General features: G+C 72.1%; 50 protein-coding genes and 1 pseudogene (1 of these 51 only partly in view). 19 read left to right on the plus strand and 32 right to left on the minus strand.

Annotated elements, in window-relative coordinates; all coding sequences use genetic code 11:
• The first annotated feature begins 560 nt into the window (after positions 1-560).
• Positions 561-1,571, plus strand: a complete 1,011-nt coding sequence (gene trpS, locus ACIO9J_RS41905) for a tryptophan--tRNA ligase (RefSeq protein ID WP_402010819.1) — start codon at positions 561-563, stop codon at positions 1,569-1,571.
• 71 nt (positions 1,572-1,642) lie between these two features.
• Here trpS and proC read toward each other — a convergent pair whose 3' ends face one another.
• The 3 genes from proC to ACIO9J_RS41920 form a co-directional block, all read right to left on the minus strand.
• A complete protein-coding gene (gene proC, locus ACIO9J_RS41910; protein ID WP_402010821.1) occupies positions 1,643-2,467 on the minus strand; it encodes a pyrroline-5-carboxylate reductase in 825 nt (274 codons plus the stop codon).
• Between the two features lie 98 nt (positions 2,468-2,565).
• Entirely contained in the window at positions 2,566-3,303 is a 738-nt protein-coding gene (locus tag ACIO9J_RS41915; RefSeq protein WP_402010823.1) for an ABC transporter permease, read from the minus strand.
• Positions 3,304-3,322: 19 nt separating this feature from the next.
• Entirely contained in the window at positions 3,323-4,150 is an 828-nt protein-coding gene (locus ACIO9J_RS41920; protein ID WP_402010825.1) for an ABC transporter ATP-binding protein, read from the minus strand.
• A 331-nt stretch (positions 4,151-4,481) separates the two neighbouring features.
• Between ACIO9J_RS41920 and ACIO9J_RS41925 the strand changes: the two genes are divergently transcribed.
• Complete coding sequence (locus ACIO9J_RS41925; protein ID WP_402010941.1) at positions 4,482-6,026, plus strand: SulP family inorganic anion transporter; 1,545 nt, start codon at positions 4,482-4,484, stop codon at positions 6,024-6,026.
• Here the strand turns inward: ACIO9J_RS41925 and ACIO9J_RS41930 are convergent.
• Entirely contained in the window at positions 5,915-6,781 is an 867-nt protein-coding gene (locus ACIO9J_RS41930) for a class I SAM-dependent methyltransferase (RefSeq protein WP_402010827.1), read from the minus strand. The genes ACIO9J_RS41925 and ACIO9J_RS41930 overlap by 112 nt on opposite strands.
• A gap of 532 nt (positions 6,782-7,313) precedes the next feature.
• Complete coding sequence (locus tag ACIO9J_RS41935; protein ID WP_402010829.1) at positions 7,314-7,817, minus strand: EamA/RhaT family transporter; 504 nt, start codon at positions 7,815-7,817, stop codon at positions 7,314-7,316.
• Positions 7,818-7,979: 162 nt separating this feature from the next.
• Here ACIO9J_RS41935 and ACIO9J_RS41940 point away from each other — a divergent pair, with 162 nt between their 5' ends.
• Positions 7,980-10,226: a protein kinase gene (locus tag ACIO9J_RS41940; RefSeq protein WP_402010830.1), complete on the plus strand. Its 2,247-nt coding sequence runs from the start codon at positions 7,980-7,982 to the stop codon at positions 10,224-10,226.
• Positions 10,227-10,300: 74 nt separating this feature from the next.
• On the opposite strand, the gene ACIO9J_RS41945 is transcribed toward ACIO9J_RS41940, so the two are convergent.
• The 5 genes from ACIO9J_RS41945 to ACIO9J_RS41965 all read right to left on the minus strand — a co-directional run bounded on the left by ACIO9J_RS41945 (position 10,301) and on the right by ACIO9J_RS41965 (position 15,320).
• Positions 10,301-10,606 carry an SH3 domain-containing protein gene (locus tag ACIO9J_RS41945; RefSeq protein WP_402010832.1) on the minus strand — a complete coding sequence of 102 codons (306 nt, stop codon included), beginning with the start codon at positions 10,604-10,606 and terminating at the stop codon, positions 10,301-10,303.
• 104 nt (positions 10,607-10,710) lie between these two features.
• Positions 10,711-12,564 (minus strand): dihydroxy-acid dehydratase, encoded by a 1,854-nt coding sequence (ilvD, locus tag ACIO9J_RS41950; protein ID WP_402010834.1) that lies wholly within the window; start codon positions 12,562-12,564, stop codon positions 10,711-10,713.
• Positions 12,565-12,763: 199 nt separating this feature from the next.
• Positions 12,764-13,399, minus strand: a complete 636-nt coding sequence (locus ACIO9J_RS41955) for a TetR family transcriptional regulator (RefSeq protein WP_402010836.1) — start codon at positions 13,397-13,399, stop codon at positions 12,764-12,766.
• Positions 13,396-14,220, minus strand: coding sequence for a sugar phosphate isomerase/epimerase family protein (locus ACIO9J_RS41960; RefSeq protein ID WP_402010838.1), 825 nt, complete (start codon positions 14,218-14,220; stop codon positions 13,396-13,398). The genes ACIO9J_RS41955 and ACIO9J_RS41960 overlap by 4 nt, the downstream gene beginning before the upstream one ends.
• Before the next feature lie 167 nt (positions 14,221-14,387).
• The gene (locus ACIO9J_RS41965) at positions 14,388-15,320 is read right to left on the minus strand and encodes a Ppx/GppA family phosphatase (protein WP_402010840.1); all 933 of its coding nucleotides are present in this window, start codon (positions 15,318-15,320) and stop codon (positions 14,388-14,390) included.
• 71 nt (positions 15,321-15,391) lie between these two features.
• Here ACIO9J_RS41965 and ACIO9J_RS41970 point away from each other — a divergent pair, with 71 nt between their 5' ends.
• A complete protein-coding gene (locus tag ACIO9J_RS41970; RefSeq protein WP_402010842.1) occupies positions 15,392-16,243 on the plus strand; it encodes a hypothetical protein in 852 nt (283 codons plus the stop codon).
• Positions 16,244-16,291: 48 nt separating this feature from the next.
• Here ACIO9J_RS41970 and ACIO9J_RS41975 read toward each other — a convergent pair whose 3' ends face one another.
• A complete protein-coding gene (locus ACIO9J_RS41975) occupies positions 16,292-18,079 on the minus strand; it encodes a hypothetical protein (protein ID WP_402010844.1) in 1,788 nt (595 codons plus the stop codon).
• Between the two features lie 198 nt (positions 18,080-18,277).
• Between ACIO9J_RS41975 and radA the strand changes: the two genes are divergently transcribed.
• Together radA and disA are read left to right on the plus strand one after the other, a co-directional pair.
• Positions 18,278-19,687 (plus strand): DNA repair protein RadA, encoded by a 1,410-nt coding sequence (gene radA, locus ACIO9J_RS41980; protein WP_402010845.1) that lies wholly within the window; start codon positions 18,278-18,280, stop codon positions 19,685-19,687.
• A gap of 100 nt (positions 19,688-19,787) precedes the next feature.
• Positions 19,788-20,912 carry a DNA integrity scanning diadenylate cyclase DisA gene (disA, locus tag ACIO9J_RS41985; protein ID WP_402010847.1) on the plus strand — a complete coding sequence of 375 codons (1,125 nt, stop codon included), beginning with the start codon at positions 19,788-19,790 and terminating at the stop codon, positions 20,910-20,912.
• A 202-nt stretch (positions 20,913-21,114) separates the two neighbouring features.
• Here disA and ACIO9J_RS41990 read toward each other — a convergent pair whose 3' ends face one another.
• Positions 21,115-21,936, minus strand: a complete 822-nt coding sequence (locus ACIO9J_RS41990) for a hypothetical protein (protein WP_402010849.1) — start codon at positions 21,934-21,936, stop codon at positions 21,115-21,117.
• Positions 21,937-22,130: 194 nt separating this feature from the next.
• Between ACIO9J_RS41990 and ACIO9J_RS41995 the strand changes: the two are divergent.
• Positions 22,131-22,766: pseudogene (locus ACIO9J_RS41995) on the plus strand (phosphatase PAP2 family protein); the annotation flags it as partial.
• A gap of 288 nt (positions 22,767-23,054) precedes the next feature.
• Here the strand turns inward: ACIO9J_RS41995 and ACIO9J_RS42000 are convergent.
• Both ACIO9J_RS42000 and ACIO9J_RS42005 read right to left on the minus strand, forming a co-directional pair.
• Positions 23,055-23,681: a response regulator gene (locus ACIO9J_RS42000; protein WP_402010943.1), complete on the minus strand. Its 627-nt coding sequence runs from the start codon at positions 23,679-23,681 to the stop codon at positions 23,055-23,057.
• A 101-nt stretch (positions 23,682-23,782) separates the two neighbouring features.
• Positions 23,783-25,387, minus strand: coding sequence for a sensor histidine kinase (locus tag ACIO9J_RS42005; RefSeq protein WP_402010851.1), 1,605 nt, complete (start codon positions 25,385-25,387; stop codon positions 23,783-23,785).
• A 147-nt stretch (positions 25,388-25,534) separates the two neighbouring features.
• On the opposite strand from ACIO9J_RS42005, the gene ACIO9J_RS42010 reads away from it, so the two are divergent.
• The 5 genes from ACIO9J_RS42010 (at position 25,535) to cseC (ending at position 30,168) form a co-directional block, all read left to right on the plus strand.
• Positions 25,535-26,497 carry an A/G-specific adenine glycosylase gene (locus ACIO9J_RS42010; RefSeq protein ID WP_402010853.1) on the plus strand — a complete coding sequence of 321 codons (963 nt, stop codon included), beginning with the start codon at positions 25,535-25,537 and terminating at the stop codon, positions 26,495-26,497.
• A 241-nt stretch (positions 26,498-26,738) separates the two neighbouring features.
• Entirely contained in the window at positions 26,739-27,278 is a 540-nt protein-coding gene (locus tag ACIO9J_RS42015; RefSeq protein WP_055552579.1) for a SigE family RNA polymerase sigma factor, read from the plus strand.
• Entirely contained in the window at positions 27,266-27,913 is a 648-nt protein-coding gene (locus ACIO9J_RS42020) for a hypothetical protein (RefSeq protein ID WP_402010854.1), read from the plus strand. The genes ACIO9J_RS42015 and ACIO9J_RS42020 overlap by 13 nt, the downstream gene beginning before the upstream one ends.
• Before the next feature lie 103 nt (positions 27,914-28,016).
• Positions 28,017-28,730 carry a two-component system response regulator CseB gene (cseB, locus tag ACIO9J_RS42025; protein WP_402010856.1) on the plus strand — a complete coding sequence of 238 codons (714 nt, stop codon included), beginning with the start codon at positions 28,017-28,019 and terminating at the stop codon, positions 28,728-28,730.
• Between the two features lie 31 nt (positions 28,731-28,761).
• Complete coding sequence (cseC, locus tag ACIO9J_RS42030; protein WP_402010858.1) at positions 28,762-30,168, plus strand: two-component system sensor histidine kinase CseC; 1,407 nt, start codon at positions 28,762-28,764, stop codon at positions 30,166-30,168.
• A 25-nt stretch (positions 30,169-30,193) separates the two neighbouring features.
• On the opposite strand, the gene ACIO9J_RS42035 is transcribed toward cseC, so the two are convergent.
• The 3 genes from ACIO9J_RS42035 to ACIO9J_RS42045 form a co-directional block, all read right to left on the minus strand.
• A complete protein-coding gene (locus tag ACIO9J_RS42035; protein ID WP_402010860.1) occupies positions 30,194-30,640 on the minus strand; it encodes a VOC family protein in 447 nt (148 codons plus the stop codon).
• Between the two features lie 54 nt (positions 30,641-30,694).
• On the minus strand, positions 30,695-31,171 hold the full coding sequence (locus ACIO9J_RS42040; protein WP_402010945.1) for a helix-turn-helix transcriptional regulator: 477 nt from the start codon (positions 31,169-31,171) through the stop codon (positions 30,695-30,697).
• Between the two features lie 156 nt (positions 31,172-31,327).
• A complete protein-coding gene (locus ACIO9J_RS42045; protein WP_402010862.1) occupies positions 31,328-32,959 on the minus strand; it encodes an MDR family MFS transporter in 1,632 nt (543 codons plus the stop codon).
• Positions 32,960-33,129: 170 nt separating this feature from the next.
• On the opposite strand from ACIO9J_RS42045, the gene ACIO9J_RS42050 reads away from it, so the two are divergent.
• Positions 33,130-33,711, plus strand: a complete 582-nt coding sequence (locus tag ACIO9J_RS42050) for a TetR/AcrR family transcriptional regulator (RefSeq protein WP_402010864.1) — start codon at positions 33,130-33,132, stop codon at positions 33,709-33,711.
• A gap of 29 nt (positions 33,712-33,740) precedes the next feature.
• Here ACIO9J_RS42050 and ACIO9J_RS42055 read toward each other — a convergent pair whose 3' ends face one another.
• Positions 33,741-34,412, minus strand: coding sequence for a M23 family metallopeptidase (locus ACIO9J_RS42055; protein ID WP_402010866.1), 672 nt, complete (start codon positions 34,410-34,412; stop codon positions 33,741-33,743).
• A gap of 523 nt (positions 34,413-34,935) precedes the next feature.
• On the opposite strand from ACIO9J_RS42055, the gene ACIO9J_RS42060 reads away from it, so the two are divergent.
• Positions 34,936-38,070, plus strand: a complete 3,135-nt coding sequence (locus ACIO9J_RS42060; RefSeq protein WP_402010868.1) for an NACHT domain-containing protein — start codon at positions 34,936-34,938, stop codon at positions 38,068-38,070.
• Between the two features lie 192 nt (positions 38,071-38,262).
• The gene (locus tag ACIO9J_RS42065; RefSeq protein ID WP_402010870.1) at positions 38,263-38,442 is read left to right on the plus strand and encodes a hypothetical protein; all 180 of its coding nucleotides are present in this window, start codon (positions 38,263-38,265) and stop codon (positions 38,440-38,442) included.
• Positions 38,443-38,522: 80 nt separating this feature from the next.
• Here ACIO9J_RS42065 and ACIO9J_RS42070 read toward each other — a convergent pair whose 3' ends face one another.
• Positions 38,523-41,051 carry an ATP-dependent Clp protease ATP-binding subunit gene (locus ACIO9J_RS42070; RefSeq protein ID WP_402010872.1) on the minus strand — a complete coding sequence of 843 codons (2,529 nt, stop codon included), beginning with the start codon at positions 41,049-41,051 and terminating at the stop codon, positions 38,523-38,525.
• A gap of 441 nt (positions 41,052-41,492) precedes the next feature.
• On the opposite strand from ACIO9J_RS42070, the gene ACIO9J_RS42075 reads away from it, so the two are divergent.
• Positions 41,493-42,083: an SCO3374 family protein gene (locus ACIO9J_RS42075; protein ID WP_402010874.1), complete on the plus strand. Its 591-nt coding sequence runs from the start codon at positions 41,493-41,495 to the stop codon at positions 42,081-42,083.
• Here the strand turns inward: ACIO9J_RS42075 and ACIO9J_RS42080 are convergent.
• The 11 genes from ACIO9J_RS42080 to ACIO9J_RS42130 all read right to left on the minus strand — a co-directional run bounded on the left by ACIO9J_RS42080 (position 42,062) and on the right by ACIO9J_RS42130 (position 52,067).
• A complete protein-coding gene (locus tag ACIO9J_RS42080; RefSeq protein ID WP_402010875.1) occupies positions 42,062-42,400 on the minus strand; it encodes an Lsr2 family protein in 339 nt (112 codons plus the stop codon). The two genes, ACIO9J_RS42075 and ACIO9J_RS42080, sit on opposite strands and share 22 nt — an antisense overlap.
• Positions 42,401-42,626: 226 nt before the next feature.
• Positions 42,627-43,169 (minus strand): amino-acid N-acetyltransferase, encoded by a 543-nt coding sequence (locus ACIO9J_RS42085; protein ID WP_402010877.1) that lies wholly within the window; start codon positions 43,167-43,169, stop codon positions 42,627-42,629.
• A gap of 9 nt (positions 43,170-43,178) precedes the next feature.
• A complete protein-coding gene (locus ACIO9J_RS42090) occupies positions 43,179-43,577 on the minus strand; it encodes a BlaI/MecI/CopY family transcriptional regulator (RefSeq protein WP_402010878.1) in 399 nt (132 codons plus the stop codon).
• Positions 43,578-43,785: 208 nt separating this feature from the next.
• Positions 43,786-43,965: a hypothetical protein gene (locus ACIO9J_RS42095; protein ID WP_402010880.1), complete on the minus strand. Its 180-nt coding sequence runs from the start codon at positions 43,963-43,965 to the stop codon at positions 43,786-43,788.
• A gap of 13 nt (positions 43,966-43,978) precedes the next feature.
• The gene (locus ACIO9J_RS42100; protein WP_402010947.1) at positions 43,979-44,584 is read right to left on the minus strand and encodes a hypothetical protein; all 606 of its coding nucleotides are present in this window, start codon (positions 44,582-44,584) and stop codon (positions 43,979-43,981) included.
• 107 nt (positions 44,585-44,691) lie between these two features.
• A complete protein-coding gene (locus ACIO9J_RS42105) occupies positions 44,692-46,305 on the minus strand; it encodes a hypothetical protein (protein ID WP_402010882.1) in 1,614 nt (537 codons plus the stop codon).
• 232 nt (positions 46,306-46,537) lie between these two features.
• Complete coding sequence (locus tag ACIO9J_RS42110; protein ID WP_402010884.1) at positions 46,538-47,344, minus strand: type III pantothenate kinase; 807 nt, start codon at positions 47,342-47,344, stop codon at positions 46,538-46,540.
• Positions 47,344-48,342 (minus strand): carboxylating nicotinate-nucleotide diphosphorylase, encoded by a 999-nt coding sequence (gene nadC, locus ACIO9J_RS42115; RefSeq protein WP_402010886.1) that lies wholly within the window; start codon positions 48,340-48,342, stop codon positions 47,344-47,346. Before nadC ends, ACIO9J_RS42110 begins: the two co-directional genes overlap by 1 nt.
• Positions 48,343-48,344: 2 nt before the next feature.
• Complete coding sequence (locus ACIO9J_RS42120; protein ID WP_402010887.1) at positions 48,345-50,054, minus strand: L-aspartate oxidase; 1,710 nt, start codon at positions 50,052-50,054, stop codon at positions 48,345-48,347.
• Between the two features lie 19 nt (positions 50,055-50,073).
• On the minus strand, positions 50,074-51,078 hold the full coding sequence (gene panC / locus ACIO9J_RS42125) for a pantoate--beta-alanine ligase (protein WP_402010889.1): 1,005 nt from the start codon (positions 51,076-51,078) through the stop codon (positions 50,074-50,076).
• A complete protein-coding gene (locus ACIO9J_RS42130; protein ID WP_402010891.1) occupies positions 51,075-52,067 on the minus strand; it encodes a Rossmann-like and DUF2520 domain-containing protein in 993 nt (330 codons plus the stop codon). The genes panC and ACIO9J_RS42130 overlap by 4 nt, the downstream gene beginning before the upstream one ends.
• 92 nt (positions 52,068-52,159) lie before the next feature.
• Between ACIO9J_RS42130 and ACIO9J_RS42135 the strand changes: the two genes are divergently transcribed.
• The gene (locus ACIO9J_RS42135) at positions 52,160-53,395 is read left to right on the plus strand and encodes a threonine aldolase family protein (protein ID WP_402010893.1); all 1,236 of its coding nucleotides are present in this window, start codon (positions 52,160-52,162) and stop codon (positions 53,393-53,395) included.
• Here ACIO9J_RS42135 and ACIO9J_RS42140 read toward each other — a convergent pair.
• Entirely contained in the window at positions 53,352-53,597 is a 246-nt protein-coding gene (locus tag ACIO9J_RS42140; RefSeq protein WP_402010895.1) for a hypothetical protein, read from the minus strand. The two genes, ACIO9J_RS42135 and ACIO9J_RS42140, sit on opposite strands and share 44 nt — an antisense overlap.
• 240 nt (positions 53,598-53,837) lie before the next feature.
• On the opposite strand from ACIO9J_RS42140, the gene ACIO9J_RS42145 reads away from it, so the two are divergent.
• Together ACIO9J_RS42145 and ACIO9J_RS42150 are read left to right on the plus strand one after the other, a co-directional pair.
• Positions 53,838-54,944, plus strand: coding sequence for a DUF5937 family protein (locus tag ACIO9J_RS42145; protein WP_402010896.1), 1,107 nt, complete (start codon positions 53,838-53,840; stop codon positions 54,942-54,944).
• Positions 54,945-55,130: 186 nt separating this feature from the next.
• Positions 55,131-56,330, plus strand: a complete 1,200-nt coding sequence (locus ACIO9J_RS42150; RefSeq protein WP_402010898.1) for a serine hydrolase domain-containing protein — start codon at positions 55,131-55,133, stop codon at positions 56,328-56,330.
• 118 nt (positions 56,331-56,448) lie between these two features.
• On the opposite strand, the gene ACIO9J_RS42155 is transcribed toward ACIO9J_RS42150, so the two are convergent.
• Positions 56,449-56,460 carry the 3' portion of a response regulator gene (locus ACIO9J_RS42155; RefSeq protein WP_402010899.1) on the minus strand. It continues 660 nt past the right edge of the window, so 12 of the gene's 672 nt are visible here — the last part of the coding sequence; its start codon lies beyond the right edge, outside the window; its stop codon occupies positions 56,449-56,451.

Raw genomic sequence — 56,460 nt, forward strand, 5'->3', positions numbered from 1 at the left:
TCCCGCTCCGGCCTTTCGGCTTTCGCGTTTCCCTTTCCGGCGAGTCCGACTCTATCAGATCCTTTCGGGCCCGATTCCCAGTCGAAGTGGGGTTGCCTTCCCGGCTGTTGGGCCGTTCCGACGAGTGAGACTTTAGCGGAATCTCGGCTCCCGACCTAATCGGGGGCGTCCTCTCGAACGCCGATTCCTCATTTCGCAAATACGCATGAAAACAATCCGAGGACGGGACCCTTGAGGGAACACGACATCGATTCGCTTGAATGGTTCTTGCGGAATGGCCGCCCGGGGACCGACCAAGTGGTCGACGCTCACGTCGGGCAACTCGGAGAACACTACGTACCGGCATGGGGAGTGTCAACTCCAGGACGGAGGGGTTCCTGAGGGCTACTCTGGGTCGCATGACAACGCATGCGCGCACCCAGCTGTGGTGGGCCGCCTGAAGGCGGCCGGACCTGCGCATGCACCTAACGGCCGCCGCTTCGGCGGCCGTTCGTGTTTCTCCCCCTGGAGGACCCGGAGCCCGGCCGTCGGGCCGGCGGTCCTGACCAGGAGGCGGAGAGATGAAGCGGATCTTCAGCGGGATCAAGCCCACCGGGCACCTGACCCTGGGGAACTACCTGGGAGCCGTCCGGCGGTGGGCTGAGATCGATCAGCATCAGGCCGACGCGCTGTTCAGCGTGGTCGATCTGCACGCGCTGACCGTGGAGCACGATCCGGGCCGGGTGCGCAGGCTCAGCCGGCAGGCGGCGACGCTGCTGCTCGCGTCGGGGATCGATCCCGAGCTCGCCACCGTGTTCGTACAGAGCCACGTCGACGAGCACGCCAGGCTCTCGTATCTGCTGGAGTGCGTCGCCACGGACGGCGAGATGCGGCGGATGATCCAGTACAAGGAGAAGTCGGCGCGGGAACGGGAGCGCGGTGGGAGCGTGCGGCTCTCCCTGCTGACCTATCCCGTACTGATGGCGGCGGACATCCTGGCGTACGGCGCGGACGAGGTGCCGGTCGGGGACGACCAGACGCAGCACGTCGAGCTGACCCGGGACCTCGCGGTGCGGTTCAACCAGCGGTACGGACAGACGTTCGTCGTGCCGCGGGCGACGGCGCCCGCGGTGGCGGCGCGGGTCATGGACCTTCAGGACCCGGCGTCGAAGATGGGCAAGTCCCACGAGGCCGGTGCCGGGATCGTCTATCTCCTCGACGAGCCCGACGTGGTGCGGAGGAAGATCCTGCGCGCCGTCACGGACAGCGGCACCGAGGTCGCCTACGACCGGGAGGCCAAGCCGGGCGTCACGAACCTGCTGGAGATCCTGGCCGCCTGTGAAGGTGGGAACCCAGAAGCCTTGAGCGGTGTATATGAGTCGTACGGCGCACTGAAAAAGGACACCGCCGAGGCCGTGGTGGAGCTGCTCAGGCCCGTACAGGAGCGACACAAGGAGCTGGTTGCCGATCCCGCGTATGTAGAGGAGGTGTTGCGAAGGGGAGCCGAGCGCGCCAGAGAGATGTCCCGGCCGACGGTGGACCGCGCCTACCGGACGATCGGGCTGCTGCCGCCGGTGGGCGAGGCCCGGTAGGCACGTGCGCTGGTGGTGAGGCCGGCGCGGGTGCTGTCGGGGCGGGTGCTGTCGGGGCGGGTGCTGTCGGGTCAGGCGTTGTTGCCCGAGGCCAGTTCCCTGCTGCGGTCCCGCGCGGCTTCCAGGGCCGCGATGAGGGCCGCGCGTACTCCGTGGTTCTCGAGTTCGCGGATGGCGTTGATCGTGGTGCCCGCGGGAGAGGTGACGTTCTCGCGGAGCTTCACCGGGTGTTCGCCGCTGTCGCGGAGCATCACGGAGGCGCCGACCGCTGCCTGGACGATCAGGTCGTGGGCCTTGTCGCGAGGGAGGCCGAGGAGGATGCCCGCGTCGGTCATGGCTTCGACCAGGAAGTAGAAGTAGGCGGGGCCCGAGCCGGACAGGGCGGTGCAGGCGTCCTGTTGGGTCTCGGGGACCCGCAGCGTCTTGCCGACGGCGCCGAAGATGTTCTCGGCGTGGGTCAGCGCGTCGCCGGTGGCGTGGCTGCCCGCGGAGATGACGGACATGCCCTCGTCGACGAGGACGGGGGTGTTGGGCATGACGCGGACGACCGGGGTCTTCTCGGCCAGACGCTCTTCGATGAAGGAGGTGGTGATGCCCGCGGCGGCGCTGATGACGAGGCGGTCGGCGGTGACGTGCGGGGCGAGCTCGTCGAGCAGCTTGGCCATGTCCTGCGGCTTGCAGGCGAGGATCAGGGTGTCGGCCTGCTTGGCGGCGTCGGCGTTGCTGACGGGGGTGACGCCGTAGCGGGTGCGGAGCTCGTCGGCGCGTTCCTGGCGGCGGGTGGTGACCAGCAGGTCTGCGGGGGCCCAGCCGCCGCGGATCATGCCGCTGAGCAGGGCTTCGCCGATCTTGCCGGTGCCGAGGACTGCGACTTTCTGGCTCGTGGTGCGGCTCATGAGCGGGGGCCTCCGGGGTTGCGTCGTCCGGTGGCCATCCTCGCACCGGTCCGGTGGCGGGGTCGGCGGCGTCCGGCTGGCGGACGGGCCGGGCCCGGTCAGGCGGTGCGTCGGCGCAGGGTGGCGGCGCCCAGGCCGAGGACGAGTACGGCGCAGGCCGCGACGATGACGGCGTCGCGGACGAAGTCGCCGGTGACCTCGGGGTGGTGGAGGACTTCGTTCATGCCGTCGACGGCGTACGACATGGGGAGGACGTTGGAGATCCATTCGAGGACCGGCTGCATGCTGGCGCGCGGCGCGAACAGGCCGCAGAGGAGGAGCTGGGGGAAGATCACCGCCGGCATGAACTGGACGGCCTGGAACTCGGAGGCGGCGAAGGCCGAGACGAAGAGGCCGAGCGCGGTGCCGAGGAGGGCGTCGAGCAGGGCGACCAGGAGCAGCAGCCAGGCGGATCCGGTGACGTCGAGGCCGAGGGCCCAGAGGGCGAGGCCCGTGGCGAGGGCGGACTGGACGATCGCGAGGGCGCCGAAGGCGAGGGCGTAGCCGGCGATGAGGTCGCCCTTGGCCAGGGGCATGGCGAGGAGGCATTCGAGGGTGCCGGAGGTGCGTTCGCGCAGGGTGGCGATCGAGGTGACCAGGAACATCGTGATGAGCGGGAAGATGCCGAGGAGCGAGGCGCCGATCGAGTCGAAGGTGCCGGGGCTGCCGTCGAACACGTAGCGCAGGAGCAGCAGCATCACGCAGGGGACCAGGATCATCAGGGCGATGGAGCGCGGGTCGTGGCGGAGCTGGCGCAGGACGCGGGCTGCGGTGGCGAAGGTGCGGTAGGCGTTCATCGGGTGCTCCAGGTCTTCTTCAGCGCTGGCTGTGGCGGGTGTTCGCCTGGGCGGGGTTCGCCTGGTCCACGAGGTGGAGGAAGGCGGCCTCGACCGTCTCGGATCCGGTGCGGGCGCGCAGTGCGTCGGGGGTGTCGTCGGCGAGGATCTCGCCCTCGCGCATGAGGAGGAGGCGGTGGCAGCGTTCGGCCTCGTCCATGACGTGGGAGGAGACGAGGAGGGTGGCGCCCCGGTCGGCGGCGATGGCGTGGAAGAGGTTCCACAGGTCGCGCCGGAGTACGGGGTCGAGGCCGACGGTCGGTTCGTCGAGCACGAGGAGTTCGGGGGCGCCGATGAGGGCCACGGCGAGGGAGACGCGGCTGCGCTGGCCGCCGGAGAGGTGGCCGGCGAGCGAGTCGGCGTGCGAGGCGAGGTCGACGTCGTCGATGGCGCGGGTGACGTGTTCGCGGCGGCGGGCGGCGGCGGACCTGCCCGGGTCGAGGACGGCGGCGAAGTAGTCCAGGTTCTGGCGGACGGTCAGGTCGTCGTAGACGGAGGGGTCCTGGGTGACGTAGCCGATGCGGGAGCGCAGGACGGGGGCGCCTGCGGGGTGGCCGAGAACGTCGAGGCGGCCGGTGACCTTGGCCTGGGTGCCGACGACCGAGCGCATGAGGGTGGACTTGCCGCAGCCGGAGGGGCCGAGCAGGCCGGTGATCTGGCCGCGCGGGACGGTGAAGTCGAGGCCGCGCAGGACCGTGCGGGGGCCTCGGACGACGGTCAGGTCCGCGGCGAGGACGGCGGGGTCTTCGGGGGTGGCGCCTGGCGGCCGCGGGGTCCCCAGGGTGGCCGGACTCTTATTATTCATCATGTGATGAATAATCCTCCGCGACGCCGGACCCGTCAAGGCGCCGCGCGTCCGCGCCGCGCCGCGCGCCCCGCGCAGCACGCCTCCGCCCGTGCCGCACCCCCACGCCCGCGCCGCGCGCCCCAGCGCTTCCGGGTTCACGCACCCGTAACGCCGGGGCGCCGCGTGGCCAACTTCCTTACGTGACAATGGGTTTCAGTGCCACGGGCCTCCCCCGCCCCGGCGCTCGACGCCCACGCATCTCCCGTACGCGCTCGTTCTCCGCGCGTACCACCCCGGAGGTGCCCTCTTGTCTCCCTCACCCCTGCCCCCCTCATCTCTGTCCCCCTCACCCCTGTCCCTCTTCCGCCGCCTCTCGCGGGCCGATCTCACCGCCTCGCTCGTCGTGTTCCTCGTCGCGCTCCCGCTCTGCGTGGGAGTCGCCGTGGCATCCGGTGTGCCCGCCGAGCTCGGCATCGTGACCGGCATCGTCGGCGGGCTCGTCGCCGGTGTGCTGCCGGGCAGCAGCCTCCAGGTCAGCGGGCCCGCCGCGGGCCTGACCGTGCTCGTGTACGAGGCGGTGCACACCTACGGGCCCGGTGCGCTCGGCGTGCTCGTGCTCGCCGCGGGACTGGTGCAGATCGCGCTGGGCGCGCTGCGGCTCGGGCGGTGGTTCCGGGCCGTCTCGGCCGCCGTGGTGCAGGGCATGCTCGCGGGGATCGGGCTCGTTCTGGTCTCCGGGCAGCTGTACGTGATGGGGGACCTGGCCGCGCCGGCCGGGCCCGGCGGGAAGATCACCGGGTTCGCGGGCCTCGCGGGGGCCGCCGAGCCCGCCGCGCTGGCGCTCGGCGCGGGCACGGTCCTGGTGCTCGTCCTGTGGCCGCGCTGGCGCGCCGCCGCGCGGATCCTGCCCGCCCCCCTGGTCGCCGTCGCGCTGGCCGCCACCGTCACGGCGCTGTTCGGGCTGCCCGTGCGCAGGATCGAGGTGCGCGGGCTGCTGGATGCCGTACGGCCGCCGGACCCGGGGGATTTCGCGCGGCTCACGGAAGTGGGCGTGGTCGGGACCGTGCTGGCGTTCGCGCTGATCGCGTCCGCCGAGTCGCTGTTCAGCGCGGCGGCGGTGGACCGGCTGCATCAAGGGCGGCGCACGGACTACGACAAGGAGCTGATCGCGCAGGGCGCGGGAAACACCGTCTGCGGGGTGCTCGGCGCGCTGCCGATGACCGCCGTGATCGTGCGCAGCGCCGCGAACGTGCGGGCCGGGGCGAGGACCAAGGCGTCCCGGGTCCTGCACGGCGCCTGGCTGCTGCTCTTCGCGGCCGTGCTGCCCGCGGCCCTGGGGCTCATCCCGGTGGCGGCGCTGGCCGGGCTGCTCGTGCACGCGGGCTGCAAGCTCATTCCCGTACGGGAGTTGGGGCCGCTGTGGCGTGAGCATCGGGGTGAGGCGCTGGTGCTCGCGGTGACCGCGGTGTCGATCGTGGCGACGGATCTGTTCAAGGGGGTCCTGGTCGGGCTCGCGGTCGCGATCGGCAAGACGGCGTGGGACATGAGCCACGTCCATGTGGAGACGGAGGACGGGGGCGCGGCGGGGCTGACCGTACGGGTGATCGGGAACGCCACGTTCCTGCGGCTGCCGAAGCTGCTCGACGCGCTGGAGGCGCTGCCCGCCGACCGGCCCGTACGGCTCGACCTCGAAGGGCTGCGCCATGTCGATCTGGCCTGCGCCGCCGCGCTGGAGAGCTGGTCGGAGCGGCGGGGGCGGTTTCGTACGCGGGAGGCGGGCGTGGATCAGGACGCGGGGTCCGGTGCGGTGGCGGAGGCTGCCGTGCCGGAGCCGGTACCGGTACCGGGCGCGGCGTCCGGGGAGGGCCGGATCGCGACCAGCAGGTCCACCACGTAACGCTCCTCGACGACCGCGTCCGGGAAGACCTTGAGCAGCTCGGCGCGCTCGGCCTCGACGAACTCCGCGGTGCGTTCGGCGCCGAGCACCAGGAACGCCGAGTGCGTGCCGAGGTTGGCGAGGTGGGTGTCGAGGGGGACGCGGCGGCGCCAGCTCACCCGGTCGCGGTGGAATTCCAGCGCGGTCGTCAGGGCGGCGACGCCGCGCCGGGTGCGGTCGGCGCTGTGTCCGGTGCCGTCGTCCATGCCGAGGTGGCGTGCGATGCGTGCGCTCTGCGCCGTGAGCCAGGGGGTGTCGGGGTCGGTGATGTTCCACCACAGGGCGAGGGCGCCGCCGGGGCGCAGCACGCGCAGGGCTTCGGGGACGGAACGTTCCTGGTCGGTCCAGTGCCAGGCCTGGGCGTACGTGATGAGGTCGGCGGTGCCGTCCGCGAGGGGCAGCGCGTTGCCGTCGCCGCGTACGACGGGGACGTGGGGGAGCGTACGGCGGAACTGTTCCGCCATGCCGTCGCCCGGCTCGACCGCGACGACGTCGGCGCCGCGGTCCACGAGCAGGGCGGTGGCGATACCGGTACCCGCCCCGACATCCACGACCCGCGCCCCCACGAGCGCCCGCCCCGCGAGGCGCTCGACGGAGTCGAGGAGGGCGGGCGGATAGGAGGGCCGGTTGGCCGCGTACTGGGCGGCTGCCGCGTTGAAGGAGTGGGCGCGGGGGTTGGGGGCGGGGGCGGAAGCGGAAGCGGAGGCGGACGTCATGGGGTCATCCTCACGCCGGTGGGGGGCGGGGATCCAGGGGTTGGCCTTCGGCTGGGGGGGCGGGGGCTTGGCCTTCGGCCGGGAAGCGGCGCTCGACCTCCGGCCGGGAGGCAGAGGCTCGGCTGATGCCGCCGTCGGCGGGGAGCGCTGCCGTCGGCTTCGGCCGGGAGACGGCGGCTCGGCCTCCGGCCGGGAAGCGGCGCTCGACCTCCGGCCGGGAGGCAGAGGCTCGACTGATGCCGCCGTCGGCGGGGAGCGCTGCCGTCGGCTTCGGCCGGGAAGCAGAAGGACTCGACTGATGCCGCCGTCGGCGGGGGCTGCCGTCGGCTTCGGCTCCGGGCCGAGGGCGAGTGCCGCCCTCGGCGCGGGGAGCTACCGCCGACTTCGGCTGCCGGTCGAGGGTCGGTGCCACCATCGGCGCGAGGAACGCCCTCGGCTCCAGCGACCGATCATGGGCCGACGCCCCCGTCCGTGCAGGAAGATGCCCTCGGCTTCAGCTTCAGCTACCCGTCCAGCGCAGGGCCTCCGCCCCTCACCCCTCGCGCCTCTTCTTCCGCGAAGGGTTGCCCGTGCGGCGGGACGTGCGTTTTTTGTACTGGGCCTGGGACGTTTCGTATTCCTCGCGGTGGAGGGATTCGCCCGGGGCCTCCTTCAAGGAGCGGAAGAAGTAGGCGAGGAGGGCGCCGATGAAGCCGATCGTCATCAGGCCGCGCATCGAGGCGACCGACGCCGGGTCGTGGCGGCGGGTGTAGCCCTCCCAGGTGCGGCGGAAGGCGATCGCGCTGCAGATCGCGAACATCACGACGACCAGCAGGTTCACGAACGTGCCGACGTCCGCGATGGCCAGGCCCTCGTAGGCGAAGCGCAGCACGAAGCAGCCCGCGGCCGCGAGCAGCAGCGAGCCGGCGGCGGCGCCGGCGCGGCGGGCTCCGTAGCCGTTGTCGTGGGCGACCCAGGTCGTCCCGAAGAAGCGGATGGGCTCGGGCTGCGGGCCTGGGGCGGTACCGGTGCCGGTGCCGGTGGATTCTTCGCTCACCGTTTGATTATCGCCCGCCGGGCACCCCGCCCGGCGGAGGGCGAAGCGTAGTGGGCGGTGAGGCGCGCCCTATTCGTCCCCCGCCTTGCGGGAGCACACCGTCCGGCCGCTAGTTTGGGCGGCGTAAGTCGTGTCCCGAGAGCATGGGGGAGGTTGGTGCGAGTGTCGCTCCGTGGAGGAGACCCGGAGGAGATCGGCGGCTATCCGCTGGAGGCCCGGCTCGGGTCGGGCGGCATGGGCACGGTCTTCCTCGCGCGTACGGCGTCGGGACGGCCCGTCGCGATCAAGCTGATCCACCAGCAGTTCGCGGACGACGAGGAGTTCCGGATCCGCTTCCGGCAGGAGATCGCCGCGGCCCGCCGGGTCAGCGGCGCCTTCACCGCGGCCGTGATCGACGCCGATCCCGAGGCCGAGCACCCGTGGATGGCCACCGCGTTCATCGAGGGCCACACGCTGGCCCAGCGCATCGCGAAGCAGGGCCCGATCGGCGGCTCCGAGCTGCGCACGCTGGCGATAGGCCTGACCGAGGCGCTGCGGGACATCCACCGCGCCGGGGTCGTGCACCGTGACCTCAAGCCGTCGAACGTGGTCCTCTCCCCCGAGGGCCCGCGCGTCATCGACTTCGGCATCTCGCGCGCGGCGGACCAGCAGACGCTGACGATGACGGGGCGGGTGATAGGCACACCGCCCTTCATGTCGCCCGAGCAGTTGCAGGCCCCGCGCGGGGTCGGGCCGCGCTCCGACGTCTTCTCGCTGGGCACGCTGCTGGTGTACGCGGCGACGGGCCAGGGCCCCTTCGACGCCGACAGTCCCTATATGACGGCGTATCAAGTGGTCCACGAGCCGCCCTCGTTGGGCGCGGTCCCGGACGCGCTGCGCTCGGTGGTCGAACCCTGCCTCTCCAAGGACGCCGAGGAGCGCCCCTCCGCCGACGAACTCCTCGTACGGCTGCGGGACCTGCCCGCCGACCTCGGCGGTCCCGCCGGAGCCGGTGGCGGCTGCCCCACCCGCGAGACGGACACCCAGCACCATCTGTCGGCGGACGACACCCCGTCCCCCGGCGCCCCGGAACCGGGCCCCGTTCGATCCGAGGGCCATCCGCAGACCGGGACCCTCATCGGCCGTCAGCTGCGCCGCCGTTGGCGTCCCGTGCTCGCCGCCGCGGTCGCCGTGGCCGCGATCGCGGGCGGGGCCGCGCTGATGCGGACCGGATCGTCCGACGAGCCCGGCGGTAACGGCGGCAACGTCGCGGCGACCGGATCTGCCGCGCTGCCCGCCAAGTTCGACCCGTGGCAGAAGCAGGTGCTCGGCGGCCGCGCGGACATCCCCGACGAGATGCGCTGTCTGGCCCACGACGACGCGGTGTTCTGCGGGGGCGGCGGGGTCGTCGCGACCCGCCTGCGCGCCTCCGACGGGTCCCGCGTCTGGACGGCGAAGAGTCCGGGCGTGCCGGTCCAGGGCATGCACATGGTGGGCGCCACCGAGGACACGGTGCTCGGCTACCGGTTCGCGGCCGAGGACGCGCCGGATGACCCGAACACCGAGGTCGTCGCCATCGACGCGGACAAGGGCAAGGAACTGTGGTCGGTGCCGTCGGGCGCCCAGTCGACGGCGGTGACGGGTCGTACCCAGGACGCCGTGGTCGTCGGCTCGACGGTCGTCACGGTCGACGCGTCGAACACCCGCTTCGAGGCCCGGCGCGCGCACACCGGCGAGGTCGACTGGCGGCAGCCGTTCCCCGCGGGCACGCAGTGCGCCCCGGTCCCCTCCGGCTCCCGGCTGTACGCGATGTGCGCGCCGACCGCCGAGGTGAACGCGAGCGAGGTGCGCCACTCCACGCTGCGCCTCGTCGACCTCGCGTCGGGGAAGCTCGGCAGCCCCATCGCCCTCAAGGGCCCCGCCCAGCCGGTCGGCACCAGCGGCAACAGCCTCGTCCTCCTGCACCGGGACGAACGGCGGCTGGAGTCCGTCGGCTACGACGGGGTGCTGCGGGTGGACCGGGACTCGCACAACGTCACGTACGCGCGGCTGCCGAAGACGTACCCGGGGACGCCGGGTCTTGCGGACGGCAGGGTCTTCGTGAGCGGGCAGACCGGCCTGGTCACGGCCTTCGACCCGGCGACGGGGCGCAAGGAGTGGGACCGGCAGACCGGCGTGGAGGGCGTCTCCGGACCGGTCCGCGGGAACGGCGACGGGGCGCTCTACTTCAGCTCGGCCAGCGGCCGGGTCGTCGCGCTGCCCGCACGCGGGGGCGCGCCGCTGTGGAGGACGGATCCGCGGGCGGACGGCCTCGCGGGCGAGTCGAACGCCAGCCCGCGGGTCGCCGTCGCGGGCCGCATGGTGGTCGTGACGGCCGCCAAGAACGCGGTGTTCGCCTTCGACGCCACGAAGCCGCCGAAGTCCGGCTGAGCTGGGCCGGGCCACCGAGGTCCGGCCGACAAAGCCCTACCGACCCCGGTGGCTCGCCGCCGCGTCGGCGCGGCTCAGCAGCGCGGCGCCACGTACCCGTTGCTCCCCGTGCGGACGTACGTGTCCGAGACGTAGCGGCCGCTGCCGATGCGGTCCCAGATCTTCGACGTGCCGGTCGGGCCCGTGACCGTCTCGCCCGCCTTCTGACACTGGATGGTGACGCGGGCACCGGCGCGGAGGCGGCCGACCTTGCCGTACGACGTGCCGGGGCCCGAGCGGACGTTGACGTCCGCGACGATCGGGTAGGACCCGGCCGCCGTGGTCTCGACGGCCTCCGCCGTCCCGGCCGCTTCCTGCGCCTCGATGACGTTCTCGCTCACCGTGCTCTCCCCCCGTAACGGGCGACGCGGGCCGCCCTCGGCATGTTCCTCACACCAAGGACGCACCCGCGCCGCACAGAGGTTCCCATGAACCCCCCAGGGGTTCAGCCCAGCTTCGAGACGTCCCTGACCGCGCCCTTGTCGGCGCTCGTCGCCATCGCCGCGTACGCGCGCAGCGCCGCGGAGACCTTGCGCTCGCGCGCCTTGGGCTCGTACACGCCGCCCAGGGCCTCGCGGCGCGCGGCCAGCTCCGCGTCGGGCACGAGGAGTTCGATGGAGCGGTTCGGGATGTCGATGCGGATCCGGTCGCCGTCCTCGACGAGCGCGATCGTGCCGCCGGAGGCGGCCTCGGGCGACGCGTGGCCGATCGAGAGACCCGACGTACCGCCGGAGAAGCGGCCGTCGGTGACCAGGGCGCAGGTCTTGCCGAGGCCCCTGCCCTTGAGGAAGGAGGTCGGGTAGAGCATCTCCTGCATGCCGGGGCCGCCCTTGGGACCCTCGTAGCGGATGACGACCACGTCGCCGTCCTTCACCGCCTTGTTGAGGATCTTCTCGACGGCTTCCTCCTGCGAGTCGCAGACGACCGCGGGGCCCTCGAACGTCCAGATCGACTCGTCGACGCCCGCGGTCTTCACCACGCAGCCGTCCACGGCGATGTTGCCCTTGAGGACGCCCAGGCCGCCGTCCTTGGAGTAGGCGTGGGCGACGTCGCGGATGCAGCCGTTCGCGGCATCCGTGTCGAGGGTGTCCCAGCGCTCGGACTGCGAGAAGGCCTCGGCGGAGCGCTTGCAGCCGGGCGCCGCGTGCCACAGCTCGACGGCCTCGTCGGAGGCGGAGCCGGAGCGGATGTCCCAGGCGTCGAGCCACTCCTTGATGGAGGGCGAGTGGACGGTGTGCACGTCCTCGTTGAGCAGGCCGCCGCGGTAGAGCTCGCCCAGGAGGGCGGGGATGCCGCCGGCCCGGTGCACGTCCTCCATGTAGTACGTCGTGGTGGGCGCGGCGTTCGGGGCGACCTTGGCCAGGCAGGGGACGCGGCGCGAGACCGCGTCGATGTCGCCCAGGTCGTAGTCGACCTCGGCCTCACGGGCCGCGGCGAGCAGGTGCAGGATCGTGTTGGTGGAGCCGCCCATGGCGATGTCGAGGGCCATGGCGTTCTCGAAGGCGGCGTGGGTGGCGATGCTGCGCGGCAGCAGGGAGGCGTCGTCACCGTCGTAGTACCGCTTGGTGATGTCGACGACCGTGCGGCCCGCGCGCTCGTAGAGCTCCTTGCGGGCGGTGTGCGTGGCGAGCACCGAGCCGTTGCCCGGCAGCGAGAGGCCGATGGCCTCGGTCAGGCAGTTCATCGAGTTGGCGGTGAACATGCCGGAACAGGAGCCGCAGGTCGGACAGGCGTTCTCCTCGATACGGAGGATGTCCTCGTCCGAGATGCTCTCGTCGACCGCGTCGCTGATCGCGTTGACCAGGTCGAGCTTGCGGACCGTGCCGTCGACGAGGGTGGCCTTGCCGGCCTCCATCGGACCGCCGGAGACGAAGACCGTGGGGATGTTGAGGCGCAGGGCCGCCATCAGCATGCCGGGGGTGATCTTGTCGCAGTTGGAGATGCAGATCAGGGCGTCCGCGCAGTGCGCCTCGACCATGTACTCGACCGAGTCGGCGATCAGGTCGCGCGACGGCAGGGAGTACAGCATGCCGCCGTGGCCCATCGCGATGCCGTCGTCCACCGCGATGGTGTTGAACTCGCGCGGGATGCCGCCCGCCTCGCGGATCGCCTCGGAGACGATGCGACCGACGGGCTGGAGGTGGGTGTGGCCCGGGACGAACTCCGTGAAGGAGTTGGCGACCGCGATGATCGGCTTCCGCCCGATGTCGGCCCCGGGTACACCGGAGGCGCGCATAAGGGCGCGGGCGCCCGCCATGTTGCGGCCGTGGGTGACGGTACGGGACCTCAGCTCGGGCATCGTCGCTCGCTCCTTCAGGGGCCCCGGAACGGGACCTTCGCGGCAGGGTAAGACTTGCTGCCGAGCGTACGCCGCCGCTCCACGATCTGGACAGCCTGTCCGGATGCCGGGACGGCCGTCTCGGTGAGCGACCGCGGGCGGCCGGTGCCCGTCGACCGCGGACGGCCCATACCCCGCGCGCGTGGCAGGGCTCGTGGCCTCAGGGCCCGGTGAGGTGCCCCTGCACCACCGGGGCCACCCGCGCCACGATCTGCTCCACGCTCGCCGACGCCAGCGGCTCGACCTTGATCACGTACCGCAGCATGGCCGTGCCCACCAGCTGCGCGGCGGCGAGCTCGGCCCGCAGCTCCGCGTCCGGCAGGTCGATGCGGCCCGCCACCCTGCTGAGCAGCTGGGCGGCGACCAGGCGCCGGAAGACGGCGGCCGCGGTGTCGTTGTTCATCGCGGAGCGCACGATGGCGAGCAGCGGGGCGCGCGTCGCCGGGTTCTCCCAGATGCCGAAGATGAAGCGGGTCAGCCGCTCGCCGACCGCGTCGAGCGGGCCCTCCTCGATGGCGGCGGGCGCTTCCAGCGCGGGGGCGAAGGTGACCGTGATGGCCGCCTCGAAGACCTGTTCCTTCGTGCCGAAGTAGTGGTGCACGAGCGCCGAGTCGACCCCGGCGGCCTTGGCGATGCCGCGCACGGAGGCCTTCTCGTACCCCCGCTCGGAGAACTCCTCGCGGGCCGCTTCGAGGATCCGGTCGCGGGTCGCGGGACCGGCCTCGGACTGCGTACGGGAGGGGCGGCCGCGGCGGCGCGGGGCCGCGGCGGGCCCGGTGGGGTCGCCGGAGGTCATGAGCGGGGCACCCGCACCGCCGACGCCAGGTGCAGCCGGGTGAAGGCGAGCGCCTCGGCGAGATCGGCCTCGCGTTCGGCGCTGGACATCGCGCGCCGCGTGTTGACCTCGATGACGACGTGCCCGTCGAAACCGGTGGTGGCCAGGCGCTCCAGGAGCTCGGCGCAGGGCTGGGTGCCGCGTCCGGGCACCAGGTGCTCGTCCTTGGCGGAGCCCTTGCCGTCGGCGAGGTGGATGTGGCCGAGCCGGTCGCCCATGCGGTCGATCATGTCCATCGCGTCCGTACGGGCGGTCGCGGTGTGCGAGAGGTCGACGGTGAAGTGCCGGTAGTCGTCCTTGGTGACGTCCCAGTCGGGCGCGTACGCGAGCATCTCGCGGTCCTTGTACCGCCACGGGTACATGTTCTCGACGGCGAAGCGCACGTCCGTCTCGTCCGCCATCCGCCAGATGCCCTCGACGAAGTCGCGCGCGTACTGCCGCTGCCAGCGGAAGGGCGGGTGGACGACCACCGTGGAGGCGTCGAGCTTCTCGGCGGCGGCCTTCGCGCGCTGGAGCTTCACCCAGGGGTCGGTGGACCACACGCGCTGGGTGATCAGCAGACACGGCGCGTGGACGGCCAGGATCGGGATGTGGTGGTAGTCGCTCAGGCGGCGCAGTGCCTCGATGTCCTGGCTGACCGGGTCGGTCCAGACCATGACCTCGACGCCGTCGTAGCCCAGGCGTGCCGCTATCTCGAAGGCCGTCGCCGTCGACTCCGGATAGACCGAGGCCGTCGACAGGGCGACCTTCGCATCCGGGATGCGCACCACTGGTTCTGCCACGAGGGACAGCGTACGGGCCGCGTCCCGGCGCCGGGGAGGTGGCCTCAAGTCGTCGGAAGACGGCCCTCCGCCGCCGGAAACCGGTCCCGTCCGGTCGTGATCCGGCCGCACGTCGCCGGGAACCGGCCGCACCCCGTCGTGATCCGGCCTCCCGTCGTGATCCCGCCTCACGTCGCCGGCAGGTGGTCCAGCCTGCGCAGGATCACGCCCTCGCGCAGCGCCCACGGGCAGATCTCCACGGACTCCACGCCGAAGAGGTCCATGGCACCCTCCGCGACGAGCGCCCCGGCGAGCAGCTGTCCGGCCCGGCCCTCGGAGACGCCCGGCAGCACCGCACGCTCCTGCGCGGTCATCGCGGCGAGCTGCGGCACCCAGTCCTCCAGGGACTTCCGCTTCAGCTCCCGCTGTACGTAGAGGCCCTCCGCCGAACGGGCCGCCCCGGCGAGCCTGGCCAGCTGCTTGAACGTCTTCGACGTGGCCACCACGTGGTCGGGGTTGCCGAACCGGCTGAACTCCCCCACGGTGCGGGCGATCTGGGCGCGCGCGTGCCGCCGCAGCGCCTTCACGTCGGAGGGGTCGGGCGGGTCCTGCTGGAGCCAGGCGGCGGTGAGGCGGCCCGCGCCGAGCGGCAGGCTGACCGCGGCGTCGGGCTCCTCGTCGATGCCGTACGCGATCTCCAGGGAGCCGCCGCCGATGTCGAGGACGAGCAGCTTGCCCGCGGACCAGCCGAACCAGCGCCGTACGGCGAGGAAGGTCAGCTTGGCCTCCTCCGCGCCGGACAGGACCTTCAGGTCGACGCCGGTCTCGTCCCTGACCCTGGCGAGCACCTCGTCCGCGTTGCTGGCCTCGCGCACCGCGGAGGTGGCGAACGGAAGCACTTCCTCCACGCCCTTGTCCTCGGCGGCCTCCATCGCCTCGCGCACGGTGGCGACGAGCCGGTCGACGCCGTCCGTGCCGATCGCACCCGCCGGGTCGAGGAGTTGGGCCAGGCGCAGGTCGGCCTTGTGCGAGTGCGCGGGCAGCGGGCGCGCGCCGGGGTGGGCGTCGACCACGAGCAGATGCACCGTGTTCGACCCCACGTCGAGGACACCGAGTCTCATATACGGAACGCTACGCCGAGTGGGGCGCTCGGCGGTCTTCGGGCGGTCCTGCGCACGCATACCCTGGAGACGTGCCAAAGACGAAAAAGGCGAAGACCGACAAATCGAAGTCGGGGAAGCCGTCGACGAAGTCGCCCGAGCAGAAGAAGTCGAAGAAGCAGGGGAAGCCGGGACCGGACGAGAAGGGTCTGGACTTCGCGCGGGCCTGGGTGGAGTTCCCTGACCCCGCGGACGACGAGCAGGTCTTCCGATGTGATCTGACATGGCTGACCTCTCGCTGGACCTGCATCTTCGGAAGCGGCTGCCAGGGCATCCAGGCGGGCCGCGCCGACGACGGCTGCTGCACGCTGGGTGCCCACTTCTCGGACGACGACGACGAGAAGCGGGTCGCCGGGTTCGTCGAGCGGCTCACGCCCGACATCTGGCAGCACCACGACGTCGGCAGGGAGAGCGGCTGGGTCTCCACGGACGAGGACGGCGACCGCCAGACCCGTCCGTACCAGGGCTCGTGCATCTTCCAGAACCGTCCCGGTTTCGCCGGCGGCGCGGGCTGCTCGCTGCACATCCTGGCGCTGAAGGAGGGCCGCGAGCCCCTGGAGACCAAGCCGGACGTCTGCTGGCAGCTGCCGGTGCGCAGGACGTACGACTGGATCGACCGGCCGGACGACACGCGGGTGCTCCAGGTGTCGATCGGTGAGTACGACCGGCGTGGCTGGGGTCCCGGCGGCCACGACCTGCACTGGTGGTGCACGTCGGCGACGTCGGCGCACGGCGCGGGCGACCCGGTGTACGTCTCCTACCGCCCCGAGCTGATCGAACTGATGGGCAAGGAGGGCTACGACCGCCTGGTCGAACTCTGCGAGGAGCGCCTGGCGTCCCAACTCCCGCTCCTGGCACCGCATCCGGCGGACCCGAAGCCGTAGAGGGCTCCTCGCAAGTCCCCGTGAGAGGCGAACCGGCCCTCATGGCACTCAGCCGGGACTCGGCCCCCCGCCGTCACTGGGCGGCGGGGACGAGTCGGAGGGCCCCGGATCCGACGGGGTCGGCGTGGGCGTCGGTGTCGGATCGGACGGGGTGGGCGTCGGCTCCGGGTCGGACGGGGTCGGCGTCGGGTCGGGTCCTGGCCCCGGATCGGAGGTCCCGGGGTCGGTCGGCGTCGGATCGCTCGGCGTGGGCCGCGGCCCGGGATGGCTGGGCGGCCGCCCCCCGTCGCCGAACCCGTCGATGGAGATGACCGCGCCCGAGGGCGCGATGGACACCCGCGCCCGCCAGTGGCCCGACGGCTCGCGGTCGTGATCGACGTACACCTGGATCGTGAACGACTCTCCCGGCGCGAGCGTTCCCGAAGAGCGGCTGAGATAGAGCCAGGAGGCGCCCTCGCTCGCCGACCAGCGGACCGGTGAACCGCCGGACGCCGTCAGCGTGATGAGGGTCGTGTCGCCGCTCGGCTGGGCCTCCACGGTGAGGCGTCCGGGGCCCGTGGAGGAGCGCGAGGGCGCGCCGCCGCCGCTGATGACCTCTACGGAGACGTCGGGTGAGCGGCTGCCCGCGGTGAAGCGGGAGTCGGGGCCCGTACGCGCGTTGCCCGCGTTCTCGTAGCCGCGGCGGTCGCCGCCGATCCCATCAGGGCCGTCCGCCTCACTGGCGGTGACCGAGCGGCCGTCGTGGCCCTCGCCGGTCAGCGGCGCTCCCCGGTAGGCGGCCCACAGGGCGAGCACCGGGGCGGCCACCACGGTGGCGACGACGGTCGTGGTGACGGCACGCGCGCGCAGCCGGTCGCGGCGCGCGGCGTGGTCCTTGGGATCCATCGGGAAACCGCGCCGGTCGTAGCGCGGACCCCCGCCACGCGCGCGTGGGACGTGCGCCATCGCCATGTGCAGGGCGGAGCGGGGCGCCTCGACGACGGGCAGCGCGGCGGGGCTGGCGGCGGTGCCCGGCCAGGCGCCCGCTCCCGCGCGCTCGGCGGTGCGGCGGCAGCGCGGGCAGTCGTCGACGTGCCGGACGAGCTCCTGGCGCAGCGCCGTGCCGAGCAGCAGCTGGTTGTCGCCGGTGAGGCGGGCCACGATGGGGCAGCTGCCGGTCTCCACGACGGCGAGCGCGGTACGGGTGCGCTCCACCTCGCAGGCGGCGGACGCCAGCAGGTCGCGGGCCTCCGCGGGTTCCAGGCCGAGCACGGCGGCGACCTCGGCGGGGGCGAGCTGGTGGCGCACCGCCAGTTCGAGCGCCTCGCGCTGCTCGGGGGTCGTGCCCGCGGCCTCCGGCCAGGCCAGCTGGGCGAGTTCGCGGCGGCGGTGCCGCTCGGCGTCCTCCGACAAAGTGGTTGCTTCGGAGGACTTGGGGGCGCGCGGATCGGCCGTGGCGGATCCGGGCGCGCCGGTGGCCGGTCCCGGCGCACCGGTGCGCGAAGTGCCCGGACCCGCCGCGTGCACGCCCTGGCGTTTCCGCTTGGCTTCGGCGAGCCTGCGCAGGCAGACCCAGCGCGCGAGCGCGTAGAGCCAGGCCCGCAGTTCGCCGTCGGAGCCGGGGCCGCGCGAGCCCCTGCGTTCGGCGAGGTGCAGCACGTCCCCCAGGGCCGCGGTCGCCGCGTCGTGGTCGCAGAGGACCGAGAGGCAGTACGTGAACAGGCCGTCCAGACACGGCTCGTAGCGCGCGGGCGGAGTCGTGCGGGGCGCCTGTCGGGGCACCACGCGCTTGCGCGCGTCACGGTGCGCCCGGTGTGCGCCGGTTGCGTTCGCGGGGGTTTCCGGCCTGCTGCTCATCACCCGTGCGAAGTTAGGCGGATGATGCAGGCCCCTTCCGCCCTCTTGAGCACATTTAATCCTTACGGGTGAACAGATCCCTCAAAAGGGGACAGGAACCCTTCATTCCGTGGCCTTGGCTCGTACACGGGGCGAGCAAAAGGACCGACGGCGCAGCGGCGGACCGCGTTGTCAGTGGGCTCGGCTACGGTTCCGACCATGGCTGCCCGTACGAAATCCACCAAGGACCGGCCTTCCTACCGCTGCACGGAGTGCGGCTGGCAGACGGCCAAGTGGCTCGGCCGCTGCCCCGAATGCCAGGCCTGGGGCACGGTCGAGGAGTACGGCGCGCCCGCCGTCCGCACCACCGCCCCCGGCCGCGTCACCTCCTCCGCCGTCCCGATCGGCGAGGTCGACGTCCGCCAGGCCACCGCGCGCACCACCGGCGTGCCCGAGCTGGACCGGGTGCTCGGCGGCGGTCTGGTCCCCGGCGCCGTGGTGCTGCTCGCGGGCGAGCCCGGCGTCGGCAAGTCCACGCTGCTCCTGGACGTCGCGGCGAAGGCGGCCAGCGGGGACCACCGCACGCTCTACGTGACCGGTGAGGAGTCGGCGAGCCAGGTCAGGCTGCGCGCCGACCGCATCGGCGCCATCGACGACCAGCTGTTCCTGGCCGCCGAGACCGACCTGTCCGCCGTCCTCGGCCACCTCGACGCCGTCAAGCCCTCGCTCCTTGTCCTCGACTCGGTGCAGACCGTCGCCTCGCCCGAGATCGACGGCGCGCCCGGCGGCATGGCCCAGGTCAGGGAGGTCGCGGGCGCCCTGATCCGCGCCTCCAAGGAGCGCGGCATGGCCACGCTCCTCGTCGGCCACGTCACCAAGGACGGCGCGATCGCGGGCCCCCGCCTCCTGGAGCATCTCGTCGACGTGGTGCTCCAGTTCGAGGGCGACCGGCACGCGCGCCTGCGCCTGGTCCGCGGCGTCAAGAACCGGTACGGGACGACGGACGAGGTCGGCTGCTTCGAGCTGCACGACGAGGGCATCACCGGCCTCGCCGACCCCAGCGGCCTCTTCCTCACCCGCCGCGCCGAGCCCGTCCCCGGCACCTGTCTGACCGTCACCCTGGAGGGCCGCCGCCCCCTGGTCGCCGAGGTCCAGGCGCTCACGGTCGACTCGCAGATCCCCAGCCCCCGCCGCACCACCTCCGGCCTGGAGACCTCCCGCGTCTCGATGATGCTGGCCGTCCTGGAGCAGCGCGGCCGGATCACCGCACTCGGCAAGCGGGACATCTACAGCGCGACGGTCGGCGGCGTGAAGCTCACCGAGCCCGCCGCCGACCTCGCCGTCGCGCTCGCCCTGGCCAGCGCCGCGAGCGACACCCCGCTCCCCAAGAATCTCGTCGCGATCGGAGAAGTGGGCCTGGCGGGCGAGGTCAGACGGGTCACGGGCGTCCAGCGCAGGCTGGCGGAGGCGCACCGGCTCGGCTTCACCCACGCGCTCGTACCGGCCGATCCGGGGAAGATCCCCGCTGGTATGAAGGTCATCGAAGTCGCCGACATGGGGGACGCCCTGCGTGTCCTTCCGAGGTCGCGTCGCCGAGAGGCCCCACGGGAGGACGAAGAGCGCCGGTAGACTTTGCCCTGGTCTCGCCCATCCGTACGAAGCACGGCGTGCGCTCCGCAGGGAGCGGCGCCCGGCGGAGACCTGGACAACCTGCGACCGAGGGAGTGCAGTGGCAGCCAACGACCGGGCAGCGAACCCCGGCAAGCCCGGCGGGAGCTCCGGTGCCGATGGGCTGATGCGCGCCTCCCTGAGCGCCGTCGCGCCCGGCCAGGCACTGCGCGACGGACTGGAGCGCATCCTCCGAGGCAACACCGGCGGCTTGATCGTCCTCGGCTGGGACAAGACCGTCGAGTCGATGTGTACCGGCGGTTTCATCCTGGACGTCGAGTTCACCGCGACGCGCCTGCGCGAGCTGTGCAAGCTCGACGGCGGCATCGTCCTCGACAAGGACATCACCAAGATCCTGCGGGCCGGCGTGCAGTTGGTGCCGGACCCGACGATCCCCACGGAGGAGACGGGCACGCGGCACCGCACGGCGGACCGCGTGAGCAAGCAGGTCGGCTTCCCCGTCGTCTCCGTCTCCCAGTCGATGCGCCTGATCGCCCTCTACGTGGACGGTCAGCGCCGCGTCCTGGAGGACTCCGCGGCGATCCTCTCCCGCGCCAACCAGGCACTCGCCACCCTGGAGCGCTACAAGCTCCGCCTCGACGAGGTGGCGGGCACGCTCTCCGCCCTGGAGATCGAGGACCTGGTGACCGTGCGGGACGTCACCGCGGTCGCCCAGCGCCTGGAGATGGTCCGCCGCATCGCCACGGAGATCGCCGAGTACGTGGTCGAGCTCGGCACGGACGGGCGGCTGCTCGCCCTCCAGCTCGACGAGCTCATCGCGGGCGTGGAGCCCGAGCGCGAGCTGGTCGTCAGGGACTACGTCCCGGAGCCGACCGCCAAACGTTCCCGCACGGTCGACGAGGCCCTCGCCGAGCTGGACTCCCTCAGCCACGCCGAGCTCCTCGAACTGCCCACGGTGGCGCGGGCGCTGGGCTACACGGGCTCGCCCGAGGCGCTCGACTCCGCGGTCTCCCCGCGGGGCTTCCGCCTCCTGGCCAAGGTGCCCCGGCTGCCCGGAGCCATCATCGACCGCCTCGTGGAGCACTTCGGCGGCCTCCAGAAGCTGCTCGCCGCGAGCGTCGACGACCTCCAGACGGTGGACGGCGTCGGCGAGGCCCGCGCCCGCAGTGTCCGCGAGGGGCTCTCGCGGCTGGCGGAATCCTCGATCCTGGAGCGCTACGTCTAGCCTTCGGCGTTGGCGGGGCACGGGGTGAGACCCGTGGGGCCGGTTCTTCTCGGACGGGGTGTCGTGTCGGGCGTCTTGCGTCGGCCGCCGGGCGCCCGCGGGTTCGTCGGGACTGGCCGCGCAGTTCCCCGCGCCCCTTAAGGGGCGCGTCACTCAGTCCCCGCGCCCCTTGCGGGCCCCCTACGGGGCCCTTGAGAGACGGTCAGTCCTTCTCCAGGACGAATGAAGCCCGTGCCGCGCCAAGACCCGGTGCCTTCGCCTCCACGAGGTACGTGCCGGGGGCCGCGCTCCCCGCCGGAGGCGTCGCGCAGTGCGGCTCGCTGGCCCGGCGGTCCCACTCGACCGCGTGTGTGACGCGGCCTTCCGCCGGGACCTTCAGCAGCAGGCTGCCGCCGCCCGACGGGCAGTCGTCGGACGACCAGAACTCCTTGTCGCCGTCGGCCTGAGTGATCGTCACCACCGTGCCCTTGCCGCCGAGATCGAGCTTGCAGGCCTTGCCGCCGCCGTTCTCCGCGATCAGCTCGAACTTCGGCTTCTCGCCGATCTCGTACGCGTTGCGGACACTGCGCACCTTCAACTTCACGTCACCCGCGGTGCAGTTCGGCAGGCTCGACCCGGCGGGCAGCCGGTCGCCCGAGCCGCCGCCGCCCTTGGCGCCGTCGTCGGATCCGCCGCCGCCCGAGCCCGATCCTCCGGATCCGCCCGAGCCCTCGTCGGACCCCGACCCGGAGCCGCCGCCGGAGCCCGAACCCGATCCGGCCGATCCCGAGCCCTCGCTCGACTCGTCCCGCCCGCCCGGGTGTTCACTGATCGCGGGTCCGGACTCGGAGGGTCCTGGGGTGATGGAGGTGGCGGGGCCGTTGCCGCCGGGGCCATCGGCACTGTTCTTCCCGCCCCCGCCGCCGGACACGACGACCCAGACGACGAGGAGCACCAGCAGTCCGAGCACGGACAGCAGAACGGCCCTCCGACGCCAGTAGATGGTGGAGGGAAGCGGCCCGACCGGATTGCGCAGAGATCCCACGCCCAAACCTTACGAGAGATCCGGCACTTCTCCTGCCCCACCCGCCGCCCTGACCGACAAAGTTTGCGGATCATCATCCCGGAACCGCCCCTTACACCCCCGCGGGCGGCTCGGGACCCTGTCCATCGTCAGGGTGCGTCACCGGTCGATCGCCAGATGTGACGATTCGGCGGCACTCCGTACCGTCCGTAATCATGGACACCATGACCGACGATCTCTACCGCGATATCACCGAGTTCGCCCACGACACGCCCTCGTGGTTCCAGCACCTGGCCGAGGTGTGGACGGAGCTCGGACTGCTGCTCTTCGGCGTGCTCTTCATCGTCGCCTGGTGGCGGGCCAGGAGCGGGGAGTCCCGCGCCGTGGCCGTCGCGGTGCTCGCTCCGCTGGTCACCGCGGTGGCGTACGTGTGCAGCGAGTTGTTCAAGTCGGTGGTCGACGAGGAACGGCCCTGCCGTGCGGTCGCCGGCGCGCTGACCCCGCTCGTGGAGTGCCCGCCGCACGGCGACTGGTCCTTCCCGAGCAACCACTCCACGATCGCGGGCGCCGCCGCCATCGGCCTCGCGCTCGCCTGGCCGCGCATCGCCGCGCTGACGGTCCCGATGGCCGTGCTCATGGCGTTCTCGCGGGTCTTCGTCGGCGTGCACTACCCGCACGACGTCGCGGTCGGTCTGGTCCTCGGCGCGCTCGTCGCGTTCCTGCTCGTACGGATCTGCACGCGCCCCACGGCCCGGCTCTTCGACGCGATGCGCGGCTCGTCCACGGGAATCGTGCGGTGGTTCGCGGGCCCGGGGCCCGCGGCGTACGACACGTCGGGCCAGCGCGGACGGCACAGCGCGGGCGCTCCCGGCACGCCTCCGCACGCCCCGCAGCACCACCAGGAGCAGTACCAGGAGCCGTACCAGCACTCGCAGTACCAGCACCCGCAGCACCAGCAGCACTCGCAGAACCCGCAGCAGCCGCAGCAGCCGAACCAGCAGAACCAGCAGCCCGCCGCCTGGACTCCCCCGGCCGACAACCCCACCATGGCGCTGCCCCGTACCGACCCCCGGCACGACCCGCGCCACGACCCGCGCCACGACCCCCAGCAGTACAACGGCTGACCGGCCGGGCAGGGCTCAGTCCGCGTCGGGGACGAGCCCCGCTTCGTACGCCACGATCGCCGCCTGGACGCGGTTCTTGACCTCCAACCGGTCGAGGACCGCGCTCACATACGCCTTGACCGTGCCCTCCACGAGGTGCAGCCGGGCCGCGATCTCCGGATTGGACAGGCCCGCGCCGACCAGGCCGAGCACCTCGCGTTCGCGCGGGGTGAGGCCGCCGACGCGGGCCCGCGCGGTGGCGCCGCGGCCGACGCGCCGCGCGCCGTAGCCGTCGATGACGTGCCGCGCGACCTTGGGCGAGAGGAAGGCGGCGCCGCCCGCCACCGCCCGTACGCCCGCGATGAGTTCGTGCGGATCGCCGGACTTCAGCAGGAATCCGGTGGCCCCGCCGCTCAACGCCCGTGCCACATAGGCGTCCTCGGAGAACGTCGTCAGCATGGCGACCGCCGTGCCCGGCACCGTACGGACGATTTCCTCGCCCGCGGCGAGCCCGTCGAGGCGCGGCATGCGGATGTCGAGCAGCGCCACGTCCGGACGGTGGGCCTGCGCGAGCGAGACGGCCTCGCGGCCGTCGGCGGCCTCCGCGACCACCTCGATGTCCCGGCCCGCGGCCAGGATGGCGCGCACGCCCGCCCGGATCATGGCCTCGTCGTCGGCCAGCAGCACCCGGATCGCCCGCTGCGCCCGCTCCCCCTGGTCCGCCCCGCCCGCCCGGTCCGCCCGGTCCGTTCGGTCCGTATCGCTCACCGCAGCCATTCCTTCTCTTCCTCCCGGAACTCGTCCATCTCACCCGCCGTGGGGATCACGGCCTTGTCCACGACGCGTCCCTCGCGCCCGCCGAAGCAGATCCTGAAGTGCCGTACGGCGGTGAAGAGTTCGCCGTCCGCCCGGTAGTAGAGGCACTCGGCGCCCTCCGGCGGCGGGCTCGGCGCGCGTTCCAGGGGCGGGTCGGAGACCGTCCTGTCCGGCAGGACCCCGGCCGCGTCGGCGCGGCTCTCGCCGACGCGCAGCCGGGCGTAGTCGGCGGGGTCGAGGACGGAGTGCGTGCGCGAGTACGCGTACCAGGCGAAGGTCCCGCCGACGAGCAGCGCCCCGGTCGCGACGGCGGCGCCGAAGGCCAGCAGGGTGCGGCGGCGCGCGTGCGTGAGGCGGGCCTCGGGGTGGCCGGCCGCGGGGTCGATGCCGCGGGCGGGCAGGCGCGCGGTGAGCCGGTAGCCGGGTCCGTGCGGGCCCGCGTCCAGGGTGCCGCCGAGGTCGGTGACGCGCTCGCGCAGCCCGCGCAGGCCCGTGCCGCCGCCGGACAGCGGGGCGCGGACGGCCGGTGAACCCGCTTCGCCGGGGCGGCCGTTGGTGACGGTGACCGTCGTCGTGCCGGCGTCGTGCGCGATCTCGACGGTGACGGCGGCGCCCGGCGCGTGCTTGGCGGCGTTGGTCAGCGCCTCCTGGACGACGCGGTACACGGTGCGTCCGGTCAACTCCCGGCCGCGCGCCTCACCCTGCTCCCGCGCACCGCCCTCGCCGTCCGCTCCCGCGCGGAGACAGGTGATCTCAAGACCCGACTCCGTCGCGCGCTCCACCAGCGCCGTGACGCTCTCGCCCGCGGGGGCCAGCGGGGCCTGTTCGTCGCCCTCGTCACGGAGTACGCCGATGATCTTGTGCAGCCGTCCGGTGGCGTCGGACGCGGCCGCGCGGAGCTCGGCGACCGCGTCGCGGTGCTCGCGCTCCAGGCCGGGGGCGACCTGGAGGGCGCCCGCACGGACGGCGATCAGGCTCAGTTCGTGGCCGAGCGAGTCGTGCATGTCCTGGGCGATGCGGGCCCGTTCGCGCAGCCGTGCCCGGTCGGCGACGATGCGCTGCTCGCGCTCCAGCTGGTCGGCGCGCGCCCAGCCCGCGGCGGCCAGTTCGCGCGCCTGGCGCCAGTAGCGGCCCGCGAGCCAGGGGAAGACCGCGCCGAAGATGAGCGTGCCCATCAGGACGAGCCACTCGACGACGGGGTCCACGTCCCGTACCGCGATCTTGGCCGTACCGGCGACCGCGAGGGCGGCGAAGGCCAGCAGGGCGGGCCGTACCCGGTCCGCGCGGCGGCCCAGAAGGAGTGCGAAAAGGGCGAAGGCGGGGCCGTAGGAGAGCGTGAAGAGGGAGGAGGCGGTGACCAGGCCGAGGGCCGCGGCGAGCAGGAACGCGAGCACCGGTGCGCGCCTGCGGACGGCGACGGCGCACCCGAGGACGGCGAGCGCGGCCAGTTGCCGCGGCAGCGTGCTCGGCTCGTTCAGACCGATCCGGTCCACGGACACGACCGGCACGGCGAGGGCCACCGCGAGGAGCGCGTCCCCGGTACGTCTGTTCACTCCCCCGACGCTACTGTCCGCCCCCACCCCGGCACCCCTGCCGATCGTCAGGGGTGCCCCCCGCGACCCTGGAGCGCGCGAAACCCCCCGCCCGAGCCGCGCGGTTGTGTCGTCCCCCGCCACCCCCGTGGCAGGATCGGATCTGCCATGACTGCGCCCACGAAGCCCACGCCGACCGCCCCCGACGCCAACGACGCCGCCGCAGCGCGCGACGGCCTCGACGCCATCGACGCTCCCGGTGCGACCCTGCACACCCCCGTCATCGCCTGGTTCGACGCGCACGCCCGTGATCTGCCGTGGCGGCGCCCGGACGCCGGGCCGTGGGGCGTGATGGTCAGTGAGTTCATGCTCCAGCAGACGCCCGTCAGCCGGGTGCTGCCCGTGTACGAGCAGTGGCTCGCCCGCTGGCCGCGCCCCGCCGACCTCGCCAAGGAGGCGCCGGGCGAGGCCGTCCGCGCCTGGGGACGGCTCGGCTATCCGCGCCGCGCCCTGCGGCTGCACGGCGCGGCCACCGCCATAACGGAGCGGCACGGCGGCGACGTCCCCGCGCACCACTCCCAGCTGCTCGCGCTGCCCGGCATCGGGGAGTACACGGCGGCCGCCGTGGCCTCCTTCGCGTACGGGCAGCGGCACGCCGTGCTCGACACGAACGTGCGGCGGGTCTTCGCGCGCGCCGTGACCGGCGCCCAGTACCCGCCGAACGCCACCACGGCAGCCGAGCGCAAGCTGGCCCGCGCCCTGCTGCCCGAGGACGAGCGGACCGCGTCCCGCTGGGCCGCCGCCTCGATGGAGCTCGGCGCCCTGGTCTGCACGGCCAAGAACGAGAACTGCGCGAAGTGCCCGATCGCCGCGCGGTGCGCCTGGCGTGCGGCGGGCAAGCCCGCCCACGAGGGCCCGGCGCGGCGCGGCCAGACGTACGCGGGCACGGACCGTCAGGTGCGCGGCAAGCTGCTCGCCGTGCTGCGGGAGGCGGTGGCCGCGGTGCCGCAGTCCGCGCTCGACCGGGTGTGGGACGAGCCGGTGCAGCGGGCCCGCGCGCTGGACGGTCTGGTCGCCGACGGGCTCGTGGAGCCGCTGGCGGACGGGCACTACCGGCTGCCGCTCACGTAATCGCCCCATCGCCCCCATAACCGCCGATAGGCCCGTGTAAGACCCATAGACCATCGCTCACCTGCGGTTTCACGGCGATCTTTATGTGGGTCCTACATCTGTTACACAACCTACGCACAGCCGTGCGCCCGCCGCTGGCTGCTCCGCACAACCTCGTGACAACGCCTCCGTAGCTTCATTGACGTGCCGCTCGGCAAGGGCCGCGGTCACGCATTTGGGGATGGAACGGAGGCGGTTGGATATGGCGCACGGCGAGGTGCTCGAGTTCGAAGAGTACGTCCGCACTCGGCAGGACGCCCTGCTGCGCAGTGCCCGGCGCCTGGTTCCCGACCCCGTGGACGCGCAGGACCTGCTGCAGACCGCGCTCGTACGGACGTACGGCCGCTGGGACGGCATAGCCGACAAGCGCCTCGCGGACGCCTACCTCCGCCGCGTCATGATCAACACCCGTACGGAGTGGTGGCGCGCCCGCAAGCTCGAAGAGGTGCCCACCGAGCAGCTTCCCGACGCGTCCGTGGAAGACTCCACGGAGCAGCACGCCGACCGCGCCCTGCTGATGGACATCATGAAGGTCCTCGCACCCAAGCAGCGCAGCGTGGTCGTGCTGCGACACTGGGAGCAGATGTCCACAGAGGAGACGGCCGCCGCGCTCGGCATGTCGGCCGGAACGGTCAAGAGCACGCTGCACCGGGCGCTCGCCCGGCTCCGCCAGGAGCTGGAGAGCCGCGACCTGGATGCCCGCGCGTTCGAACGTGAGGAGCGGGAGCGTTGCGCGGCCTAGGCCCTGAGGCCAGACGAAGCGTAAAGGCGGCGAGCACGGTGGTGACCGTGCTCGCCGCTCTCGGCCTTTCCCTCGCCGCCTGCTCGACGGGCGGCGCCGGCGCGCGCGACGAGGGTCCCGCGCGCAGCGAACCGGTGGTCTCCTCGTCGCCCTCGCCCGCACCGTCGGCCGCCGTGCCCCCGAAGAAGATCGACGCGGTCCGTCTCGTCAAGGACGACCCGAAGGTGAGTTCGGCCGTCAAGCGGGACCTGAAGCCGTGCGCCGGTGACTCCTACCCGATCGACGTGACCTACGGGAACCTGACCGGAGGAGCCTCGGCCGATGTCGTGGTGAACGTGCAGACCTGCGCGGACGCCGTCGGCATCGGCAGTTACGTGTATCGCGCCGAGGGCGATAAGTACGAGAATGTCTTCAGTGCCGAGGAGCCCGCGTCCGTCTACGCCGAGATCGACAGGGGCGACCTGGTCGTGACGAAGCAGATGTACGAGAAGGGCGATTCGGTGGCCTACCCGTCGGGCGAGGAAGTGATCACGTACCACTGGTCGTCGAACCACTTCACCGAGACGGAGCGCACCCGCAGCGACTTCAACAACTCGGTGGGCGGCGAGCCGACCGAACCGTCGGCCGCGGACTGACCCGCCGCGGACCGACCGCACGACCGTACGACCACACCCGACGCACCCGACGCACCCGACGCACCTGACGCACCGCACGTACTGAGAAGGACTGAGACTTCCGATGGCAGAACAGACCCACGTCCTGTTCGTCGAGGACGACGACGTCATCCGCGAGGCCACCCAGCTCGCCCTGGAGCGGGACGGCTTCGTGGTGACCGCCATGCCCGACGGCCTGTCGGGCCTTGAGGCGTTCCGCGCGAACCAGCCGGACATCGCGCTGCTCGACGTGATGGTGCCGGGCCTGGACGGCGTCTCGCTGTGCCGCCGCATCCGCGACGAGTCGACCGTCCCGGTGATCATGCTGTCGGCGCGCGCCGACTCCATCGACGTGGTGCTCGGCCTGGAGGCGGGCGCCGACGACTACGTGACCAAGCCGTTCGACGGCGCGGTCCTCGTCGCCCGCATCCGCGCCGTGCTGCGCCGCTTCGGACACGCCGGCGGGCACGGCTCGGCCGCGCCCGCCTCCGGTGAGGAGGCCGGGGCGGACGGCGGCGTCCTGCACTTCGGCGATCTGGAGATCGACACCGAGGGCATGGAGGTGCGCAAGGACGGCACGACCGTGGCCCTGACGCCGACCGAGATGCGCCTGCTCCTGGAGTTCTCGTCCGCGCCGGGCACCGTGCTCTCCCGCGACAAGCTCCTGGAGCGCGTCTGGGACTACGGCTGGGGCGGCGACACCCGCGTCGTCGACGTCCACGTGCAGCGGCTGCGCACGAAGGTCGGGCAGGACCGCATCGAGACGGTCCGCGGCTTCGGCTACAAGCTCAAGGCGTGAACGGACGCGTGACGGACGGAGTGCTGCGGCAATGCGGGGGCCGCGGACGGCTCGGGGGACTCGGGGGGCGCATATGAACGGGGGCCACCGGGCGGCCGAGCGGGTCCGCGAGATGTTCAGGACCGGTCTGCGCACCGGCGTGCGCTGGAAGATCAGCGCGGCGATCGCGCTGGTCGGCGCCCTGGTCGCGGTGGCGCTGAGCCTGGTCGTGCACAACGCGGCGCGCGTCTCGATGCTCGACAACGCGCGCGACGTGCAGGACGAGCGCATCCAGTTCGCACTGCGCCTCTACTCCGCCTCCCAGCGCCAGACGCTCCAGTTCGGCACGAAGGTCGACGACCCCGAGCTGCCGCAGGAGCTGCGCCAGAAGGTGCTCAAGGGGCGGCGCGCCACCTTCGTCGAGGAGAAGCCCGACGGCACGCCCGACATCTGGGCGGCCGTGCCGCTGGCCGACGGGCACGTCCTTTCGCTGCACTCCCGCTTCACCGACCGCAGCGCCACCGTCATGAAGGACCTCGACCAGGCCCTGGTCATCGGGTCGATCGCGGTCGTCTTCGGCGGCTGCGCGCTCGGCGTGCTGATCGGCGGGCAGCTCTCGCGGCGGCTGCGCAAGGCGGCCACGGCGGCGAGCGAGGTCGCCCAGGGCCAGACGGACGTCAGCGTGCGCGACTCCATCGGTGGTGTCGTCAAGGACGAGACCGACGACCTGGCGTCCGCCGTGGACGCGATGGCCGACGCGCTCAAGCAGCGCCTGGAGGCCGAGCGCCGGGTCACCGCGGACATCGCGCACGAGCTGCGTACGCCGGTGACCGGCCTGCTCACGGCGGCCGAACTGCTCCCGCCCGGCCGGCCCAGCGAGCTGGTCAAGGACCGCGCGCAGGCCATGCGCACCCTCGTCGAGGACGTCCTTGAGGTGGCCCGCCTGGACTCGGCCGCCGAACGGGCCGAACTGCAGGACATCACGCTCGGCGAGTTCGTCTCGCGGCGCATGGCGGCCCTGAACACCGAGGTGTCCGTCACCGTCGTGCACGAGTCGGAGGTCACCACCGACCCGCGCCGCCTGGAGCGCATCCTCGGCAACCTCGTCGCCAACGCCGCCAAGCACGGCAAGCCGCCCATCGAGGTCAGCGTCGAGGGCCGGGTGGTCCGCGTACGCGACCACGGGCCCGGCTTTCCCGAGGCGCTCCTGGACGAGGGCCCGAGCCGCTTCCGCACCGGCAGCACGGACCGCGCGGGGCACGGCCATGGACTGGGTCTGACGATCGCGGCGGGTCAGGCGCGGGTGCTCGGCGCGCGGCTGACGTTCCGCAACGTGCGGCCCGCCGGCGTCTCCCCCGACGAGCCCGCCGAGGGCGCTGTCGCCGTCCTGTGGCTGCCGGAGCACGCGCCGACGAACACGGGCAGCTTCCCGATGCTGAAACTGCCGGAGAACCTGTGAGCCGGGCCGTCCGGCGGGACGCCCGCTAGCAGGACCAGTCCTTGTCGAGGTCGAGCCCGCCCTCGCGGCGCTGGGTGAACGAGAACCAGTTCCCCGAGTCGTCGCGGAAGAGCGCCTCGGTGCCGTACGGACGCTCCTGCGGCTCCTGGAGGAACTCGACGCCGCGCGCCGACAGCTTCTCGTAGTCCCCGTGGACGTCGTCGGTGACCAGGACGCCCGCGCCGAGGATGCCCTTGGCGACCAGCTTCTTCATGGCCTCGGCCGACTCGGGGTCCATGGCGGGCGCGCCCGGCACCATCAGGGTGAGCTCGACGTCGGGCTGGTCCTTGGCGCCGACCGTGAGCCAGCGCATGCCGCCGTCGCCCATCGTCATGTCCGTACGGACCTCAAGGCCGAGCTTCTCCGTGTAGAACTCCTTGGCCCGGTCCTGGTCGAGGACCCAGACGGTGGAGATGGCGAGTCCCTTGATCATGACGTGCTCCCAGCTTTCCGAGGGTGGCGCGCGGCGGAAATCCGCGCTGCCGAATCACCGTAGGCAGCCTGATTCTCCGTCCGCTTCTCCAGAATTGCGGGGCTCGTCCGGGCTCCCCGCCGGTGCGCCCGCGCCCGCCCCCGGGCCTCTGGCGGGGAAGCCTCCGGCCCACAGCATCGCGTAACACCCCGGGATGAGCGCGGCTCCGCGGCCCACGTGCCGGCTCCGGTACTCGCTCGGGGAGAGTCCGGTCTGGCGCTTGAACGTCGACGAGAACGTGCCGACGCTGCTGAAGCCGACGAGCATGCAGATCTCCGTCACGGACAGGTCCGCCGCGCGCAGCATGTCCTGGGCGCGCTCGATCCTGCGGCGCGACAGATACTGCCCCGGCGTCTCCGCGTACACCTCCTTGAACGCGCGGATGAAGTGAAAGCGGGAGTAACCGGCGTGCGCCGCCACCGCGTCCAGGTCGAGGTGCGGGTCGGCCCAGTCACGGTCCATGGCGTCCTTGGCGCGGCGCATCTGCCGCAGTTTCTCCACGCCTCCGATGCTGGCACGCGCCACTGACAACGGCCCCCGGTGCGCGGGGCACGGGCCGGGACACAGGCCGGGGCGCGGACGCACGACGGCCCCCGGCGCCAGGGGCACCGGGGGCCGTCCAACCGCCGGGGAGGGCGGTCCTACGGGTCAGACGGCCTCTGCAACCGGCTCCCTGACCACCTGCGCGGAGTCCCCGTCCGCGTCCCCTGCGGGCTTCTTGTCCGCGGGGCCCGAGCCCCGCAGCGGCGTCTCCTTCACGAAGAAGGCGGCGATCAGCGCGGCGACGCCGAGCGCGGCGCCCAGCAGGAAGGCCGCGTGCGTACCGGCCGACACCGCGTGCTGGTAGGCGTCCCTGACCATCTCGGGCAGCTGCGCGAGCTTGTCAGCGGTCGGCTGCGCGGTCGCCTGGGTGGCGTCGCTGCCGGCCGATCCGGCCCGCTCGGCCATCACGTCCTGGACGCGGTTGTTGAAGAGCGCGCCCATGATCGCGACGCCGAAGGAGGAGCCGAGCGTACGGAAGAGGGTGGCCGAGGAGGACGCGACGCCCATGTCCTTCATCTCGACGCTGTTCTGCGCGACCAGCATGGTGATCTGCATCAGGAAGCCCATGCCGGCGCCGAGCACGGCCATGTAGAGGCCCGAGGTGAACCGCGTGGTCTCGGTGTCCATCTGCGAGAGCAGGAAGAACCCGACGACCATCAGTACCGTGCCGATGATCGGGAAGATCTTGTACTTGCCGGTGGACGTGGTGACCCGGCCCGCGACCATCGAGACGGCCATCATCGAGAGCAGCATCGGCAGCAGCAGCAGCCCGGAGTTGGTGGCCGAGGCGCCCTGCACCGACTGCTGGTAGAGCGGCAGGAAGAGCATCGCGCCGAACATCACGAAGCCGGTGATGAAGCCGATCACGGACATCAGCGAGAAGTTGCGGCTGCGGAAGATGTGCAGCGGCATGATCGGCTCGGCGGCCTTCTTCTGTACGAAGAGGAAGCCGATGAGCGCGGCGACGCCGATGCCGATGAGCTCCATGATCACGGCCGAGCCCCAGGCGTACTCGGAGCCGCCCCAGGTGGTGACGAGCACGAGCGCGCTGATGCCGACGGTCAGCAGGGCGGCGCCCAGGTAGTCGATGCGCCCCTCTGCCTTCTTCTTCGGCAGGTGCAGGACGGCGGTCACCATGGCGAGCGCGACGGCGCCGAGCGGCAGGTTGATGTAGAAGGCCCAGCGCCAGCCGAGGTGATCGGTGATGGTGCCGCCGACCAGCGGGCCGCCGATCATCGCGACCGCCATGACGCCGGTCATCATGCCCATGTACTTGCCGCGGTCCCGCGGCGGCACCAGGTCACCGATGATCGCCATGACGCCGACCATCAGGCCGCCCGCGCCGAGTCCCTGGACCGCGCGGAAGCCGATGAGCTGGGTCATGTCCTGTGCCATGCCGCTGAGTGCGGAACCGGCCAGGAAGATCACGATGGAGGTGAGGAAGGCGCCCTTGCGCCCGTACATGTCGCCGAGCTTGCCCCAGATCGGCGTCGACGCCGCGGTCGCCAGCGTGTAGGCGGTGACCACCCACGACAGGTGCGCCATGCCGCCGAGGTCGCCGACGATCGTCGGCATCGCAGGGCTCACGATCATGTTGTCGAGCATCGCGAGCAGCATCGTGATCATCAGCGCCATCAGGACGACGCGCACGCTGCGCGGCTGCGGCCCGCTCTCCCCCGCGGCCGCCGCCGCTCCTGCTTCCGCTTTCTCCAGTGACGCTTTGGGTGTCCCCGTCATGATCTCCACTCCCCGGTTGTCGCCGTACCACTACTTACTTGCCGCCCGGCAAGTTGACTACACTGAGGGAAGGTAGACCCGTAACTAGCCGGGCGTCAAGTAAGTTTGCTTACGGGCACGTCAGGACACGTACGGACATGCATGAGCAAGTGGAGTCGAGGAGCAACCCGATGGGCACAGGCAAGCAGCAGCGGCGCGGCGACACCCGCCAGCGCATCCAGGAAGTGGCCCTCGCACTCTTCGCCGAGCAGGGGTACGAGAAGACGTCACTGCGCGAGATCTCCGAGAAGCTGGAGGTCACCAAGGCGGCGCTGTACTACCACTTCAAGACCAAGGAAGACATCCTGACCAGCATCTTCGACGACCTCACGGGGCCGATCGACGAGCTGATCGAATGGGGGCGCGCACAGCCGCAGCCGGTCTCCCTGGAAACCAAGAAGGAAGTGCTGACCCGCTACAGCGGCATCCTGGTCAACGCGGCGCCGCTCTTCCGCTTCATGCAGGAGAACCAGGCGACGATGCGCGACCTGAAGTCCGGCGAGAGCTTCAAGGACCGGATGCTCGGGCTGCACGAGATCCTCAAGGACCCGGCCGCCCCGATGGCCGACCAGGTGCGGTGCTTCAGCGCGCTGTTCACCATGCACGCCGGGATGTTCGTGCTCAAGGACGCGGAAGGCGACCCCCAGGAGAAGCGCGAGGCCATCCTGGAGGTCGCCATCGATCTGGTGACGCGGGCACACACGAGCGGCTGAGCCCGCGGCGCCGGTCCGGACCGGACCGGTCAGACCGTCACGCCCGCCGAGCGCAGGAAGGCGACGGGGTCGACGGCCGAGCCGTAGTTCGGGGTCGTGCGGATCTCGAAGTGCAGGTGCGGGCCACTGGAGTTCCCGGTGTTGCCCGAGAGGGCGATGCGCTGGCCGGTGCCGACCGCCTGGCCGACCCGGACGTCGACCTGCGAGAGGTGCGCGTACTGGGAGTACGTGCCGTCGCCGTGCTTCACCACGACGGCGTTGCCGTACGCGGGGCCGTCGCCGGCGCCGTTGGGGCCCGCCTTCACGACGGTGCCGCCGTGCACGGACGCGACCGGGGTGCCGATCGGCACGGCGAAGTCCTGGCCGGAGTGCTTGTGGGACCACATGCTGCCGCCGAGGCCGAAGCTCGCGGAGAGCGTGTAGTTCTTGACCGGGTCGATCCACGCGGCCGCGGCGCGCTTGGCGTCGGCGGCCTTCTTCGCCTCGGCCTGCTGCGCCTTGCCCGCGGCCTTGGCCTGGGCGGCGGCCTGCTCCTGGAGGGAGCCCACGGCGACGCCGGGCAGCGCGCCGCCCTTGGCGTCGGCGGCGACCGAGACCCCGGCCCCGAGCACCGCCGACGCTCCGATGCCCGCGGCGACGACGGCCGCCCGCGTACGGAGCATGGACGGGCGGGGATGGTGGGAGGTGGTGCGCTGCGACATGGGGATGTCCTCCGGGGTGTGACGACTGCGATGACGACTGCGTTGACGGCTGCGGTGGCGCCTGACGCGACGACCGAGGGGGGCATGAGCGAACCCGGCAGGCGGGGCGGGTGGATCACCCGCCGACCGCGCTTCGCCGGGTCGGTCATCCCTTGGTAACCCCCACCCTCACCACCGCCCAAAACGCCCATCTACTACGCAAAGCCGTAGCGAGAGGCAAGGATTTAGTCCGCTTGACACCATCAAATCCAGACAATTACCCCACAGTCCGGTAACGGGGTTTCCTCGCCTCCCGCAGGTTTAGCCGCACATCGGAGCCCCTCCCGACCCGCACCCCCACCAGGGCCGCACCCGCCGCAGCGGAACGCGTCCAAGGTCCCGGAGGTCGCGGGCCGAAGGTCCCGCCCCGCGCTCCCGCCGCATCCACTATTCCGCCTAGTACGGGACGAAACGCCTGTGCGCCATGTCACCGGCCTCCGAGATCCACCTCGCCGCGAATGTGACCCCCACTACGCTCACGCCCATGGATCCCGCGCTCATAGGCACCCGCCTGGCATCGAGTGCCGTCGCCCCACTGGTCAAGAGGCTGTTCGTACGGGAGGGACCGGGCGCGGGCCTGGTGGCGAAGCCGGTACGGCTGTCCTCCCTGGTGTCGTTCAAGGGCGAGCAGCGCACGCTGGGCAGGCGGGACGTCCGGCGCCTAGCGGAGCGGCTGGTGGCGGCGTCCCTGGCCGCTCCCGGCGAGCGCACCTTCCCGCCGGACGAGGCGCTTGCCGTCACCGACGCCCTGACCCGGGTGCTGCTCGCGCTCGGGGACCTCGACATGGACGACGTCCAGGCCGTCCGCCTCGGCCACCGGGAGCTGGCCCGCGAGCTCGCGCGCGGCGCGGCGCGCAGCGGGCCGCTCCTCGCCGCCGGGCTGTCCCAGGACGCCGCCCTCTACCTCGACTCGGTCACCGAGTGGGCGTGCCTGCACATCCTGCAGTTCTTCACGCAGCGCTCCACGTTCGTCGCGGCGACGCTGGTCGCGCAGAGCCGGGGCCAGGACGAGCTGATCGCGAAGGTCGACGAGCTGATCGCTCGCAGGCCGGTCGCCGGGGCGCTGGACCTCGCCTTCGAGCGGCGCTACCTCGCGTACGTCGCGAAGAAGCACGCCAAGCTGACGATCTTCGGCATCGATCTGTCGGGCTCCCCGGCGAAGTGGCCGCTGGACGCGGCGTACATGTCGCTGGAGGCGGAGCCGCCCGGACTCGTGGAGACGGTCCACTACCCGTCGGGGGCCGAGCACCACGCGGAGGACGTGGCGGTCGTCGAACACACGCCCCCGCTCCCCGCCGACCAAGCCCTCGCCGCCCACGACAGGGTCCTCCTGCGGGGCGAGGCGGGCTCGGGCAAGACCACGCTCGTGCAGTGGCTGGCAGTGAGCGCGACCCGCAGGGACGCGGCAGGACCGGACCACTCAGGGCCCCACCCCACCATGGCGTACCTGGACGACCGCGTCCCCTACGTACTCCCCCTGCGCACCCTCACCCGCCACGGCGAACGGCTGCCCGCTCCCCCTGGCTTCCTCGCCTCGGTGGGCTGCCCGCTCGCGGGCACGCAGCCGCACGGGTGGGAGGCGCGCGTCCTCACCGCAGGCCGCGCCCTCGTCCTGATCGACGGCATCGACGAGATCCCGGACGCCGAGCGCGACCGGACCAGGGCCTGGCTGAGCGACCTGATCGACGCCTTTCCCGGCAACCGCTGGCTCGTGACCTCCCGCCCGTCGGCCGTACGCGAGGACTGGCTCACCGAGGAGGGCTTCACCGAGCTGACGCTCTCCCCGATGGGGAAGGTGGAGGTGGCGGCGTTCATCGAGCGCTGGCACACCGCCGCGGCCACGGGGGTCCCGGAGGAAGACGCCGAACTCGTCGCGTACGAGGGTCAGCTGTTGGAAGCGGTGCGGTCGAAGCCGGATCTGGGCCGCCTCGCCACCAACCCCCTGATGTGCGGCCTGATCTGCGCCCTCCACCGGGACCGGCGGGGCTTCCTGCCGCTGGGCCGCAAGGACCTCTACACGGCGGCCCTCTCCATGCTTCTGGTCCGCCGTGACCGCGAGCGCCACATGAACGTGCCCGAGTTGCGGGAGGAGCCGCAGCTCCAGCTCCTGCAGCGGCTCGCGTACTGGCTGATCCGCAACGGCCGTACGGTGATGGACCGTTCGCGGGCGGAGTCCATCATCGCGGACGCGCTGCCCGCGGTGCCGGAGCTGGCCCCGCTCGGCGACGCGCGGGCCGTCTACGCCCACTTCTTGCACCGCAGCGGGCTGTTGCGCGAGCCCGGGCCCGGCACCGTCGACTTCGTCCACCGCACCTTCCAGGACTTCCTGGGCGCGCGGGCGGCGGTCGACGAGGGCGACTTCGGCGTACTCGCCCGGCACGCGGCGGACGACCAGTGGGAGGACGTCATCCGCATGGCGGTGGCGCAGGCGCGGCCACGTGAACGGGCGGAGATCCTCGGCGACCTGCTCGCCCATGGGGACCGCCACCCGGACGAGGGGGCTCGCAAGCGGATCCACCTCCTCGCGGCGGCCTGCCTGGAGCACGCGGCTGAGCTGGCGCCCAGGGTGCGGGAGGAGGTGGAGCGGCGCACGGCGGCGCTGATTCCGCCACGGAACGCGGAGGACGCGCGGGCCCTTGCGAAGGTCGGGGCCATGGTGCTCGACCTGCTGCCGGGGCCCGACGGACTCTCCGACGACGAGGCCCAGCAGGTGGCCGTCACCGCGACGCACGTGGACTCGGACGCCACGATCCCCTTCCTCGCCCGGTTCACCCGGCACGAGGGGATTGGCGTCCGCAGCCAGCTGATGTGGGGGTGGCACCGCCACGCCTGCCGTCCGTACGCGGAGCAGGTCATCGCCCGGCTCGACGGTCACGACATCCACTTCACGCTCCGCACCGACGAACAGGTGACCGAGCTCGAACGCCTTGGTCTGTACCCGGAGAGGCTCGACATCAGACCGGGGGTCAGCCCCGACGTCGCTGCCCGCTTCATAGCGGCCTGCGAACCCACCTTCCTGCTGCTCAACAGGTTCCCGCCGGGCCTCCTGACGGCCGAGGCGCTGGCTGCCCTGGGCCGCCTGGACGGACTCAGCGTCGTCGGCGCACAGGAGCCGTGGAGCCTGGCGCCGTTCCCCGCCGAGGCTCCCCTGACGTTCCTCGGCCTGGTGGACTCCCGCGCCGCTCTGACCGACCTGCCGCGCGCGATCCAATGGCCGAAGCTGGCGCGGGTGACCTTCAGCGTCGACGATCCGCTGGACGCGAGGGACTGGGAGGTGTTCGCGGCCCTGCCGGGGCTCACTGGTCTACACCTGCCGTCGCGCTCCCTCATGACCATCCCGCCGGGGCTGACCCTGCCCGGTCTGGTCTACCTGCAGGTCGCTCCCGACGCCTCCCGGGCAGACATGGCCTCCCGCCTCTGCACGGTCGCACCGGGACTCAAGCGCCTGTTCCTGCACAACCATCCCGAGAGCAGCCCGGACCGGGACACCCCCATCGACGTCTCCGCCCTGGCCGACCACCCGAGCCTGACGGAGCTGGCGGTTCCCGCCGTGGCGGTAGGCCTGGACAGGCTGCCTCCCCACATCGCCGTAGACGTCTACGGCCCCACTATCGATTGAGCTGAAACCACACGCCTTTGCCCGCACTCGCGGGCGTCACCCCGCACACGTCCGACAGAGCCGTCACGAGGAAGAGCCCCCGCCCTCCTTCCTAGCTCACCCACCTGATTTCCCTGGTGGCCGCCTCGGTCGGCAGCTCGTCGGCGCTGCACTTCCTGACGCGCTTTCGTCGAGGACCTCACCGAACTCATCGTGCCCGAACAGCTCACCCACCTCACGCTGGACGCACCCCACCCCGTCGAAGGGCTCGCCTGGCTCTCGGCCTTCCCGAGCCTGACCGACGTCTGGCTGTACTCACCCGTGAGCGAGGCCGAAGCGCGGCAGGTACCGCCGCACGTTCGCCTCACCGTCCGCCCGTCGCACGGCAATTGACCGCACGGAAAAGGGGCTGCCCCGGAACCGTACGAAACGGTCCGGGGCAGCCCCTTCAAGCGGTCAGCTCAGTGCGAGCGTCACGCCTCCTTGCTCAGGTTCGGGCCCGCACCGCCACCGGCGGCCGACTCGATCGGCGGGACGTCCGGCAGCGCCGCCTTCTCCTCGCCGCGGAAGGTGAACGTGGCGGTCTCGCCCTCGCCCTCCACGTCGACGACCACGATGTGGCCGGGGCGGAGCTCACCGAAGAGGATCTTCTCGGAGAGGGTGTCCTCGACCTCGCGCTGGATCGTGCGCCGCAGCGGACGCGCGCCGAGCACCGGGTCGTAACCCTTCTTCGCGAGCAGCTCCTTCGCGGGCTGGGAGAGCTCGATGCCCATGTCCCGGTCCTTGAGGCGCTCGTCCACCTTGGTGATCATCAGGTCGACGATCTGGAGGATGTCGTCCTGGCTGAGCTGCGGGAAGACGACGACGTCGTCGACGCGGTTCAGGAACTCCGGGCGGAAGTGCTGCTTCAGCTCGTCGCTGACCTTGTTCTTCATCCGCTCGTAGTTGGACTTCGTGTCGCCCTGAGCCGCGAAGCCCAGGTTGAAGCCCTTCGAGATGTCACGGGTTCCAAGGTTGGTCGTCATGATGATGACCGTGTTCTTGAAGTCCACGACGCGGCCCTGGGAGTCGGTCAGACGACCGTCCTCCAGGATCTGCAGGAGCGAGTTGAAGATGTCCGGGTGGGCCTTTTCGACCTCGTCGAAGAGAACGACGGAGAACGGCTTGCGACGGACCTTCTCGGTCAGCTGGCCGCCCTCTTCGTAGCCCACGTATCCGGGGGGCGAACCGAAGAGACGCGAAACCGTGTGCTTCTCGCTGAACTCCGACATGTCGAGGGAGATCAGCGCGTCCTCGTCACCGAAGAGGAATTCGGCGAGCGCCTTGGACAGCTCGGTCTTACCGACACCGGACGGGCCCGCGAAGATGAACGAACCGCCGGGACGCTTCGGGTCCTTCAGACCCGCACGCGTACGCCGGATCGCCTTCGAGAGCGCCTTGACGGCGTCCTTCTGGCCGATGACGCGCTTGTGGAGCTCGTCCTCCATGCGCAGCAGACGGGAGGACTCCTCCTCCGTCAGCTTGAAGACCGGGATGCCGGTGGCGGTCGCGAGGACCTCGGCGATCAGCTCGCCGTCGACCTCGGCGACGACGTCCATGTCGCCGGCCTTCCACTCCTTCTCGCGCTTGGCCTTCGCGGCGAGCAGCTGCTTCTCCTTGTCGCGGAGAGAGGCCGCCTTCTCGAAGTCCTGGGAGTCGATCGCCGACTCCTTGTCGCGACGCACGCCCGCGATCTTCTCGTCGAACTCGCGGAGGTCCGGCGGCGCGGTCATCCGGCGGATGCGCATCCGGGAACCGGCCTCGTCGATCAGGTCGATCGCCTTGTCCGGCAGGAAGCGGTCCGAGATGTACCGGTCGGCCAGGGTCGCGGCCTGGACGAGGGCCTCGTCCGTGATCGAGACGCGGTGGTGCGCCTCGTACCGGTCGCGGAGGCCCTTGAGGATCTCGATGGTGTGCGGCAGCGACGGCTCCGCGACCTGGATGGGCTGGAAGCGGCGCTCCAGCGCGGCGTCCTTCTCCAGGTGCTTGCGGTACTCGTCGAGCGTGGTGGCACCGATGGTCTGGAGCTCACCGCGGGCCAGCATCGGCTTCAGGATGGAAGCCGCGTCGATCGCGCCCTCGGCGGCACCCGCACCCACGAGCGTGTGCAGCTCGTCGATGAACAGGATGATGTCGCCGCGGGTGCGGATCTCCTTGAGGACCTTCTTCAGGCGCTCCTCGAAGTCACCGCGGTAGCGCGAACCGGCCACCAGGGCACCCAGGTCGAGGGTGTAGAGGTGCTTGTCCTTGAGGGTCTCGGGCACCTCGCCCTTGACGATGGCCTGGGCGAGGCCCTCGACGACGGCGGTCTTGCCGACGCCGGGCTCACCGATCAGGACCGGGTTGTTCTTCGTACGGCGGGACAGCACCTGCATGACCCGCTCGATCTCCTTCTCGCGCCCGATGACCGGGTCGAGCTTGGATTCGCGGGCCGCCTGGGTGAGGTTCCTGCCGAACTGGTCGAGGACCAGGGACGTGGAGGGCGTGCCCTCCGCAGGACCGCCGGCGGTGGCGGTCTCCTTGCCCTGGTAACCGGAGAGCAGCTGGATGACCTGCTGCCGCACCCGGTTGAGATCGGCGCCCAGCTTGACCAGGACCTGGGCGGCGACGCCCTCGCCCTCGCGGATCAGGCCGAGCAGGATGTGCTCCGTGCCGATGTAGTTGTGGCCCAGCTGAAGGGCCTCGCGGAGCGAGAGCTCCAGGACCTTCTTGGCACGGGGGGTGAAGGGGATGTGGCCGGACGGAGCCTGCTGGCCCTGCCCGATGATCTCCTCCACCTGCTGGCGGACCGCCTCGAGCGAAATCCCGAGGCTCTCCAGGGCCTTAGCGGCGACACCCTCGCCCTCGTGGATCAAGCCCAGGAGGATGTGCTCGGTGCCGATGTAGTTGTGGTTGAGCATCCGGGCTTCTTCCTGAGCCAGGACGACAACCCGCCGCGCGCGGTCGGTGAACCTCTCGAACATCGTTAATCGCTCCTCAGAGCGGTCAGGCAGTAAAGGGGTCGGTCCCCTCCCTGTCCTTCCGCAGCTTAGTCCCGCAAGCGGGGACCGCTCATTCCAACTGCCGACACCCGGACACCATCTCGGAGGATCTCCTGACCCCGAACGCCGACAACTGCTCCAACCCGATGGTGCGAGACGATGTTCCCGCAGGCCAAGCAGTTACCCCCACCATCACTACGCCGATGGCGAACGTGAGACGCCGAAGCCCGCGTGTCGCCCCTCCCCACTAGGGATGTCTTACCCGTAAGGACTGACACTCCATGCGGCGCGCACCGGTTCCCTCCGCTACGGGCGAACACCCTTGCGCGGCCGAACACGCCCTTACGCCCTCTTTCCGGACACCGTACGCAACCAAGCGGCGACCCTGCGTAACCCCGGCGGCCTTCCGGCTGTTGCTCGGACATGGCCCCCACGGTTCCCCAGCCCCGCACGCCGGTCGAGCAGAGCGACCCGGTGCGGCAGTGGTACGAGAACGAACTCGGCTGGGCGACCGCGCCGGAGCCCGGTCCGGTGCGACTGCTCACGGGCCTGCGCTTCGACGTCCTCGAGCTGCCCGCGGAGGCGGGCTTCGCGGCCCTGCGCCACCTCGGCCCGAAGGCTCCGGTGGCCCTGCGCGGGGAAACGATGCGTCTCCTGGTGACCGCGGGAGGCGCGGACGAGCTGCCGGGGCTGCTCGACTGGCTCGAATGGGGCGACATTCCCCTGGGTCTCACCGCGATCGGGGCCGGTGGGCGGATCGACGCGCCCACGCCCCCGGGGTGGTCCGGCTCCCGAGGGGCCGCCGTGTGGCTGCGACCCCCGGAGCCCGGCTGCGAGGTGGAGCCGACGCTGCCGGCGCTTCCGTCCCTGCCCGCTGTGGGGGGAGGCGGGACGGTGCCCCACAGCGACCCCGCCGTGGGCTCCGATCTCGTACGACTTGTGGACACGGCGGCAACGCAGTGCCACCGGGTCCGGCTACGGCGTCGCAGCCGTCAGCCGTTGGCCTTCTCGTAGGCCTCACGAATGGACGCGGGAACGCGGCCGCGGTCATTGACCTCGAAACCGTTCTCCTTTGCCCACGCGCGAATCGCGGCGGTGTCCTGACCACCGCTCGCGGCAGCGGCACGAGCCTTGCCGCGGCCGCCGGAACCACGGCCACCGGTACGCCGGCCGGCCTTGACGAAGTCCTCAAGAGCCCCACGGAGCTTGTCCGCGTTGGCAGTGGTGAGGTCGATCTCGTACGCCTTGCCGTCCAACGCAAACGTCACGGTCTCGTCCGCCTCGCCACCGTCGAGGTCATCGACAAGAAGGACCTGAACCTTCTGTGCCACCGGATTTCCTTTCATCGATAACTACGAGGCCGTCCCGCACGACGTACGCCGCCGATTCACCGGCCCCTGTTATATGCAGTACTGCAGTACGTCGGAAAGCAAACCGCTTTTGCTGGAAAAACACAAACCCCTGGGAGAGACCGGACGCCGCGAGAAGCCTGGAAACATACGCGTTTCGGACATAGGCCACCGGGGCAGGAGGCCGTCCGGAATACCACGGTGGCGATCACAGATGCAGAAGCATCCGGCTGTTGCCCAAGGTGTTCGGTTTCACTCGTTCGAGGCCGAGGAACTCCGCGACGCCCTCGTCATAGGAACGCAGGAGCTCGCTGTAGACATCTCCGTCGACCGGAGTCTCGCCGATCTCCACGAACCCGTGCTTCTGGAAGAAGTGGACTTCGAAGGTGAGACAGAAAACCTTGCGGACACCGAGCCAGCGGGCGGTCTGGAGCAACTTCCCGAGCAACTGATGTCCCACCCCGGCACCCTTGACCTCCGGGTTCACCGCGAGCGTGCGGACTTCCGCGAGGTCTTCCCACATCACGTGCAGAGCGCCGCAGCCGACCACCTCCGCGTTGTCGTCGCGTTCGGCCACCCAGAACTCCTGGATGTCCTCGTAAAGCGTCACCGTGGCTTTGTCCAGGAGGATGCGGTCGCCGACGTAGGAGTCGAGGAGCCGGCGCAGGGCCGGGACATCGGCGGTTCGGGCCCGACGGAGGGAGACCGCTTTTGCACTGAGTTCGCTGAGTTCGGGTACCTCTGCTGCCATGACCGGACGCTATCGCTCTGCGCCGCGCTCTGGGGAGGCGGGGTTCTCGGGGCCTTGGACGATACGCATGGCATCACTGAGGGCTTCCCGCTGTTCCGGCGACATCATGCCGAAGAAGGCGACGAGTGCGGCGGCGGGGTTGTCACTGCGCGACCACGCTTCGTTCATCAGTGCGGCCGCGTAGGCGGCACGAGTCGACACCGCCTCATATCGATAGGCGCGACCTTCCGCTTCACGACGCACCCAGCCCTTCTGATGGAGATTGTCCAAAACGGTCATCACGGTCGTGTACGCGATGGACCGTTCCTGCTGAAGGTCTTCCAGGACTTCTCGAACGGTCACGGGGCGGTTCCACTTCCACACCCGCGTCATGACTGAGTCTTCGAGTTCTCCCAATGGACGAGGCACAGCAGAACAATAGTGGGAGACGTCACTATTGGCGTGATGCGTGAGGGACGTGGCGTACCCCTAATTTCTGCAACAAAAAGGGCGTACGACTCTAAAACGCTTGAGTCGTACGCCGTGCTGCGCGCCCGGGTACGCCGGGTGACCTGCGCAGGTCACGCCGGGGGAACCGGGCGCCCTTCGTGGCGGGGAAGCCGGGTCGGGCGCCGGGTCAGGCGCTGCCGGCCCCGGGGGACTGCCGGACGGATTCGGCGCGGGAGACGGCGGCGTCGACGGCCGCGTCCTCCTTGGCCTTGTTGGCACCGCCCTGGGTCTTCACGATCGTCACGATGAGACCGATGAAGAACACGGCCATCACTACGGGGGGCACGAGCGCGGAAACGTAGTCCATGCCCCCAGAGTAGCTAGCCCGCGACGAGCTGGTGCGGCGGGTCCGCGGGCGTCTCGGGGCGGCGCTTGGGCGGGAAGACCTCGGCCGGGGTGGGCACCGGCCGCGGCGGCCCGGGAGTCGCCGGGCGTTCGGCGGGCGTCTTGGGCTTCGGCGCCGCCGGTTCGTCCGCCGCGGCCAGGCCGCCGGGCAGCGCGAGCAGCCTGGTCCGGGACGCGGGGACCGCGACGCGGGCGGGCACCGGGACGGCGCGGCCCGCGAGTCTGGCCCGCACGGCCCGTTCGGCGAGGATCCGGCAGCGGTCGAGCAGCGCGGCCGCGACGGGGTTGCCGCGCAGCGCGCGCAGCGCCGCGAGATCGTCGGCGCCCGGCTGGTACCCGGCGCCGAGCGCGTCGGCGAGGAGGCCGAGATAGCCGGATGCGGTGCCGGGCAGGGCCGCCCGGTAGCGGGCGAGGTCGGCCACCAGGAACGCGCGGAGCCTGGCTGCCTCGCGTACGGCCTCGTCGACCGATTCGGCGAGGCGAAGACAGTCCTGGACGTCCTCGTCGCTGACGGGGCTGGGGTGCAGGGCGAGGGCCAGAGCGCGGCGGAGCACACGCAGTTCCTCCGCACTGAAGGCCATGCCGCCGCGGGATCCATAGGGCGTGGGCATAGGACGACGATACGCACGGAACGGACAAAATCCGCTTAACGCCACTTCATGGCGCGGCGGTTCTTCCGCCGATTCGCCTACTCGGCGCGGCGCCGGACCAGGGCGAAGGTGACCGCTCCGACGCCGAGCAGCGCGGCGGCCGCGGCGGCGATCCACGGCAGGACGCCGGCGCCCGCCTCCGCCATGGGCCGAGCGTCGGTGGTCTTCTTGCCGACGACGATCGACGCCTCGTCGTTGGACGGGTCGGGGTCGTTGAGGTCGAAACCGCCGTCTCCGGGGCGGTCGGTGTCCCCGGAGCGCACCCGGACCGTGCCCTCGGCTCCGGATACGTCTTCGGAGTAGCGCACTTCGAAGAGGTAGGACTGGCCGCTGCCGGGTTCCTCCACTCCCGCGTCGGGGCACAGGTAGCGGCGGTGGCCCGGTTCGAAGGGCTTCCGTTTCCCGTCCTCGTAGGTGAAGCAGTTGCCGTCCGCGTCCTCGTCCGGTTCCTCGTCCACGCGCACGGTGCTCGCCACCACGCCCTTGGGCAGCGTCACCTCTACGTAGACGGCCGGTTCGCGCAGGGGGCGGTTGAGCAGGGCGGGGCCTTCGTTGTGCAGGCCGAAGGTGAGCTCCCGGGTCGTGCCCTTCTTGCCGGGCTTCAAGGTGTCGCCGATCGCGCGGATGTCCGCCGAGTTCTTCGCGACGAACCGCACCAGACGCTCGGCGGCGAAGCCGGTGCCCTGCCCCCGCGCCGGGACGAGGGCCAGCTCGGGGCCGTGGCCGGAGGTGCCTCCCGCGGTCGTGTCCTGGTCCCCGGGGACGGCCTCGGCGGAGTACGTGACCTGGGTGTGGAAGGCGTCGTCGGTGAGCGAACCGGGCAGCGGCGAGGCGAGCGCGACGGTCTCGTCGGGGGCGACGGGACGGTCGAAGTAGCAGGTGGCCGCGGCGATCTGGTCGCCCTGAACACCCTGCCGGTAGCGGCAGTTGCGGTGCCGTTGCGCGAGCCGTACGCCCCCGTCGCCCTCGACCCGGACGGCGACCCGCTCGGTCACCCGGTCTCCCGTGTTGCGCAGGACGACGGGGATCCCGATGTCCTGGCCGCTCTTCAGGCCCTCCTTGTCGGGGAGTCGGGCGACTTCGAGTTCGGGTGTGCCGATGGAGACGCGGGAGGTGGTCCGGGCACCGGTGAGGCGCTTGCCGGTCACTTCGTAGCGGATGGTTCCCGAGGTGCCCGCGGCGACGCCTTCGACGGCGGTGACCGAGATCGGCTTCTCGGGTTCCCTCAGGTACTTCCCGAACCCGCAGGTGACGACCGGGCCTTCGGCCGTGCAGAGGTCGTCGGTGACCTTCACGGTGGCGATGCCCTTCAGCCCGCTCGTGTCGATGACGAGCCGCACCTCACGGGGGCCCGGCAGGGACTTGGCGCCGTCGTAGAACTCGATCATCGGGTCGACGGCGACGGCGCGGCCCGAGCGCGGCAGGGACAGGTGCGGGACCTGGATCCTGGTCCAGACCCGGGTGGGGTTCTCCGGGGGCTCCGTGGGCCCTTCAGAGGGCTCGGAGGGGCCTTCGGGGGCCGGGGCGGCGGGTGGGGCCGTCGGCGGGGCCGCGGGGTGCTGGACGCGGGCCTCGGCGGCGGGCCGGACCGCCGCTGTCGGGGCGGGCAGGGCGGCCGCTGTCGGGGCGGCCGCCGGTATCCCCAGCGCCATGACCGCCACGGCAGCCCACAATCGTCCCTTACGTGTCATTCGCCCCAGCCCGTCCGAACCCGCTCAAGTCCCGTCCCCGCGCAGACTCTTGTAGAGGAGCCGGGGTCGTGCGCGCAAGCCCGTTCGACTCACGCGCACGCGGCGGCGGCTGGTTAGGGCCTGTCCGATGGGTCGCCGCGACGCCGCGCCGACCCATCGGACAGGCCCTGGCGCCGTCCGGTGCTGGCCCGGCTCAACTGCGGGACACGTTGCGTTCGTAGACGAGGCGGAGCCCGATCAGCGTCAGCCACGGCTCGTGCTCGTCGATGGCCGACGCCTCGCCGAGCACCATGGGGGCGAGGCCGCCCGTGGCGATCACCGTCACGTCGTCGGGGTCGCCGCCCGGACCCGCGAGCTCGCGCGCCATGCGGCTCACGACGCCGTCGACCTGGCCCGCGAAGCCGTACAGGATGCCCGCCTGCATGGCCTCCACGGTGTTCTTGCCGATGACGCTGCGCGGCCTGGCCAGCTCGATCTTGCGGAGCTGCGCGCCGCGCACGCCGAGGGCCTCGACGGAGATCTCGATGCCGGGGGCGATGACACCACCCGCGTACTCCCCGCGCGCGGAGACCGCGTCGAAGGTCGTCGCCGTACCGAAGTCGACGACGATCGCCGGGCCTCCGTAGAGCTCGACCGCCGCGACCGCGTTGATGATGCGGTCGGCGCCGACCTCCTTGGGGTTGTCCATGAGGATCGGGACGCCGGTCTTGATGCCCGGCTCGACCAGGACGGCGGGCACGTCTCCGTAGTAGCGCCTGGTGACCTCGCGCAGCTCGTGCAGGACCGAGGGGACGGTGGAGCAGATCGCGATGCCGTCGATGCCGTCGCCCAGCTCCTCGCCGAGCAGCGGGTGCATGCCCATCAACCCGTTGAGGAGCACGGCCAGTTCGTCGGCGGTGCGGCGGGCGTCGGTGGAGATGCGCCAGTGCTCGACGATGTCCTCGCCGTCGAAGAGGCCGAGGACGGTGTGCGTATTGCCTACGTCGATGGTGAGCAGCATCAGTCCAGCACCGCTTCCCGCAGGTCGAGGCCGATGTCCAGGATCGGCGACGAGTGGGTGAGACCGCCCACCGCGAGGTAGTCGACGCCCGTGTCGGCGTACGCCCGCGCGTTCTCGCGCGTGAGGCGGCCCGAGGACTCCAGGAAGGCACGGCCGGCCACGAGGGCGACGGCCTCCTCGGTCTCCCCCGGCGTGAAGTTGTCCAGGAGGATCAGGTCGGCGCCCGCGTCGACCACCTCGCGCAGCTGGTGCAGGGTGTCGACCTCCACCTCGATGGCCAGGCCGGGGAACTGCTCGCGCACGGCCTTGAACGCCTGCGCGACGCCGCCGGCCGCGACCACGTGGTTGTCCTTGACCAGGGCCGCGTCGGAGAGCGACATCCGGTGGTTCACGCCGCCGCCCATGCGTACCGCGTACTTCTCCAGGGCGCGGTAGCCGGGCGTCGTCTTGCGGGTGTCGCGCACCTTCGTCTTCGTGCCCTCCAGGGCGTCCGCCCACGCGCGCGTGGCGGTCGCGATGCCGGAGAGGCGGCACAGGATGTTCAGCGCGCTGCGCTCGGCGGTGAGCAGGTCGCGGGTGCGGGTGGTGACGCTGAGCAGCACCGTGCCCGCCTCGACGCGGTCGCCGTCCTCGACGTGCCGCTCCACCTCGAACTCGTCCTCGCACACTACGGAGAGGACCGCTTCGGCGACGCGCAGACCCGCGACGGTGCCCGCCTCGCGCGCGGCGAAGTCGGCGGTGGCCACGGCGTCCTCGGGGATGGTGGCGGCCGTGGTGACGTCCACGCCGCCCGCCAGGTCCTCCTCGATCGCCATGTGCGCGATGTCCTCGATCTGCACGGGGTCGAGGCCCGCCTCTTCGAGGAGCTGCGCGAGCGCGGGGTCCAGACCGCACTGCATCGGGTCGTACGCGTCGTCACCGCCGCAGCCGCAGGCGTCGCCGCAGCCACCGCCTGCGGCTGAGGGGGCGGCGAGGGGGAGGTCGTCGGGGGTGCTCACGGTCACTGCTCCTGGGGACGGGTCGGAGGGAAGTCGGGGGTCTGTGTGGTGTGTGCCGCCAGCGTCCTGTCCGGATTCAGCCGTACGACGATGTGGCGGCGCCAGGCCGCGTCGTCGCGGTCGGCGTGGTCCTCGCGCCAGTGGCAGCCGCGGGTCTCCTCGCGGCGCTGGGCCGCGGCGACCAGGACACGGGCGACGCACAGGAGGTTGGTGGTCTCCCAGGTGTCGACGCCGGGCTCCGCGGTCTTGCCCTCCTCGGCGAGCGCGCCCGCCGCATCGGCGTGCACGCGGGCGAGGCGGGCGGCGGCCTCGGCGAGGGACGCGGCGGAGCGCAGCACTCCGGCGCCCTCGGTCATGACGCGCTGGATGGTGAAACGCGCCTCGGGCGGCAGCAGGGGGTGGGTCGGCGTCTCCGGCCGGGTGACAGGGGCGGGCACGCGCGCGTGGAGGGTGTGGTCCGCGTGCCGCGCGGTGATGTCGGCGGCGATGCGCTCGGCGTAGACCAGGCCCTCAAGGAGGGAGTTGGAGGCGAGCCGGTTGGCGCCGTGCACGCCGGTGCAGGCGACCTCTCCGCACGCGTACAGGCCGGGGACGGTGGTGCGGCCGTGCGGGTCGGTGCGAACGCCTCCGGAGGCGTAGTGCGCGGCCGGGGAGATCGGGATGGGCTCGGTGACCGGGTCGATGCCGTGGGCGCGGCAGGCGGCGAGGATGGTCGGGAAGCGGTTCTCCCACATCTCGGCGCCGAAGTGCCTGGCGTCCAGGTACATGTGCTCGGCGCCCGTCTCCTGCATGCGGCGCGTGATGCCCTTGGTGACGATGTCCCGGGGCGCGAGCTCGGCGAGCTCGTGCTGGCCGACCATGAAGCGCACGCCGTCGGCGTCCACCAGGTGCGCGCCCTCGCCGCGGACCGCCTCGGAGACCAGCGGCTGCTGGCCCTCGGCGTCGGCGCCGAGGAAGAGCACCGTGGGGTGGAACTGCACGAACTCCAGGTCGGAGACCTCGGCTCCGGCGCGCAGCGCGAGCGCGACGCCGTCGCCCGTGGAGACGGACGGGTTGGTGGTGGCCGAGAAGACCTGGCCCATGCCGCCGGTGGCGAGGACCACCGCGGGGGCGTGCACGGCGCCCACGCCGTCGTGCTGGCCCTCGCCCATGACGTGCAGGGAGACGCCTGCGGTGCGGCCTTCGGCGTCCGTGAGCAGGTCGAGCACCAGGGCGTTCTCGACGGTCGGCACGCCCTGGGCGCGGACCGCGTCGACGAGGGCGCGGGAGACCTCCGCGCCGGTCGCGTCGCCGCCCGCGTGCGCGATGCGGCTGCGGTGGTGGCCGCCCTCGCGGGTCAGGGCGATGTCGCCCCCGGCGCCCAGGTCGAACCGGGCGCCGGTCCCGATGAGGCGGCGCACGGCGTCGGGGCCCTCGGTGACGAGGGTGCGCACGGCCTCCTCGTCGCACACGCCCACGCCCGCCACGAGCGTGTCCTGGAGGTGCTGTTCGGGGGTGTCGCCCTCGCCGAGCGCGGCGGCGATGCCGCCCTGCGCCCAGCGCGTGGACCCGTCGTCCAGGCGGGCCTTGGTGACCACGACCGTCTTGAGGCCGGCGGCGGAGCAGCGCAGGGCCGCAGTGAGCCCGGCCACTCCGGAGCCGACGACCACGACGTCGGCTTCGAGCGACCAGCCGGGGGCGGGGGCGTGCAGGCGTATTCCGGTGGCACTCATGCGGTGGCTCCGTTCGCGCTCATACGGTGGTTCCGAAGGTCAGCGGGATGTTGTCGATCAGTCGCGTGGAGCCGACCCGGGCGGCCACGGCGAGGACGGCGTCACCGCTGTGCCCCGGACGTACGTCGGTGAAGTCGGCGGGGTCGACCAGCGCCACGTAGTCCAGCTCCAGCGGGGGCCTCAGGCGGGCCGCCTCGTCGAGGACCTGCCGGGCGGCGGCGAGCACGGCCGCGGGTCCGCCGGTCGCGGCGGGCGGCCCGGACTGGGCGACCGCGTGGGCGTCGGCGGCCGCGCGGGACTCGCCGATGGCGCTCAGGGCGACGGCACGCGCGCGGGTGGCGGGCGCGGTGGCGGCACGCGCGCGCAGGGCCTCCTGCGCGGCATGCCGGTCGCGGCCCGCGAAGAGGGCCTGGGAGAGGGCGAGCGCGGTGCGGCGCTCGTCGGGCGCCAGGTAGCGGTTGCGGCTGGAGAGCGCGAGGCCGTCGTCCTCGCGGACGGTGGGGACGCCGACGATCTCCACGTCGAAGTTCAGGTCGCGCACCATGCGGCGGATCAGGGCGAGCTGCTGGGCGTCCTTCTGCCCGAACAGCGCCGCGTCGGGCCGGGTGAGGTGCAGCAGCTTGGCGACGACGGTGAGCATGCCGTCGAAGTGGCCGGGGCGGGTGGCGCCTTCGAGGACCGTGCCCATGGGGCCGGCGCCGATGCGGACCTGGGGCTCGCCGCCCGGGTAGACCTCGTCCGCGGACGGGGCGAACACGGCGTCCGCGCCCGCCTGTTCGGCGATCTTGAGGTCGGCTTCGAGGGTGCGCGGGTAGCGGTCGAGGTCCTCGCCCGCGCCGAACTGGAGCGGGTTCACGAAGACCGTGACGACGACCTCGCCGTCCGGGCCCGCGAGGCGGCGGGCGGCGCGGATCAGCGAGGCGTGCCCGTCGTGCAGGGCGCCCATGGTCATGACGACGGCCCTGCGCCCTTCACGCGCGCGCGTGCGCAAGGACTCGGCGGTGTGCAGCAGGGTGGTGGTCATCGGCTTTCCCCCTCGGCTCCGCCGCTGCCGCCCGCCCCGTTGGCGAGCACGCCGAGGAGGTCCTCGGCGAGCTCCGGCTTGAGCAGGCCGTGCGCGAGGGCGCGGTCGGCGGTGGCGCGGGCCATCGCGAGGTAGCCCGCGACGGTCCCCGGGGCGTGCTTGCGCAACTCGGCGACGTGCGCGGCGACGGTGCCCGCGTCCCCGCGCGCGACGGGTCCGGTGAGCGCGGCGTCGCCGGAGCGCAGGGCGTTGTCGAGGGCGGCGCCGAGCAGCGGGCCGAGCATCCGGTCGGGGGCGGCCACGCCCGCGTCGCGGAGCAGCTCCATGGACTCGGCGACCAGCGTGACCAGGTGGTTCGCACCGAGGGCGAGGGCCGCGTGGTAGAGCGGACGGTTCTCCTCGGCGATCCACTCGGGCTCGCCGCCCATCTCGATGACCAGGGCCTCCGCGGCGAGCCGCAGTTCCTCGGGCGCGGTGACGCCGAAGGAGCAGCCGGCCAGGCGCTGTACGTCGACGGCGGTGCCGGTGAAGGTCATGGCGGGGTGCAGCGCGAGCGGCAGGGCGCCGGCCCGCAGCGCGGGTTCGAGGACCTTGGTGCCGTACCTGCCGGAGGTGTGCACGAGCAGCTGTCCCGGGCGCACGGCCCCGGTCTCCGCGAGGCCCTCGACGAGGCCGGGCAGGGCGTCGTCGGGGACGGTCAGGAGCACCAGGTCGGCCCGCTTCATGACCTCGGCGGGCGTGACGAGGGGGACGTCGGGCAGCATCGCGGCGGCGCGTCGTACGGAGGTGTCGGACACTCCGGACGCGGCCACCGGACGGTGCCCTGCGAACTGCAGCGACGCGGCGAGCGCGGGGCCCACGCGGCCCGCTCCCACGACGCCCACGGTGAGCCTCGCGGGACGGTCCCGCGGGTCTGGCTGATGCGATGCGTTCACGCGATGACGCCTTCCGTTCCAGTCCGCTCGGGGTACCGGACGATTTCTCGTCATGCTAACGCTATTGGTTCGCGCCGCGTCCTGCGCTGTCCACAGGCTGTGGTTATTCGTATGCCCGGTGGCGGCGGGCGGGTCATGCTCGGGGGATGACTGCGAAGAACGCGGAATCCCCAGAGGACGCGGCGACCACCGAGGGCACCGGGAACACCGAGGTCGCGGAGGATGCTGCGCACCCGGAGCAGGGCCAGGATGTGGAGCAGGACCAGCGCGTCCGGCGGCGCGCGGCCGCGCTGGGCGCCGCACGGACCCTGCACCGCACTCCCCTGCACCTCTCGCTCACCGAGCGCCTCTCGGCCCTCGCGGCCGCGGCCCCCGAGGTGGTGGGCGCCGACGATCCCACGGACATCTACGGCGACGCCGTGGTGGCCACCCTGGAGGAGGAGGTCGCGGACCTGCTCGGCAAGGAGGCCGCCGTCTTCTTCCCGACCGGCACGATGGCCCAGCAGGTCGCCCTGCGCTGCTGGGCGGGGCGCACCGGGAACGCGACCGTCGCCCTGCACCCGATGGCACACCCCGAAGTCCACGAAGGGGGCGCCCTGTCCACGGTGAGCGGGCTGCGCACGGTGCACCCGACGCAGGCTCCCCGGCTGCCGACGGCCGACGAAGTGCGCGACCACGAGGAGCCCTTCGGGACGCTGATGCTCGAACTGCCGCTCCGGGACGCCGGTTTCGTCCTGCCCACCTGGGAGGAGCTCGAAGAGGTGGTGGCGGCGGCCCGCGAGCGGGACGCGGTGGTGCACTTCGACGGGGCCCGCCTGTGGGAGTGCACGACGCACTTCGGCCGCCCTCTGGCGGAGATCGCCGGGCTCGCGGACAGCGTGTACGTCTCGTTCTACAAGTCCCTCGAAGGTCTCAGCGGCGCCGCGCTCGCCGGGCCGCGCACGCTGATCGACGAGGCGCGGGTGTGGCGCCACCGCTACGGGGGCCACCTCTTCCAGCAGTTCCCGACCGCCGTGTCGGCCCTGCTCGGCCTCAGGCACGCGCTGCCCAGGCTGCCCGAGTACGTCGCCCACGCGCGCGTGGTCGCCGAGGCGCTGCGCGACGGGCTCACGGCCGCCGGTGTGCCCTGGTCGCGCGTGCACCCCGAGCGGCCGCACACCCATCAGTTCCAGGTCTGGCTGCCGTACGCGACGGACGTGCTCGACGAGGCCGCGCTCGGGCAGGCGGAGGAGACCAGGACCATGCTCTTCGGGCGCTGGTTCGCCGACGGTCCTCCCGGCCTCTCGGTCACGGAGGTCACCGTGACCGACGCGGGCCTGGACTGGACGGCCGACGACGTCAAGGAAGCGGCCGCGGAGTTCGTGCGACGGCTCCCCGGCTGACCTGGCCGCCGCGCAGCAGCCGGGCCAGGGCGGCGCGCAGCCTGCCGTGGGCGGGGCGTTCCTCGACGACGGCACGGAAGCGGCCGTAGTCGCGGACCTCGCGGACGGCCTGCCATTCGTCGCCGCCGGGCGCGGGGGGCGTCGGCTCGTGGCGCTGGGCGGCGCGGTAGGTGTCGAGCAGGTACTGCTGGGTGACGCTCATGACGGTTCGCCTCTCATGGCAAATAGTACTTAACGGACACCTAAGGGCCCGTTGATCACAGGTCTCGGAAGGGGAGTCGGAAGGGGCATCGGAACGGGAGCCGGGTCGGCCACGCGGCGACGCTGCCGCGCTCCGTCCGATGACCACAGCCTGCTCCCCCGTCCCCTCCCCCGTCGCGCCGATTGACGACGCTCGTCAATCGGCGGCGGCGCTGTCAGTGGCGCGGTGCACCATGGGGACATGAGCGTGAGCATCGACATCACCGGGCTTCCCACCGAGCGGATCCACGTCGTGCCCTCACCCCTGGCCGAGCTCGGCATGGCGCTGCACGCGCTCTCCGAGCCGGGTCACCACCCGGGGCTGCAGGGCTGGGCGACGGCCGTCTCCGCCCGCCTCGACCCCTGCCTCGCGGACCGCATGTGCGAGGCGGACTTCCTGTGGCGCACCACGTTCTCGGACGTGTTCACGCCCTTCGCGGGCCTGCCGGGGCAGAACGGGCTGCCCGGGGCCACGCTCGCCGAGGAGCTCGACCAGCTGGACAAGCTGACCGACGAGCAGTTCGTGGACGCGGCCCTGGAGTTCACCTGCCAGTCGACGTACGCGGAGCCGGACCGCAATCTCCTGACCGACCCCGCGGTGCGCCAGCGCGCGCTGGACCTGGCCGCCGCCCGCGGCCCGCTCCAGATGCGCTTCACCCAGCGCCTGCTGGACGATCCGCCGGCCGTCCGCGCCTGGTTCCGCACGCTCTTGCAGGACTGCGAGGAGGCCTTCTTCGCGGACACCTGGGCCCGGGTGAGCCACCAACTGGCCGCGGACGCCCGGCACAAGACCGAGCTGCTGCGGCGCAAGGGCCTCCCGGAGGCTCTGAAGGCCATGTCCGGAGCGGTGTCCCTGGACGAGAGCGGGCGGGTGCTCACCGTCGACAAGATCAGCGTGGGCCGCACCGCCACGGGCTCGGGCGGCCTGGTGATCGTCCCGACCAGCCTCGGCTGGCCGCACCTGTGGGTGCTGCACCGCAAGGGCTGGCAGGCGTCGATCACGTACCCGATCAGCTCCCCCGGCCTCACCGCCCCGCCCTCGGTCGAGCAGCTGACCCGCCGCATGTCCGCGCTCGCGCACCCGGTGCGGATGCGCCTGTGCCGCCACCTCGCGCGCGGGGCGTACACGACGAGCGAGCTGGCCGACGCGCACGGGATGACGGCGCCGGAGATATCCCGGCACCTGAGCGTCCTGAAGAAGGCGGACCTGGTCAGCACGCGCCGCCGCGGACGCTATGTGCAGCACCAGTTGGACATCGGCGTGGTGTCCCGGCTCGGCAGCGACTTCATCGAGGGCGTCCTGCGTTAGGGCCCTAGGGCCGGTCGTGCGGGTCAGGCCCTGGGCGAGCGCGAACGCCCCCGCCCGGTACGGAAGTACCGGGGGCTAACCCCACCGGATCCGGGCGGTTAGCAGGATCGCCCCGGGTGATCACCGGCGGAAATGCTGGAGGCGGCAGATGCCGCTGGTCGACCGACGTTTCCGTAGGAGTCATTCGTGCGTGAGCAGGCAAGGCAGAAGTTCCGTTCCACCGGGCGGCGGCGAGGTGCCCGGCGCAGGACGGTGCGGGCCGCCGCCGCGCTGTCCGTGGGCATCGTGGCGCTGGGTGCCCTCGGACAGTCCGCGTCGGCCGCAGCCCGGCCCGACTCCGCCCCGCGGACCGGCTCCGTCCACCGGACCGACTCCGTCCAGCGGGGCCTGGACTCCCTGGTGCGGCAGGACGGCGTGCCCGCGGCCCTGGCGAGCGTCGGGGACTCCAGGGGCCACACCCGTACGTACACGGCGGGGGTCGCCGACCTGGCCACCGGCGCGAAGGTGCCCGACGACGGCCAGGTGCGGATCGGCAGCAACACCAAGACGTTCACCGCGGTGGTCGTGCTCCAGCTGGTCGACGAGGGGAAGGTCCGCCTCGACGCCCCGATCGAGGACTATCTGCCGGGCCTCGTCCGCGGCGACGGGATCGACGGGCACCGCATCACCGTCCGCCAGCTCCTCCAGCACACCAGCGGGCTGCCCAACTACGTGAAGTACCTCGACGCCGAGCCCCGCTCCTACACCCCGCGCGAGCTCCTGGACCGCGCCCTCCAGCACAAGAAGGACTTCGATCCGGGCGACAAGTGGGAGTACAGCAACACCAATTACGTACTGGCGGGGATGCTGATCGAGAAGGTCACCAAGCACCGCGTGGCCCACGAGATCGAGCGGCGCGTCATCGAGCCCCTCGGGCTGCGCCACACCTACTTCCCCGCCCCCGGTGAGACGAAGATCCGGGAGGCCCACCCCAAGGGCTACGACAAGGACGCGTCGGGCGCCCCGCTCGACGTCACCGAGTTCGACCCCTCCTGGGGCTGGTCGGCGGGCCAGATGGTCTCCACCGACTCCGACCTGAACCGGTTCGCCACCGCGATCCTGGACGGCGGCCTCCTCTCGGAGCGGCGGCTCGCCGAGATGCGCACCACCGTCCCCGCCGAGTACTTCGGCCGCGGCGCGCGCTACGGCCTCGGGCTCGTCAGCAAGCCGCTGTCCTGCGGCGGCGTCTACTGGGGCCACGGCGGCAGCATGACGGGGTACGAGACCCGGGGCGGCGCCACCGACGACGGCCGCGCCGCCAACGTCGCGGTCACCACCCAGCCGTCCGACGAGAAGGTCATGAAGCACGTCGACCGCCTCGTGGACAAGGCCCTGTGCCGCAGCTGAACCGCCCCTCCGTAGAGCCCGTCCGGTGAACCGTCGTCTCCGTAGAGGCCGTCCGGTGAACCACCGTCTCCGTAGAGCCCGTCCGGCGCGCGACGCCGGGCGGGCCGCCGGGCGACTCCTAGGCCGAGCC

The sequence above is a fragment of the Streptomyces sp. NPDC087300 genome, assembly GCF_044744425.1.
Taxonomy (GTDB): Bacteria; Actinomycetota; Actinomycetes; order Streptomycetales; family Streptomycetaceae; genus Streptomyces.

Excerpts from the sequence above, each read along its gene's own strand:
- trpS (WP_402010819.1), top strand. The coding sequence starts at position 561 with ATGAAGCGGATCTTCAGCGGGATCAAGCCCACCGGGCACCTGACCCTG.
- proC (WP_402010821.1), bottom strand. The coding sequence starts at position 2,467 with ATGAGCCGCACCACGAGCCAGAAAGTCGCAGTCCTCGGCACCGGCAAG.
- ACIO9J_RS41915 (WP_402010823.1), bottom strand. The coding sequence starts at position 3,303 with ATGAACGCCTACCGCACCTTCGCCACCGCAGCCCGCGTCCTGCGCCAG.
- ACIO9J_RS41920 (WP_402010825.1), bottom strand. The coding sequence starts at position 4,150 with ATGATGAATAATAAGAGTCCGGCCACCCTGGGGACCCCGCGGCCGCCA.
- ACIO9J_RS41930 (WP_402010827.1), bottom strand. The coding sequence starts at position 6,781 with ATGACGTCCGCCTCCGCTTCCGCTTCCGCCCCCGCCCCCAACCCCCGC.
- ilvD (WP_402010834.1), bottom strand. The coding sequence starts at position 12,564 with ATGCCCGAGCTGAGGTCCCGTACCGTCACCCACGGCCGCAACATGGCG.
- ACIO9J_RS41955 (WP_402010836.1), bottom strand. The coding sequence starts at position 13,399 with ATGACCTCCGGCGACCCCACCGGGCCCGCCGCGGCCCCGCGCCGCCGC.
- ACIO9J_RS41965 (WP_402010840.1), bottom strand. The coding sequence starts at position 15,320 with ATGAGACTCGGTGTCCTCGACGTGGGGTCGAACACGGTGCATCTGCTC.
- ACIO9J_RS41975 (WP_402010844.1), bottom strand. The coding sequence starts at position 18,079 with ATGAGCAGCAGGCCGGAAACCCCCGCGAACGCAACCGGCGCACACCGG.
- radA (WP_402010845.1), top strand. The coding sequence starts at position 18,278 with ATGGCTGCCCGTACGAAATCCACCAAGGACCGGCCTTCCTACCGCTGC.
- ACIO9J_RS42000 (WP_402010943.1), bottom strand. The coding sequence starts at position 23,681 with ATGATCCGGGCGGGCGTGCGCGCCATCCTGGCCGCGGGCCGGGACATC.
- ACIO9J_RS42010 (WP_402010853.1), top strand. The coding sequence starts at position 25,535 with ATGACTGCGCCCACGAAGCCCACGCCGACCGCCCCCGACGCCAACGAC.
- ACIO9J_RS42015 (WP_055552579.1), top strand. The coding sequence starts at position 26,739 with ATGGCGCACGGCGAGGTGCTCGAGTTCGAAGAGTACGTCCGCACTCGG.
- cseB (WP_402010856.1), top strand. The coding sequence starts at position 28,017 with ATGGCAGAACAGACCCACGTCCTGTTCGTCGAGGACGACGACGTCATC.
- cseC (WP_402010858.1), top strand. The coding sequence starts at position 28,762 with ATGCGGGGGCCGCGGACGGCTCGGGGGACTCGGGGGGCGCATATGAAC.
- ACIO9J_RS42035 (WP_402010860.1), bottom strand. The coding sequence starts at position 30,640 with ATGATCAAGGGACTCGCCATCTCCACCGTCTGGGTCCTCGACCAGGAC.
- ACIO9J_RS42045 (WP_402010862.1), bottom strand. The coding sequence starts at position 32,959 with ATGACGGGGACACCCAAAGCGTCACTGGAGAAAGCGGAAGCAGGAGCG.
- ACIO9J_RS42050 (WP_402010864.1), top strand. The coding sequence starts at position 33,130 with ATGGGCACAGGCAAGCAGCAGCGGCGCGGCGACACCCGCCAGCGCATC.
- ACIO9J_RS42055 (WP_402010866.1), bottom strand. The coding sequence starts at position 34,412 with ATGTCGCAGCGCACCACCTCCCACCATCCCCGCCCGTCCATGCTCCGT.
- ACIO9J_RS42060 (WP_402010868.1), top strand. The coding sequence starts at position 34,936 with ATGGATCCCGCGCTCATAGGCACCCGCCTGGCATCGAGTGCCGTCGCC.
- ACIO9J_RS42070 (WP_402010872.1), bottom strand. The coding sequence starts at position 41,051 with ATGTTCGAGAGGTTCACCGACCGCGCGCGGCGGGTTGTCGTCCTGGCT.
- ACIO9J_RS42075 (WP_402010874.1), top strand. The coding sequence starts at position 41,493 with ATGGCCCCCACGGTTCCCCAGCCCCGCACGCCGGTCGAGCAGAGCGAC.
- ACIO9J_RS42085 (WP_402010877.1), bottom strand. The coding sequence starts at position 43,169 with ATGGCAGCAGAGGTACCCGAACTCAGCGAACTCAGTGCAAAAGCGGTC.
- ACIO9J_RS42095 (WP_402010880.1), bottom strand. The coding sequence starts at position 43,965 with ATGGACTACGTTTCCGCGCTCGTGCCCCCCGTAGTGATGGCCGTGTTC.
- ACIO9J_RS42100 (WP_402010947.1), bottom strand. The coding sequence starts at position 44,584 with ATGGCCTTCAGTGCGGAGGAACTGCGTGTGCTCCGCCGCGCTCTGGCC.
- ACIO9J_RS42105 (WP_402010882.1), bottom strand. The coding sequence starts at position 46,305 with ATGGCGCTGGGGATACCGGCGGCCGCCCCGACAGCGGCCGCCCTGCCC.
- ACIO9J_RS42110 (WP_402010884.1), bottom strand. The coding sequence starts at position 47,344 with ATGCTGCTCACCATCGACGTAGGCAATACGCACACCGTCCTCGGCCTC.
- ACIO9J_RS42120 (WP_402010887.1), bottom strand. The coding sequence starts at position 50,054 with ATGAGTGCCACCGGAATACGCCTGCACGCCCCCGCCCCCGGCTGGTCG.
- panC (WP_402010889.1), bottom strand. The coding sequence starts at position 51,078 with ATGACCACCACCCTGCTGCACACCGCCGAGTCCTTGCGCACGCGCGCG.
- ACIO9J_RS42130 (WP_402010891.1), bottom strand. The coding sequence starts at position 52,067 with ATGACGAGAAATCGTCCGGTACCCCGAGCGGACTGGAACGGAAGGCGT.
- ACIO9J_RS42135 (WP_402010893.1), top strand. The coding sequence starts at position 52,160 with ATGACTGCGAAGAACGCGGAATCCCCAGAGGACGCGGCGACCACCGAG.
- ACIO9J_RS42140 (WP_402010895.1), bottom strand. The coding sequence starts at position 53,597 with ATGAGCGTCACCCAGCAGTACCTGCTCGACACCTACCGCGCCGCCCAG.
- ACIO9J_RS42145 (WP_402010896.1), top strand. The coding sequence starts at position 53,838 with ATGAGCGTGAGCATCGACATCACCGGGCTTCCCACCGAGCGGATCCAC.